This window comes from Streptacidiphilus sp. BW17, from assembly GCF_041262485.1.
Lineage (GTDB): Bacteria > Actinomycetota > Actinomycetes > Streptomycetales > Streptomycetaceae > Streptacidiphilus.
This window is the reverse complement of the sequence record NZ_JBGCCR010000028.1, coordinates 1-56872: the sequence shown is the minus strand read 5'-3', so window position 1 is coordinate 56872 and position 56872 is coordinate 1. Positions and strand designations below refer to the sequence as shown.

The following is a 56872-nucleotide window of genomic DNA, read 5'->3' as shown; positions in this document are numbered from 1 at the left end:
CGCCATCAGCACCTCGTCGTAGCACTCGTCATAGGCGTCTCGCAGGCGGCATGGGATGTCCTTGGGCACGGCCCAGGCGTTGTATCCGGTGGGTTCGGGCAGTGCGTTCTCCTCGTGGACTTCGTCCGCGCTGTTGGTGTGCTCGTGATGCTCGGGGCTTCATCCGGACTGCCGCGGGGCTTCGCCGCTTCAGGGCATCCGGCCCGGTCGCCGGGGATCAGCGGCCTCTGCGGGTTGCCTGTTCGGGCTTCGACCGCGGCGTCTCTCCGGCCGGGCGACCGCTCACGGCCAGGGGAGGGGGTGCGGACCGCGACGTGGCGAGCGCAGCCTTGATGCGATCCGCGGCAGGCTGGCCTGCCGGGCGCACGGTCAGGTGGGGCAGGCAGGCGGGGTGGAGGTCCTCTCGGTGGCGCTCAACGGGACCGGTGGCGATGAGGGCGCGGGCGGCGGCTGAGATCAGCGGCAGCGGTGTGTCGCGCGAGAACTCGGCGGACCATCGCTCCTCGGGTGGCCCCGCCCATATCCTCCACGTCTCGTCGTAGGGGTCGAACTCCTCTGCCTGCCAGGGCTGGGGGTGCCGGTGCACGATGATGCCTGCCAGTCCTGACGGTGCGTCGACCGTGGTGTCGTGGTCTCCGATGCGCACGCTCCAACCTGCCTGCCGAAGGGGCGCGATGGCCGTGTCCACGTAGTGCAGGTTCATTTGGAACGTCCGGTCGGGGACGGTCTCCAGGTTGTCCGCGACGGTGGTCAGGAAGGCGTTCACGATCTCAGGCGGGGTGGTGCCGTCGAACGCGGCGATCCAGTCCGGCGGGGCCAAGGGGTATTCGGATGCGGTGATCTGCCAGGGGGCCATGGCTTCGCCGAGGAATCCGGCGCGGACGCGGTGGCAGGGGCTGGTGTAGAAGAGGCTCTCGTCGGTGCTGTGGCTGATCCAGCCGAACGTGCTCGTCAGCTGGTCGAAGGCGACGGCGGGGTCGACGCGCGGTCCCGCCAGGTAGCGCGGGCTGACCCGGACCCTCTCGTCGTCGGGCGTGGGTGCGGTGATGGGCGTCTCCTCGGCGTCAGAGCAGGTGGCGAGAGCCGTGCACGGGGGCACCGACTGCGCTGGCGGCAGGAGCGGAACGCGAGTGCGCCGGCGCTTCGCAGGTGGTGGAAGTGCCGTCGTGCTGGGTCAGGTGCCGGACGAAGTCGGTGGTGTCGCCGGTGAAGTGGTAGACGGCCATGCCGAGTTGCCGTGCTGCCTGGGTGTTGTCCAGGCGGTCGTCGATGAACAGGACGTGCTGGCGCTCGCCGGGTTCGACTCCCATGGCGGTCAAGGTGGCCTCGTAGGCGTAGGGATGCGGCTTGTTCTCGTGCAGGTCGCAGGAGAAGCGGAGCACGTCGAACTCATTGGCCCACGGCGTCTGTTCGATGGCGCGGGCCACGCCGTCCGGCGCGTTGGAGAGCAGCGCGAGCCGCATGCCGCGGTGGCGCGCGGCCCGGAGCAGATCGACGACCTGCTGGTCGGCCCGCATCCACATGCCGGTGTCCGCTGCGGATGCTTCCTCGCGTCGATCGGCAGGGCAGCCCATGCGAGCCCAGAACCGGTCCGCGGTGATCAGTCCGCGGTCGTAGTCGGGGCGCAGGCTCCAGAAGAGCTGCTGGAAGGGGGCGAGCGAGTCACGGTGCCAGCCGGCGACGCGGGCCAGGCGAGCCCAGTCGTCGGCTCCCGCCTGGCGTCCGATGACGCCGTTGTAGTCGGCCAGAGCCCATCGGGGGGCAGTGGTCATTCAGGTATCTCCACGTGTTGGGGGCGGACGCTGCCCGCAGCGGCGCTGACGGCCAGCGCCAGGGCTGCGGGCAGCGTCAGAGCGGTGGTCAAGGTGGTGGTGCTAGCGATGGCGCCGATGGCGGCGGGCCCGATGACCATGCCGAGGTATCCGGCGGAGCTGACCAGGGCGATGTCCTGGCCTGACCGGCCCGGGCGGATCGAGGCGGCAGCGGTGACGGCGCAGGGCACGACGGCGGCCAGCCCCGCTCCGAACAGGGCCCAGCCGATCAGCGCGAGGACCGGACTGGAGACCAGGAGGCCGGCTCCCAGCCCCGCCGCCGCCAGCAGGCCCCCGGCGCGAACCAGGGTGACCGGGCCAAGGGCCTGGGCGACGCGGTCGCCGAAGAACCGGCTCAGGGCCATGGCAGCCGAGTAGCAGGCGTAGGCCGCCGCCGACAGGGCGACCTCGGCATGCAGCGTCAGGTGCATCTGCACGGCCGACCAGTCGGCTGCGGCTCCCTCTCCGAGCAGGCTGGCCGCCGCCACGGCGCTGAGGACGACGAGCACCCGAGGCGGACGTGCCGTGTGGGCACGACGGGTCTTCGACGCCTCCGCCAGCCGGTGCTGGCCATCGATCCCGGTGGCGGCGGGCAGCGCGAGCAGCGTCGCTGCCGCGACTGCGGCACCGCCGGCGAACGTGGTCTGGGGGCCGAGGCCGAGCCCGGCCGTGGCGGCTGCGGCGAGCGCCCCGGCCAGTGCGCCGCAGCTGTAGACCCCGTGGATGGACTGCATGATCAGTTTTCCGTAGGCCCGCTGGCAGCGGGTCGCGGTGATGTTCATGCTGACGTCCAGAGCGCCGTGGCTCAGCCCGAGCAGTGCGCACTCGGCGAGGAACACACTGAACTGTCTAGAGAATCCGAGGCCGAGCAGGGAGAGGGCAAGAGCAAGCGCGGATGGGCGCATCAGGCGGTGCGCGCCCACCCGGTCACCGATCCGGCCGGCTGCCTGAAGGCCGACGGTCATGCCCAGGGCGGTGCAGAGCAGTCCGACGCTCAGTGCGCCGACTCCGAGGTGGAGTCGGTTTTGCACGGAGGGAAGGCAAGCGCCCCACAGCGCCAGGACGAACCCGGCCAAGGCGAAGTACCAGCTGATGACCCGGCGTTGGCGCCGAGGATCGGTCATCGGCGACGGCCTTCGTGTGAGCGGCTCGGGGGCTCGGTGATGCGGGGGTGCGGAGCGACCGGTGGTCCGGGACTGGTCTCCGGGCTCGGTGCACGGTCGATTTGGAGGGCTGATCCCAGGCCCTCCGGCAGTTCGTGGCGATGCCGCCTCACCGGTGCCGGGTCGACCACTGCGGCGAAGAGGGCCCGGACCAGGTGCGGCGGGGTGCCCATGCCCAGGATGGCCTCCCAGTGCAAGGTGCCGGCGCCAACGCTGAACGTCCACCCGAAGGCGGGGTTCGGTGGACTGTCCTCGTCGAAGTGCAGCGCGGCGACGGCGAAGCCGTCGGGCGAGGTACACGTGGTGTGAAAACGCTCAGCGTGGTGCGTCCAGCTTGCTTCGACCAGAGGGGCGAACGCGTGGTCGAGGGGCCGCGGCTCGAACCAACTGCTCCGCCGGTGGTAGTCGTTGTCGAGTGTCTCCGCGACGGCCCGGTGGAACGCCGCGAGGATCTCCTGGGGTGTCTCCCACGAGAAGAAGGCCGTCCAGTCGGGCTCTTGGGGCGCGAAGCAGTCCTCGTGGGACGCCATCTGCCAGGGCCAGTCGGTGTACGGCGCGGGCAGCAGCCCCACTCGGATCTGGTGGCTGGGGCTGGACGCGAACTGCTCGCCCTGGGCGTTGACCCACATGGGCCAGTGGAACTCACTGACGAGCACGGTGTCCGCCATCCCCGTCTCGTCGGTGTCTCCGGCGAGGTAGCGGGGGCGTACGAGCACGCGGTCGTCACCGAGGGCTGCTGCGCGTCGGCGCGCGGAATCAGGGGAGATGGTGTTCTCCTCCTCAGCCGCGGCCAAGGTCGTAGACGCCCTTGACGGCGTCCGAGGTGGTCCATGTGTTTCCGCTGCCGTTGGCCGGCACGGTGCGCTTGGTGAGGGCATAGGCGTTGCCGTCCCACTGCACCTCCAGCTTGTGGGCGGTGGTGCACCGGTTGTGCCAGTAGACGGTCGTCGAAAACCACCCCGAGTCGTCCCACGACCAGGCGAAGCAGCCGGCGACGCCGCGGTGCGTGGCCGCCCAGGCAGGAGTGGTCGACAGGCCCACCAGGGCAAGGGTGCTGGCGATGAGGACGACCACGCGCATCCCGCGCGAGTGACGGGGGGTGGCCGCCATGCCGATGGGGCTGGCGATGGTCTGGGCAGGCTTTTCTACGGTCAGGGTGCTCTCCAGAGGTTGTTCGGCCAGCCCCTGTTCCCTCCGGCTCATGAGACCGGAGGGAACAGGGGTCGCCGCAGGGGGAATGCCGCCACAGGTGCTTTGGGGCCGTTCAGTTGGCGGCGCTGCCGTTCGTCACGACGGTGACGCTGACGTCGATGTGCGCCAGGGTGTGCGGAACAAGCAGCGCAGCCGACCGGTCGTACTTAGTCCAGCTGCGTGTAGCAGCCGCCGATGTACCGCAGGTAGTCCGAGGACACCCAGCCGGTCGTCCCCGCCTTCAGTCCGTAGGCGGACTTCGTCAGGGTGCGGACCTTGTACCAGGTGTAGTTGGGGTAGGCGATGTCGATCGAGTCGACTCGCACGCCGCTGCTGAGCTGGCCGATCGTCGCGTATCCGGTTCCGGGGCCGGTGCGGATCCGCAGTGCGGCCGTGTTGACCACGTAGAGGTCGCAGTCGACGGCGGTGCGGACGGCGGCCGGGCGCGCCGTGGCCGTCGGGGTGGCCGCGGAGGCCGTGACGGTCGGGACCAGCATTGCCGCCCCGAGGGCGGCGGCGGTGAGGACTGTGCGGGCGGACTTGCGCAAGTAGTTCTCCTGTAGAAAAGGGGTGCCCGAAGGGGGCGAAGGGTTTTCCAGCTCACCGAGGCCGCCTGGCGCCACGGCGGATTGGGGTTCCGCACACCGGTGTGGCGGACGTCGGCGTGCGGAACAGTCACGGGGCTTCTGCAGCCACCTGCTCCTGGGCTTCGCGCAGGCGTCGTTCGGCGATCTCGGCATAGTGCTGGGTCGCCTCGATGCCGACGAAGGAGCGGCCTTCCAGGAGCGCAGCGACGCCGGTACTGCCCGACCCGGCGCAGAAGTCCAAAATCGTTCCGCCGGGGACGCAGATCTTCGTCAGTTCGCGCATCACCGAGACCGGCTTCTGGGTGATGTGAACTCGCTCCTGGCCCGAGGGCTGGCTGGCTGAGTACAGGCCGGGCAGGTAGACCGGGTTCCGCGACCCGTCGATCGCCCCCTTGCTGCCCCAGTAGATCAGTTCACAGTTCTGCGTGAACCTCCCCTTCTGGGGCCGCGCCTGGGGCTTGTGCCAGGGGACGATGCCGCGCCACAGCCAGCCGCCGGCCTGGAGGGCGTCGCCGGTGGTCGCGGACTGCCGCCAGTCTGTGAACACCAGCAGGGCGCCGCCCTCGCGGGTGACGCGGTGGGCCTCACTGAGCAGCAGCGACAACCAGTACCCGTACGAGTGTTGGTCCTTGTTCTCCCCGGGGAAGTCCGCGAGGTCGTGCTTCGCGTCGTTGGAGGTGTACTTCGCACGGGCGGATTTCCCGACGCGTTCCTGGGTCGTGCGCCCGCCGCTGTTGTACGGCGGGTCGGTGATCACGCAGTCCACCGATGCGTCGGGCAGCGAGGCGAGGATACGCAGCGCGTCGCCCTGATGGAGGGCATAGGTCAAAGGCTGACCTCCTGAATGGTGAGGCGAAAAGGGGAGCCGGACACGGCGCAGAGTTCCCCGGTCGGCTATACGAACGTATCGGGGAACGGGTATCCCACCGCAACATTTTTCCCCTGCTCAGGCAGCAGGAAGGAAATGTTGCCCGGGATACCCCAGAGTCTCTAGCGTCTATTGCGTCACCCCGGAACTGCACCGCCCAGCAGGTCGGTACCGATCCTTCCATCGCACCCATCAGACCGGAGCCCCGTGCCTGCGCCGTAACCGCCCCTATCGCCCGACCCGTTCCGCAGACGTGCCGACCGGAAATCCTGGCAATTCCAGCCACGGATTTCCCACCGACCGCAAGGAGAACGTCGAATGCATTTCCCGAATTGACGACGCACCACCTGCCCCAGCCATGATCGGAGGCTATTTGGCGACCCATCCCCATGTCGGCGAGCAGAAGCAGGCGCGGCCCACGACCTCCGGACGCCGCCCGTGAACAAGGGACTTCCCGCAGCCGCGGCCATCGGCATCCTCTGCTCCCCTCTCCTGCTCGGCCTGGCTGCCGCTACGGTCAACTCGGCCAACGATGCTGTTGCGGCTGCGAGTTGCTCGACCGGTCAGTCGGTCGACGAATCTGCCATCGCCACGGCGGTCAAGGCCATCCTGGCGGGGAAGAAGGCGCCGACCGCGGTGTCGGGCCTGGACGCGCCCAGTGTCCAGATCCCGTTCGCCGAGGACATCGTCGCCACCGGGATGTCCATGACCGTCCCGGCCAGGGGTCAGGTCGTCGCCCTAGCCACCGCCCTGCAGGAGTCCGGCCTGCGCAACCTGTCCGGCGGCGACCGCGACAGCCTGGGCTTGTTCCAGCAGAGGCCATCGCAAGGCTGGGGCACGCCGGACCAGATCATGGACCCGGTCCACGCGAGCACCGAGTTCTACAGCCACCTCCTGCAGGTGCCCGGCTGGCAGCAACTCACGGTCACCCAGGCCGCGCAGGCGGTGCAGCAGTCGGCATACCCCGACGCCTACGCCAAGTGGGAGCCGCTGGCCACAGCCCTGCAGACAGCACTGGCCGCGGCGCTCGGCCCCACGGGCACGCCAACTGCCACAAGCAGTGCCTCGCCCCACCCCTCCCCCGGAGCGTCGAGTACCTCAGACCCCTCCGGGTGCGATGCGGACGGCACGCAGTTCGGCCCCATACCCCCGGGCACCGTACCTGCGGGCTACCAGGTCCCCACCGATGCGCCCGCGGCAGTGCAGACCGCCATCCGTTGGGCCATGGGGCAGTTGGGCACCAGCTACCAGTGGGGCGGGTCCTGCACCGACGCCCACAGCAGCACCGACATGATGGGCCACTGCGACTGCTCCAGCTTGGTCCAGCAGTCCTTCAAGGCCGCCGGCGTCACCCTCGGCCGCACCACCTACGACCAGGTCACCGAGGGCAAGGCCATCAGCGTCGCGAACCTGCAGCCCAGCGACCTGCTGCCCGGTGACCTCCTGTTCACCGAGGGCTCCGCGACGGCCCCCGGTCACGTCGGGATCTACATGGGCGACGGGCTGGTGATCAACGCTCCGCACACCGGCGCGGACGTCGACATCGACACCCTGGCGTTCTGGCTACCGCAGATCCTCGCGGCCCGACGCGTCGCTTAGCGATCTTGCAGAAACGTTCCTTCTAGGCCGCCTCGTCGGCCTTTCCGGCCCACCGCCGCACGGCCTCTCTCGGCCTTCCGGTCCGGTGCCTTCCCCGGTCCCGCGCTGCCGTCTCGCCGCGGACCGTTCGCCGCAACCTTCCGCGGCCCCTCCCCGCTCACCGCCCCGTCCGCTCATCCCCTGGAGTGCTCTTGCGCGTCCCGCCGCACCTGTTTCTCGCCTTCGACCCGGGCATCAAGCCGGCCGAGGGAGGACTTCCCGGACTCGACGTCCTGAAGTCCACCGTCAACAGCATCAACCTCTTCGCGATCATCGCGACGGTCGGCGCGCTCTGCGTCTCCGGCGTCGTCTGGGCCTGGGGCCACCACACCGGCAGCCACGGGTCGGAAGCCAAGGGGAAGCAGGGCGCCCTGGTGGCCGCCGGCTGCGCGCTGCTCCTGGGTGCCGCCAACGGCATCGTGGCGTTCTTCTCGCAGGTGGGGACGTCGGTTCACTGATGCCCCCCGCCCAGCCCCCCTTCGGCAGCGAGAGCGGATCGCCGATCTGGCGCCGCCTGCTGGTCGGGCTGGCCGTGCTCCTGGCCGTCGCTCTGCTCGCCGTGCTCGCCGCACGGTGGCAGGGCGGCGGCCCCGCCCGGCACGCCTCCCCGACTGCCACCACTCCCAGCGCCAGCGCGCCAGCCCCCTCGCAGCCCCCCTCCCCGACGGCGACGCCGAGCACGCAAGCGCCCGGGTCCGGTCCCATCCGCACCCAGTCGCCGACCGACTTCGCGAAGGCGTTCACCGCCGCGCTGTGGTCCTACGACACCCGCACCACCAGCCAGCCCCAGCACCTGGCCGCGCTCAAGCAGTGGCTCACCGGCGAGAGCAAGTACGCCGACCCAGCCTCGATCGAGAGCCAGGTCCCCACGGCCGACGTGTGGCAGCAGATGCGCGCGGACGAGCAGTACGCCATCGCCACGGTCACCGAGGCCCACATCCCCTCGGCGTTCAACCAGGCCATCACGGCCAACCCGGCCGCGCTGACGACGGCCTACATCTACGCGGTCACGGTCACCGGCAATCAGTCGATCTTCTGGACCGCCTCCGGGCACGGCGCCGAGGCCCGCGCAGTGACGCTCGCCGTCCAGTGCCGCCCCTCCCAGGACTGCGCCCTGGCCTCGATCGCCACGTCCGTCTACCCCTGACCCCCACCCCGGAAGGGAGAACCCACCATGGGCTTCTGCGACCTGCCCGGCGCGGGACTGCTCTGCGACGTCACCCCCGGCGGCGTCACCGACTCGATCACCGAGTCCATCGGCAACTGGCTCGCCTCCAGCCTCGGCGACCTGGCCGTCTCCGCCACGAACATGGCGGCCCAGGCGATCAACAACACGACCACCGTCGACCTCAACGCCTCCTGGTTCCGCGACAACTACGCCACCGTGCTCCCGATCGGCTTGGTCATCCTGGTCGCAACCTTCTGTATGCAGCTCGCCCGCGCTGCGATCCGGCGCGACGGCCAGGCCCTCGGCCAGGCGGTCACCGGCACTGCCACCGGCGTGCTGTTCGCGATGACCGCGTTCATCTTCACCTCGGTCGCGCTGACGGTGGTGGATGCACTCTCAGCAGGGCTTTTCTCGCTGGCCGGGTCCTCCATGAGCGATGCGGTACGCCGCATCATCAAGGTCGGTGAGATCACCGCCGCCGGGGGCCTTGGCTGGACCATCGCCGCCGTGGCCGCCCTGGCGTGCGCGGTGGGCGCGTTCCTCTACTGGGGACTGCTGATCTTCAGGAAGGTCTCGATCCTGATCCTGGTCACCCTGGCCATCTTCGCTGGGGCGGGCGGAGGTTGGGAGCCCGCCGCCCGGTGGCGCAAGAGCTGGATCGAGACCACCGCGACGTTGGTCTTCTCCAAGCTGATCATGACCGTGATCTTCATCCTCGGCGTGAGCGCGATCGGCAACTCGAACACCAAGGACGGGACGGCCGCGCTGTCGGACATCGTCGCGGGCATGGTCGTCATGCTGTTGGTGCTGTTGTGCCCGATGGCCTTGTACAAGTTCATCCACTGGGCCGGCGACTCCGGTGCCAGCGAGCTGCACCGCACCGCCTCCAGCGGGCTGAACACCGCTAGCGCCGCAGCCAAGAAGGCCGCGCAGATGGCCATCACCAAGGGTGCGGGCGCCAAGGGCGGGGGCGGCGCCCCGCAGGGCCCATCGAACCTCGGTGGGGACGGGTCCTCGCAGTCCGGTTCGCCCGAGGGCTCGGATTCGCCCCAGGGAGGCATGCCGACCTCGTTCAAGTTCCCCGGCACCGCCGGATCCAAGGAGGGCGGCGGCAGCGGCGGCGGGCAGCAGGTCAGCAATCAGCCGCTGATCCGCCGGCCTGGGCAGGGCGTGCAGGGCATCTCCCCGCAGGCCGACTCCTCGCCGAGCGGCGACGGCGGCAAGTCCCTGTTCACCCAGGGTTCCTCGTCGCCGCAGCCGTCGGGAACGGGCTCGGCTGGATCCCCGTCCCCCGGGACACCCACTGCGGCCCCGAGCTCTGCGTCCCCCAGCGCCAATCCAGCTCCCGCAGGCGGCTCGGGCGGCCCCCAGTCCGTGATCCCCGCGACCGGCGGCCCGCAGGTCACCGGCGCTGGATCCCCGGCCGTGCACCCCGTCCCGGCGTCCCGCAGCGCTCCGGCGGTCACAGCCGCTCCGGGCGCATCGACTCCTCCCGCCGGCCCTCCGACTCCCTGACCATCGCGCGGCTCCCCCGCCCCTCAATGCCGTGCGAGGGAGCCGCCGCTCCGAACGACCAGAAGGACTGCTCTGTCCGAGGAACCGATCACCATCAAATTCCCCAACCGCTCGCGCCGCGGCATCCTCCTGGGGCTGTCCCTGCCCCAGCTGGTGCTGACCGGACTTGCCGGGCTCCTGCTCCTGGCCGTGATGCTCACCAGCGGTCTGATCGCCGCCGCCGAACTCACTCCGCTGTGGGCGGCCGTCGCGGCCGTGGTGCTGATCCGCTACCGCGGACGGGCCCTGGCCGAGTGGGCGCCGATCTACGGCCGCTACCGGCTTCGCCGCGCCCGGGGGCAGCTGGTCTGGCTCGCCCGACCCACCACCCGCCCCAAGCGCGAGGGCCTGCTGCACCTGCCCGGCACCGCCGCCTCCCTGCGCGTGGTCACCTCCCCCGACGGCCGCCTGTCCGCCGCGCACGACCCTCACCGCGGCACGCTCACCGCCGTCCTGCGCATCTCCAGCAGGGCCTTCGCGCTGCTGGACCCGAGCACGCAGAACAGCCACGTCCGCGACTGGGGCCGCACCCTGGCAGCGCTCAGCCGCTCCGGCCAGCTCGCCTCCATCCAGGTCCTGGAGCGCACCGTGCCCGACTCTGGCGACACCCTGCAGCGATACTGGGCCGACCACGGCCTGCCGGGCACGCCCGTCGCCGGGCCCATCTACGAGGACCTGCTCGCCGCCGCCGGACCGGCCGCAGCCCCGCACGAGACCTACCTCAGCATCGCGCTGTCGCTCAAGAAGTCGCGGCGCCTGATCGACCAGGCCGGCGGCGGCCTGGTCGGCGCCTTCACCGTACTGGCCCAGATCACCTCCAGCCTGGACCAGTCCGTGCGCAACTCCGGCCTAATCCCCGGAGGCTGGCTCACCGCCAAGGAGATCGCCGCTACTGTCCGCACCGCCTACGACCCCGCCGCCCTCGCTGCGCTCGAACGCTGGTCCACCGCCGGCCGGCCGTCAGCGGACCCCGCCGCCGCCGGTCCCGTCGTCATGGTCGAGGAGCCCGACCGGCTGCGCACCGACTCGGCCTTCCACTCCGTCTTCTGGATCGAGCAGTGGCCGCGCACCGAGACCGGCGCGGGGTTTCTGCATCAGATCCTGTTCGCGAGCGGCGCTCGGCGCTCGCTGTCGCTGACCTACAACCCGAAAGCCCTGGACGAAGCGCTGCGCGAAGTCCAGCGCCAGAAGGCGACCATCGTCGCTGACGCCGCCGAGCGCGTGCGCAAGGGCCAGGTGGACTCCGAGTCGGACACGGTCGAGTACACCGACGCCAAGGTCCGCGAGGCGCAACTGATCGCCGGACACGCGGACGTGGGTCTGACCGGACTGCTGGTCGTCTCCGCCGACACGGCGGAGGAGCTGAGCGCCGCCTGCGCCGCCGTCGAGACCGCCTCCCGCGGATCGCTCCTCGACCTGCGGCAACTGACGTGGCAGCAGGCCGAGTTCTTCACCACCGCCGCCCTGCCCCTCGCCCTCCTGTGAACGATCGGCGCCTCCGTGTCTACGCCCCCGCCCGCCCCAGCGGCGGACCCCGACCTGCTGGCCCACGCCACCACGGCGCTCGACGTCCTGCGCCTGACCGGCGTCCACGGCGACGGACCCCCCGCGCGCAGCGATCTGGACGCCTTCCACGCCCACACCGCCGCGCTCTACGGCCTGCTCGACTCCAGCGTCGCCGCATGCCGGCCCACCGACCCCGCCACCGCCGGGCACCTGCACGCGGCCCGCATCCGGCTGTGGCAGGCGGCCGACCAGTTCCACCTGGCCTACCACGCCCGCCCCGCCGCACCCGCAGCACCACCGCCGACCCCAGCACATCCCGAGGGCCGGACCGTCCTGACGATCTGCCAGCGCCACCAGTGGTGCACCGCCCAGGTCCGCCGGATCGCCACCCCCGCCGACCTGCGCTCGCCCTCCCCCGGCCTGCCCACGCCCTGACCCACGCCCCCCGGAGCCGCATGCGCCGCACCAGCGCCACCCGCACCTTCATCCCCCAGCGCAGCGACCGCCAGACACGCCGGCGCGAGCAGCGCGCCCTGGTCGAAGCCCGCCGCAGCGCCCGCGCCGCCGTCCCGCCGAAGCCCCGGCGCACCGCGCCGCAGAACGACCCCGAACTGAGCCCCACCTACCCCGCCTCCGGCCGGCCCGGCCCCGCCTCCGCCCGCAGCGGACGCCACAAGCTGCCGACGCACCGGATGACCACCGCCACTGCCGCCGGCATCTACCCCTTCCTCGCCGAGGGCGGTCTGGGGGCCGGGGGTATGTACATCGGCAGGGACGTCCACGCCGAAGCCGAGTTCGTCTTCGATCCGTTTGCTTTGTACGGCCGGGTCGACGGCTTCACCAACCCGAACGTGCTGCTCGCCGGGATCATCGGTATGGGCAAGTCGGCGCTGGCCAAGAGCATCGCTCTGCGGAGCGTCGCCTTCGGCTACAAGGTGTACGTCCCCTGCGACCCCAAGGGTGAGTGGACGTCGGTGGCCTCGGCGCTCGGCGGTCGCACGATCGCCCTGGGGCCGGGCATGCCGGGCAAGCTCAACCCTCTCGACGCGCCCGCCGCACCGACCGGCATCGACCCGAAGGACTGGGCGGTCGAGGTGCGCAAGCGCCGGTTGCTGCTGCTCGCGTCGCTGGCCCGGACGGTCCTGGCCCGCGATCTGACCCCGATGGAACACACGGCCCTGGACGTAGCGCTCGACACGATCGTGGTGCACGCCGAGACCACGGGCCGGGTTCCGCTGCTGGGCGACATCGCCCTGCTCCTGGCCACTCCCGACCTGCTCAACGATGCCCACGGTGACCAGACCCGTCGCCTGGGAGCAGCAGCCGAGGACCTCGCTCATGCCCTGCGCCGACTCGTGCAGGGGGACCTCGCCGGGATGTTCGACGCCCCCAGCACGGTCGAGTTCGACCCGAGTTCGCCGATCTTGACGATCGACCTGTCCCGGCTGGGCTCCAGCGGCGATGACACCGGGCTGGTCCTGGCGATGACCTGCGCCTCGGCCTGGATGGAAGCCGCGCTGTCCGACCCGACGGCCGGGCGTCGGTGGGTCATCTACGACGAAGCATGGCGCGTCCTGCGCCATGCCTTCCTCCTGGAGAGGATGCAGAGCCAGTGGAAACTCTCCCGGGGACTCGGGATCGCAAACATGCTGGTCATCCACAGGTTGAGCGATCTGTTGTCGGCCGGTGACGCCGGTTCGCGGGGCCGTGCCCTGGCCGAGGGTCTGCTGACCGACTGCAGCACCCGGATCGTCTACCGGCAGGAGGCCGACCAGCTCGCCGCCACCGCCGGGCTCCTCGGCCTGACCGGCGTCGAGACCCAGGCGATCAGCGCCCTGAACAGGGGCAGGGGCCTGTGGAAGGTCGCAGGAAGATCATTTGTCGTGCAGCACTTCCTGCACCCCGCCGAGCTCCAGCTCTTCGACACCGACGCCCGGATGCAGTCGAAAGGCGCCGCGCTCACGAACGCTGCGTGACGTCCGGTGCCGCTGACGCCCCGTGGATGTGCGGCGCGGCTCCAACTTACATCCCTGGAGAGCTCTCTGATTTCCGATCATGAGCGTGTCTTTGAGGCGCGCTTCGACTACTCCGGTCTCCGCGACGGCGACTTCACCGCCTTCGCCTGGCTGCGCGGCGCAGTGATCCGCTACCAGCACGATCTGGCGCCCCTCTTCGACGGCACCCGAAGGTATGCCGCCGAGGTGTCCTTGCTCGACCCGGCGGTCGGCACGGGAGAGCCTCCGGCCGAAACCGCCAACTGGCGGCTGATCCTTCACGGCTCCGGCACTCGCGCGGACGGGCAGCGGAGCCAGTGCTGGGCACTCTTCGGTGCGGGCGCCGAGGCCACCGACAATCCGCCTGAACGGTTGGTCGCGATCAACTTCGACCTCGCCGGGCACGCCCTTCCCGAGGAATGCGGCGAGCCCGAGGCCGACTCGGCTGGCGCCTTCCCGGCTGCCTCCTGCCAGCACTCCGAACGCCGCGCAGCAGCCACCACCCGCACCGCGGACGTCTCCGCTCAAGCCGGAGTTGCCCGCGCCGCCACTGGTGACGCCCTGCCGATCAACAAGGCCAGCCGCTCTCGGTGAGGGCGACGCTCTTGGAGGACGCCCTCACCGACGCCTCTGCACCCGCACCTTCATCGCCAGCTGCCCCCTACGCACACAAGGAGTTCCAGCCCATCCCCAGCCCGCTCATCATCACCACAGGTCACCGGCCCGACCTGGACCTGCTGGTCGCAGCGGCAGCCGACCGGCGCAGCGCACGATACCTGGAGCAGGCCGGCTTCGTGCGCGACGACGCTCTCGACCTGCACCGGCCGCGCCGCAACACCTCCGCCTCAACCGCCGTGCGGCAGCTGCGGGACGCCGTCGACCTGCTCACCGGTGCCGACTACGGGGTCACCCGGATCTACAGCGAAGCCGAGCAGCGTGCCCGCGCAGAGAACCGTCCCTCATGGATCGAGCAGGCCCCCGCGCACACCGCGTCCGGCAAGTCCGCGTGGTCCGACCTGGTCACCGCCGACATCTACAACGGCCACCTGGTGGTCCTCGCCGCCCATGATGCGCCCTACAGCCGGGAGTTGCTCGGCTACTACCCCGCCACCGGCGAAGCAGCCACCTTCTACACCGAGAGCTCGGGCGGGCGGCGCCCCCACTACGGAATCGGCCGGCATCTCGATCTGGCGACCGCCCTCGCGGCCTGGGAGTCGTGCGGCTATGCCTCCCGGCCGCCGCTGGTCGGCCCGCGTCGCTCCGCCGCGCTGGCCCTGTCGCCCGTTCTTCCCGCGCGAACGGCCTCGGGGCAGCCGCAGGCCGCCGCCCCGGTCAGCGCAGCCCCGACGGCAGCCACGCGGGCTGCCCCACCGCGGTGACGTCGTCAGTCCCCATTTCCCGCCCACGAACTCCCCCTCTGTCCCTGAACCGCCCTACGGAGGCCGTCTTGTCTACTTCTCTCACCCGCCTGGACTCCCGAGTCGAGGCCGCCCTCGGAGTCAGCGTCGCCGCCCTGCACGCCCAGGAGGCCCGCCTCACCGCCGCCGCGGCCCGCGTCCTCGACGCTCACCGGACGCTGACCAAGGCCGAGACGGCCACGGCCTTCGAGCGGGTTCGTCTTCTGATCTGCGCGGACCGCCAGCGCCGCGTCGACGCGGACCTGCTGGCGGATCTTGCCACCCAGCTGGAGGTCCTGGAGGACGCAGCGACCGCCCGCGACCAGGCCGAGGAGGACCTGCTGGCCCGGATCGAGGAGATGCGCCAGCGGCCCGCTGCCGCCGCCACCACCGCTGCACCGTCCGCAGCCGCCGCGCCGTGCCGGTGACTCCGCGGACCGGCGTCCAGAGCAGGACTGTCGCCACCTTCGGCTGGAACTTCGACGACGGCGAGTGGGTTCAGGTCCCCCGCGACCGCCTCCTTGTCGGCAAGGTCCTCGGCGAGACCGGCTTCCACTACACCTCATCCACAGGCGCCTGGCGCCTGCACCCCTCCCGGCACGAGCGCGACCAGGTCGCGGCGGCTGCCCAGGCCGTCAACCTGTTCATCGCCGCAGGACTGATGGTGCGCAACTGGCACGCGCCACAGCAGCGTTCGGCCGACGTGGGGCGCCACTACGCCTGGCTGAACTCCCAGGAACCCTTCCCGGACGCCGAGTCGACCGCCGAGGCCGCCAGCGCAGAAGCCGCCACGCGCACGCTGCGCACCGGAACGCCGGAGCTGACCCGTCTCCTGGCCAGCGGCGACCTTCGGGTGGAGGCCCGGCGGACCCTGGGTGACGAAGAGTGGCTGCTCGCCTCCGAGCGCACCCGCCCCAGGCACTACCTGGAGTTGCGCCACGAGATCCCCACCGCCTCGGTGTGGATCACCGGGGACATCCACGAGTCCTTCGCCGGCCAGGCCCGCCAGGACTTCCGGCTGTTCATCCTGCGCGAGACACGGCCGCCTACCGCGGCGCGGACCAGAGCCGCCACCGCCGCGAGCCGGCTCGCCCATTCCGCGCCTCAGCGGCCAGCTCAACCTCTTCCCCCGGCCCAGCGGACACACCGCCCGGATTCCGGCCCTCACCGCTGACCCGTCTCGGCGCTGCCGAGAACCGGAGGCGCGTTGGCCATCCCCATCCCCCTGCCCAGGAGTACGCCCTTGCCCGACACCACATACCCCGGCCACTTCGTCACTTTCCAGGCGGCGCCGGACCACGTCACCGTCACCACCGGCCCGGCGCTGCCCAGCGGAGCGATGGCGATCCTGACCGGTGCCGGATTCGTCGCGACCGAGGAGGCCGACGTCTTCCGGCTCAGCGGCCCTGACGCCGTTCAGCGCGCTGCCCAAGCCGCGTACTACCTCAGCGCCGCGGACATCGGCATCGAGGACCCCGACACCCGCACGGCAGAACTGAGCATCGGGGCCCCCGATGTCGCCTTCGCCCGCCACCCCCACGAGGGCCTGGTCGCCGCCGTCGCCGGTGAGGACAGCACCGTCGGACTGCCGGCCCAGACCCTGCAGCGGCTCGGCTGGCGCTACGACGGCCGTCCGCTGCGCGACGTCTACCTCGCGCCGGACGGCACGACCGATGCCGAGGCCCTGTCCTCTGCCGCCCGTGCCACCCGCGCACTCCAGGCCATGGGATACAGCGTCTTCGCCCAGGGGCTGACCGCCGCCCCCGACACGATGGCGTCCCTGTCGGAGGCGGCCGACGACCTGGCCACCGAGCGCGGCAACGTCGCCGACCTGGCCGACACTCGCGACATCGCGGACGTCCTCGGCGTCGCCCTGGACGCCAAGGTCGGCGCGCTCCCGCAGCTCGACCGGCTGCTGGCCACCGTCACCGACTGGTGCGCCGAGCTGCCGCCGGAGGACCGGCTGCCGCTGACCGCGCTCCTCGGCGACCTCTCCCACGACATCGGCCAGCTGTCCACCGGCCTCTCCCAGGCGCAGCGCCACCTCGCCGAACTGCGCACCGCCCTGCCGGTAGCGGCCCCCGCGCAGGCCAGCCCGCGCGCCTCCGCGGCCCGCAGCTCCTCGGTCAGCCGCCTGGCCAACGGCCCCGTCCTGCAGAGCACGGCACCGGTCCGGACCGACCACAGCGCGTCCGCCCCGCGCCGCTGAGCCCGACCCGCGACCCAAGGAGCCCAGTCATAGACCCGCAGACGATCACGATCAGCCGCGACCCGCAGTTCGGCGCCCGCGCCAGCGGCCTGGACGGCGCCAGCTACCAGGCCCGCCGGATGCTAGCCGACCGAGGGTTCGTCCCGATCCCCGGCACCCACGACTTCGCGTTCACCGGCACCCCGGACGGCAGCGCATACCTGCACATGCGGCAGACGGTGGCCGGACTTCGCGGTCTGGGGCTGACCGTCGACGCCGACCCCGCCTTCGACTACACCGCGCCACCCTCTCCCATCGCCGCGGCGGCCGGCCAGCACCCGCTCGTGGTGACCGGCCGCCCGGCCCCCAAGCACGACGTCGCCGTCGGACGCCACCACGAACTGGGCGTGATCGCCACCAACCCCCGCCACGATCCGGACGTGGCCGCCCAGCTGCTCAACGCGGGATTCGAGCCGGTCACCGACGACCTACTAGCCCTGAGCGAGCCCGAACGCGACACGGTCGCCCGCGCGAGCGAGGCGGTCGCGAGCCTGCGGTCGGCCGGCTGGCACGTCGTCAGCGACCTCCTCTTCGAGCCGAAGCCGGAGAACGCTGCCCAGTACACCTCCACCAACCCCTACGCGGTCGCCCTGACCGAGGCCCTGGACCGCGGTCGCGCAGCCCCCGATACCCAGGACGCCGCCCCGGTCCCCGCAGAGAGTGCTGCTCCCGCCTCGAAGTCGCCCTCCGCCCGGGGAAATAGCTCCGGCGACGAGAAGCTGCTTGCAGGTCTGGCTGCGCGCTCCACCACCCTGACCGCGCTCAAGCGGCTGCTCGACGCCGTCACCGCCCAGCTGCAGGGTGACCCGGCCCGCATCGACTTCCCCCAGCTCACTGCTGCCCTCAACCAGGCGAGCACCGCGCTGGACGGCGTCAGCCGCGACCTGACGAGCATCTCGGCACAGGTCGCGCCCCGCACCCGGACCGCCCGCACGCCCGGCCCTCGCGCCCGGGCGGCTCTCGCCACCAGCACGCTGCTCCAGGGCGTGACCCGGCAGGCCATCACCGAGGAACGCGCCGCCGTCACGCCCACCGACCCCCGCCTCGCCTACGCGGCGCACCGCTGATCCAGGAGGACTGCTTGACCGTGCAGACCGTCTTCGATGTCACGCACTCGTGCGGACACGAAGTCTCTACCGACCTGTCCGACCGGCCCGCAGACCGCAGGGCCGGGTTCGCCCGGTGGCTCAGCAGCCGCCAGTGCACGGACTGCTGGCGCCGGGACCGCGAAACCGACCAGTCCGAGCGCGCCGCGTGGCTGGTCGCCAAGCGGGCCCAAGAGCAGGCCGATGCCTCAGCCTGGGCGGAGCAGTACGCCATGCCGCCCCTGGACGGCCCGGCCAAGGCGGTCCCCTGGGGCGAGCGCGTGCGCCACCAGCTCGTCTCCGACGCGTACACCGCCCTGGTGATCGAGGGCGACCTGTCCGAGGAGCAGTGGCAGAGCATCGAGGACCAGGCCCGCGGCCTCGACCGGGCCTCCTGGTGGATCGACCAGCGCGAGGCCGATGCCGCCGACCTGCCCGAACTCCTCGACGCCGCCACCGACGCCGACAAGACGACCGAGAACCCGTACTGACCCGCACCCCGGGACACGTCGCCCGAGCAGGGCAGGAAGGGGCCAGCCGGTGAGTGCCGACACCCCCAGCACCGTCGATGACCTGAGCGAGGCGGAACTCGCGCTGATCCACCTCACGGAGGCGCTGCAGTCGGCCCCCTCACCGCAGGAGGCCGCGGACATCCTGCACCAGGTCCTCAATACGGACACGGGCCTGCTGGTCCGCGTCCAAGAGGTCATCCAGGCCGCCGCCGAATGCGTGCGCGACCTCGAACCTGTGCAGGGGCAGGCCCGCTTCGCCGCCGTGTACGACTCGCTCGACGAGGTCTCCACGGAGCTGTTCGAGTTCGCCGTCGAAGCGGGCGGCCGAGCGCTGCCCGCCCAGGTGCGTGCCCTGGCCCGGCCATCGGCTTCCTCGGCCGACCGGGCCCGCGCGGCCCGACTGCGTTCCCCGGCCAGCACCGCGCTGCTGCGCCGGGAACCGGCCGGCCCCGCAGCGCAACCCGCTCCGGGGAACGACGCCACCGAATCCAGAAAGTCCGGACGGGCCTGACGCCCGCGGCACCAGTTCCGCCGATTCCTCGGCTCGGCCAGCGGCCCGCCGCTGTCGCTCCAGTGCAGCGTTTGCGCTGGTCAGACCTCCTCTTGAGCGCTCCGCCGCAACCCGGTCGAGGTGCCTAGCACAGTTAGGGTTTCCGGGCCCGGAAACCCCGCCACCGCCACCTTGGAGATGCAGGCAGCACCCGCTGCCACGTCATCCCAGGAGCCCAGCGTGCCTGCCGACCGTCACCTCGATCTCGTCTTCGACCGCCATCCAACTCTGGGGATCGTCGCCACCGACTTCACCCAAGATGCCCGGCACGTCGTGCCGTCGGTCCTGCGCCACACCGGCTTCCAATACGACCCCTACGCGAAGCTGCACGTGGCAGCTCAGCGGCTTCCTCTCCCTGAGGTGCTCGCCCGCATGCAGCGGGCCACCGTGGTGCTGGGAATGCTCGGTTGCACAGTGCGGGCCTCGCACGCGGTCCTGGTCGCGATGTTGGCGAACGAGCCCGTCACCGAGGAGCAGCAGCAGCAGAAGGTGGACGCCCTGGCGGTGTTCTCCAAGCCCGCGCCCGCCCCCGCAGGCCCGCGCGGCCACCGTCCCGTGGGCCCTGGTCGGGCCGCCCTCGACCCGGCACCGGGCAGCGCCCCCACGGACCCCTCGGCGACCAACCGACGCAGACGCTGACCCCCCCTTTGCCTCCCCCCTTCTTCCACCTGCACCCCGGAGAACCCACCCTATGCACGTCCTGGTAGCCAGCAGCGGCAACCCGCTCTTGGAGCAGACCCTCCTCGAACTGGGCCACACCGTCAGCCTCCTGGTCCCCTCGCCCATGGTCGCCGACCGCCGCCGCTCCACCCCGGGGGCTGCGGCCGTCCTGGGCATCGACAGCTGGACCGATGTCGCGGAACTGGCCCGCATCGTCGAGGAGCTGCCCAACGGCGTGCAGCGCGTCGTCACCATCGACGAGCAAGCCATCGTCGTGTGCGCCCGGCTTCGTGAACGCCTCGGCCTTCCCGGGCTGCCGGTCAAGGCGGCGCTGCTGCACACCGACAAGGACCTCGCCAAGACGGCGCTGGAGTTCGCCGGCGTCTCCGTCGCCCGGCACCGCCTGCTGCGTCGAGCCGAGCAGGTCCCGCTGGCGGCAGCGGAGTTCGGCTGGCCCGTGGTGGTCAAGCCCCCCCGGGGTGCGGGCACCATCAGCACCTTCGTCGTCCGCGACGAGAACCACCTCCACGAGCTGATCGCCGAGGGCGCCTTCGACCGCAAGCCCAGCGACAGCACCGGCCGCTTCGACGCCGGCGAACTGCTGCTGAGCCTGCACGAGTTGCCCGCCTTCCTCGTAGAGGAGTACCTGCCCGTCATCCGGGAGTACGCCGTCGACCTCTACCTGTTCCGCGGCGAACTCTTGGGCGCGTTCCCCGCGCTCTACAGCGCCCCCCTGATCACCGCCCTGGACCAGCACCAGTGGGACACCGCCCTGCCCCCCGGGGACGCCGAGGCTCAGAAGGCCGTCGCCCTGGCGCTGCAGGCATCCGCGATCCTGGGCTCCGACACCGGGGTGGTGCACTGCGAGATCCTGCACACCGCCGACGGCTGGTACTTCGGCGAGGCAGGACACCGCCCCGGCGGCGGCGGCCTGTGGCAGATGTACGGACGCCAGCACGGACTGGACATCCGCACGGCCATCGCCCAGCTCGCCGTGGGCCAGCGCCCCAACATCCGGCCCCGCACCGATGCGCCGATCCTGACCACGCTGAACATCGCGGCCCCGGCCGGCGGCATCGTGCGCTCCTTCGCCCAGCCCGAACAGCTGGCCGCCGTGGACGGCGTCCTGTCCGTCGATCTACACCTGGAGGCCGGTGCGCGCACCCCCGGCGGCTTCGGCTCCCTCAGTCTGGCCGGCAGCATCCTGTACACCAGCGAGCACCTGGAGCAGGTCGACACCACCGCCGCCGCGTTGATCGAGGCCCTCGACCTGCAGGTCGATGCGGCCGACACTCCGGTGGGTGCCGCGCGATGACGACCACCTCCGTCCGCTGGTTCGAGCGGGCCAGCGACCTGCCGCCCGTGCGCGCAGCACTGCCCTGGCACAGCAACCAGTTCGCCGCGGCCTGGGAGGCGGCCTCTCCCGAGCGCATCCTGGCCCGCCACTACCTGCACCTGGACGAATCCGCCCAGACCGTCGCGTTCAACCTGGTCGCCAGCAGCCCCTTCTACGACCGCCTCCTGCTGGACGCGCAGACCCAACTGGACTGGCCCTCACCGGTCCTGGTCGCCGGCACCCTGTACGCCGAGTACGGCGGCGCCGGGGGCGCCACCGCGCAGAGCGCTGCCTCGACCCTCCACCACGGCCGCGTCCTCGCCCGGGACCTAGGTGCCAGCGCTCTGGTCATCCCCAACGTCAGCCCGGCCCAGATCGACGTGTGGCAGCAGGCCCGCCCGGCCGACGCCGCGGTCTTCACCGACCTGGCGTTCACCGCCCCTGTGGACGACACCGGTCTGCGCGGCTTCGCCGACTCCTTCGCCAACCGGCATGCCGCGCGGGACATGCTGCGCCAGCACCGCCGCGGCACCGAGGCCGGTCTGCAGCTGGTGCCGCTGCGCGGCCGGGAGATGCTGGCCGCGTTGCCCGCCTTCAACCGCCTGGTCACCGAGACGGCCGACAAGCACGGCACGGCGCTCTACAACACCCGCATGTTCTCCCCGCTGGCCCAGGTGCCCGGCGCGATCTTGCTGGCCGCCGTCCACGGCAACGACCTGGTCGGCGGGTTCCTCTCCTTCGTCCACAGGGACCGTCTCTCCCTGTGGACAGCCGGGATCGACCTGACCCGCCAGCGCGAACTGCACACCTACACCTGGCTTCTGTGCGAGTCGGTGGCCTACGCCTCCGCCCAGAGACTGCGCCTCCTGGACGCCGGCCGGTCCAACTGCCACTACAAGCGGCGACACGGCCTGACCGGCCAGCCGCTGCACAGCCTAGTGCACACCACCGGCCACCACCCCGGCCTCGTCGCCGGGCTCAACGACCTCGGCGCCCGCCTTGCCCGCTACGCCGAGCACGGCAGCACGGTACCCGGGGGCCCTCGATGATCCAGCCCTACATCTCACGCCACAGCCGGACCCGCGACGTCCTGCACGGCATCGAGACCGGCCGCAGGCCCGGCACCGCCCCTGTGCGGCTGCTCGACTCCTGGAACCAGGACATCGGCACCGGGGCCCTCGATGCGGACCGGCTCGGTCTCGAACTCGACCAGCACCTGCGCCGGTTCGCCCTTCGGCAGCCCGGCCACCGGGCGGCCCGGCTGGTATGGCAGTGCGCGCTTCGGGCCGACCCCGGTGGTCCGTCCGTACCGGACTCCCGCTTCACCTTGACCTGCCGTGACGTCCTGCACGCCACCGGCATCGCCCCGGCGGGCGAGCCCGAGGTGTGCCGCTGGGCCCTGATCCGCGTCAGCGCCTATGAAGCGCGCATCGTGGCAACCCTGATGACGGCCCGGGGTCAGGTGCACGAGACCGCTGCCTCCCGGCCCCTGGCCCTGGCCGTCTGCCAGCTGTTCGACCGGCGGCACGGGCCGTCGTCCCGCGCCTCCGCACTGTCCGTGGCAGCAACACCCACCGGCCGGCGCCGATGAGCGCCCTTCGCCACAGTGCCGTCGGCGCAGCGGCAGCACGAGCGACCGCCGCCTTCGAGAGCATCGCCGAGCTGCTGGCCGAGAGCGAGGACCCGCAAGAAGTCGCGGACACCCTCCACCAACTCTTCCTCGTCCCCGGTCCAGCCCACGCCCTGGCCCGGCTCGTCCGGGAGGCGGGGCTCGCCGTCTACCGCACGCAGCTGCCCCGCCGGCAGGCGCTGGCCTCGCAACTCCTGGCAGCCAGCAACGCCCTCACCCTCTCCGCTCTGGACGTCGCCGAACTCGGCCAGGCCGTTCAACCCACCGAGAACGAGTTCGACCGCGCCCAGGCCGCCACCGTCGGTTCCCCCACCTTCCCCGCCACCGGCGCCGGGCCCGTCGTCCAAGGAACCGGTCCCCACCCGCAAGGACCCGCCGCAGGTGCCCACCAGGTCACCGCGCCCTACAGCCACCGCTGACCAGTCCAACAGGCAGGAGCAGTCCTGGAACCCTCCGGCTACATCACCCTCTACCGCACCATCACCGACCGCGGCCTGCGCGTCACGGTCACCGGGAACACCGAGCCACTGGCGAACGCCGTGCTGCGCCGAGCCGGGTTCCGGCAGTACAGCGCCAACGATGAGCACGCGCTGGAACTGCACGGCCTGTCCGGCGAGGAGACGCAGCGGCGAACCCTTCGTGCCGAACGGATGCTCCGTCACAGCGGATACGTCACCCACATCGTCCCGGACATCGCCCATCACACCGAAACGGATCCGCACTCCGAACGCCAGCAACTGGACTCGGCTGTGACCGCGCTGGCGGACGCCGTCCACTGCTCGGTCACACCCGACGAGGTCGGAGAAGTCCTCTATCGCCTGGCCGACTCCGACACCGGAGTGCTGGAGCTGGCGGCCGAGGCCCTTGAGACCTCCGCCGACTGGCTCACCGAGGCACATCGCATCCTCCCCGGGGAACTCGCCGCCCTCCCCGCACTGCTCGCCCGCCTCGCCGAGCAGTACCGCGACCTCAACGCCCAGGTGGCTGTGGCAGCAGCCGAGCTGTCGGACCGTTCCTTCCCCCACGGCGGCGTCACGATCCGCCCCCGTCCGGGCAGCCGCCTGCCCCACAGCCCGTGGCAACCCGAAGCAGCGGGCGCCCCGGCTCGGGCCGCAACCACCCGCTCGACAAGCCTGCCGCGCCGCGGCGGACCGGTCGCCGTCGCGGCGACCACCAGCGCCCCAGCGGGCATCGCCCGCGCGCATCGCCCCTAACCAGGGCTTCCCCCGCGCCCGCCGCGCCACAGTGCCGGCCATCGCGCCTCCCCCTCTTCGCCCTTCCCCGCCCGCGGGCCCGGCACCCGGAGCCCGATCGGGCTCCGCCCTGCCCGAAGGCCCCACTTGCAGAAACGTTCCTCCCCTTCCTCCTCCTCCCCCACGCCCGGCACCGACGCCGCCCTGGCCGCGCTGATCGGCGCCGCAGCCCTCCTGACCGCCTACGGCTCCGCCGCCTGGGCGACCGGCAACGCCACCGCGTGGCTGACCGGCACCAAGACCGCCGCCTTCGCCCCGGTCACCGCTGCCCTTCACCCCGACCAGCTGTGGCCCCGCCTCGCTCCCGCCACGCTCCTTCTCACCGCCCGAATCCTGCCGGCCGTCCTGGTGCTGGCCCTCGGCGCAGTGGGGCTGCGGCTGTGGCTAAGCCACCGCTCTCCCTCGTCGGGACTGGCCGGACGGCGCGAACTCGCCGGACTGCTCCCTGCACAAATGACCACCCGGGCCCGGGACCTGCGCCCAAGCCTGGCCAAGCGCAAGCACATCGCCCCGGACGACACCGGCGTCCTCCTCGGCTCCCTCGCAGGGCGCACCGAGGTCCGCTCCTCGTGGGAGGACGTGCTGCTGGCGATCATGGCGCCGCGCTCGGGCAAGACGACCAGCCTGGCCATCCCAGCCATCCTGCGCGCCCCCGGCCCCGTCCTCCTGACCAGCAACAAGGCCGCCAGGGACGCCTACACCGCATCCCTGGAGGCCCGCGCCCGGGTCGGCCAGGTGTGGACGATGGACCCTCAGCAGATCGCCCACGCTCCGCAGGCGATGTGGTGGGACATCCTCGCCGACGCCCAGGACCTGGGCGGGGCCAGGAGGCTGGCCGGGCACTTCGTCGCCGCCAGCGTGGACGACGGCAACGCCGGCGACTTCTGGAGCACGGCCGCCGCGAACACCCTCACCGCCTTGTTCCTCGCCGCGGCCCGGGACGGGCGGCCGATCACCGACGTCCTGGCGTGGCTGGCGCAGCCCGCCGACCGCACCCCCATCGACCTGCTCAAGGGCGCCGGGCTGCTCGCCGTGGCCGACCAGCTCCAGGGCACGGTCTCGGGCGCCGTCGAAACCAGGGACGGGATCTTCGAGACGGCGCGGCAGTACGCCAGCTGCCTGCTCGACCCGCAGATCGCCGCCTGGGTCAGCCCTCAGCCGCACCTGCCCGAGTTCCGTCCCGCCAGCTTCGCCACCTCCCGCGACACCCTGTTCCTGCTGTCCAAGGACGGCGGAGGCAGCGCCAGCGCGTTGATCGCCGCCGCTGCCGACGCGGTCATGCGTACAGCCGTCGTCCAGGCCGAACGCGACGGCGGCCGACTCGACCCGCCGTGCCTCGCGATCCTGGACGAGGCCGCCAACGTCTGCAAGATCTCGGACTTGCCGGACTTGTACTCCCACCTGGGCAGCCGCGGCGTCATCCCCATCACCATCCTGCAGTCCTACCGGCAGGGACAGAAGTGCTGGGGCGAGGCCGGCATGGACGCCATGTGGTCGGCCAGCACCATCAAGCTGGTCGGCAGCGGCATCGACGACGCCGACTTCGCGGACAGACTCAGCCGCCTGGTGGGCGAGCACGACGTCGAGACCGTCTCGCACTCCACCAGCGAATCCGGGCGCTCCTCCTCCACCTCCATGAGGCAGGAACGGATCCTGCCGGCCGACGCCATCCGCGCCCTGCCCAAGGGCAGCGCGCTGCTGCTGGCCACCGGAATCCGGCCCACGCTGCTGAACCTGCGGCCCTGGTACCGGGAGCCGGGCGCGGACGAGATCGGCGCCGCCTCCGCCCGCCAGACCGCCGCGATCACCGAACGCGCGCTGGCCAAGGCGCCCCCAGCACCGCGCCTGGGACACCAGAGGTCCCTTCCTCTGGACACCGAGGCGGGGTGGCTGCCGTGACCAGCCGCAACTTCCCCGCCGCGGAACCCGAGGCGGCCCAGCCGGCGCTGCGCACACTCAGCCTCGGGGCCGGCGTGCAGTCCACAACTCTCCTGCTCCTGTCGGCACTTGGGACGCTGCCGCGGCTCGACTACGCGGTCTTCTCGGACACTGGCTGGGAACCCGCCGCGGTCTATACCCATTTGGACCGAATAGAGCGCGAGATCGCCGCGCCTGCGGGAATCCCGTTGCTGCGGGTCTCCTCGGGCAACATCCGTGCCGACGCGCTCGATCCCGGCCACCGGTTCGCCAGCATGCCGCTGTACATCAAGAACCCCGACGGCGGCGACGGCATGACCAGGCGCCAGTGCACCGGCGAGTACAAGATCAAGCCGATCAAAGCACAGGTCAGGGCACTGCTGGGGTACCCGTATCCGGCGCGCATCCCCAAGGGCGTGTTCGTCGAGCAGTGGATCGGCATCTCCGTGGACGAGTTCCACCGAGCCAAGAGCGCCGACGTGCGGTACATGCAGAACACCTTCCCGCTCCTGGACCTCGACATGACCCGCGAGGACTGCGTCCGACTGCTGACAGAGCACGGATTCGGCTCAACGCCCAAGAGCAGCTGCCTGGGCTGCCCGTTCCACGGCAACGGCCAGTGGCGCGAGTTGCGTGACAACTCCCCGGAGGAGTGGGCCGACGTCGTGGCCTTCGACGCTGCGATCCGGGCCGGCAACGCCAGAGCGAATGCAGGCGGGAACCCATTGCTGGGCCAGGCATTCCTGCACCGGTCGCGAGTGCCGCTGGACCAGGCACCCATCGACCGAGTGTCCTCTCGCGAATGGGCCGGACGGCAGGTCGACGCCCTCCAACTGCTCGATGAGGAAGAGCCGGGCGGATGCTCCCCCTGGTCCTGCCGCGGCGATGCAGCCTGACCCCGACCCGGCTCCGGACTGCTCGCCCGGAGTGCCCTCAGCAGCGACCTACAGGTACCCCGACGTCCCGCCGCACGAGTTCCGACCCCGGCTGTCGACCGCCGGCGACCTATGGCCGGACCAGGATACCCCGATGGGTCCGTGGACCCACGACGAACTCGTCGCCCTGGCCCACCCCTGGCCGGTGACGTGGCTGTTCCCGCCAAAGCCCGGCGATCCACAGCGGATCGTCAACCTCTTCGCAGGAGCGGGGGGCTGGGAGACCGGCCTGCGCATCCTGGACGAAGGCGGGTCCGCGTTCGACATCGTCGGCGTCGAGCTGGCCTGGGACGCAGCCGCCACCGCGGTCGCCGCCGGGCACCAGCGGATCGTCTGCGACGTCCGCAGCCTGGACCCTGTCCATCCAGCGCTTCGGTACGTCGAGGGCCTGATGGTCTCGGCCCCGTGCCAGGTCTGGTCGCCTGCCGGCAAGCGCGAGGGGCATCAGCACAACAACCTCGACCTGCTCATGGACACCTTCGATCTCGCCTGCGAGGCAACGTTCGGGCACTACCACGACAGCGGCGAGTGCGGGGACCCCGACAGCTGCGGGATCTGCAGCGACCCCGACTGGGACCAGTACGGAGGCTTCACCGGACCCCTGATCAGCTTCGAGGAGGCGCGCTCGCTCATCCCACAGATGAGCGACGATCGCATCGGCCTGATCGCCGAAACCGTGATCTGGTCCCTCGCACTCACCGCCCGGTACGACAACCTCCGCTGGCTGGCGATGGAGCAGTCCGCTGCACTGCCCGAGCGGGTGCTGGAAGAGATCGCAATAGAGCTGCAGTGCGCGGACTGGTGCTCGGCGCAGTACGAGCGGCTGGACGCCGCCGACGTGGGCGTGGCTGCCCACCGACGCCGTGCGTACCTGGTGGCCGGGAGACACCACTTCGTGAACCTTGCCGCGATGAACCCCTCCGAGCCCGTTCCCCCGCGCACACTCGCCGGTGCGCTGGGCTGGCCCGAGGGCGTACGCGTCAACACCCGCGGCAACCGCAAGACCAGCGGCGGCAACGAGTTCTCCGCCGACCGCACCGCACCGGGCACGACCAGCAAGATCCGCGGCTGGTACTGGGCGAGCGATAAGGACAGGAAGTACACGGTGCCGGAGGCAGCCATCACGGTGGCGATGCCGGTCGACCACCCCTGGACGGGCTCGCGCTCCTCCGCCTGCCAGCAGCTCGCCGACGTCGCCTGCCCCACCGAAGTGGCGCGCGTGGTCGGCGGGGCGATCCTCAACAAGAAGTGGGAGGAGAAGGTCGCCGCCTACCTCGCGGATCTCCACAGCCCGAGCAGCCTCGCCAAGGCGGCACCGGCTCCCTCTCCCCGCGCCGCTGCCGCTGCCGCCGCCTCGGACATGCTCCCGGGCCTGGCGGACTGGACCGGGCTCGTGGCCCAAGGCACCGGTGTTGCCGCCGCCCGGCCGACTCCCGCCAAACGCTCGCCCTGATCCCCGTGGCCGGCGACCGGAGTGTCGGCACCCCCGCCGTGACCGACCCGTTTTCCCAGGAGACAACCCGTGACCCATCCCGACTTCGAGCTCTACGACAACGCCGGCCGAACCACCGCCCAGATCCACTCCTACAACACCGGCGAACCCACCGACGAAGACGTGGCACGCCAGCACGAGTCAGCCGTGCGCGACCGCGCCGGCCTGAGCAGGCTGCCCGGCGATTCGGGCCGTTCCCTGGGACCGTGGACTGAGTTGCTGCTGCATGCGGAGAGCGCAGGTGATCTTGCCGCGGTCCTGGACCTCGTCGGTACCGACGACAACGGCGCCGCAGTCGGCCTGCACGACTTCCTCGAAGCCGCCGCTCAGCGTGCCGATGAGATCCCCGGGGGCGCCAAGGCCGCTCACAAGCTCCGGAAGCTGTCGGATCAGATGAACTACATCAGCGGCAGGCTCAACGGCATCAGCTACGACCTCTTCCGGCTGGCGCCGACCGAAGTCCCCCTTGACAGCCTGCCGCGCGGCACCTCACCCGCAGAGCCGAGCCGAAAGCGGAACTTCCACGTCGCCCAGGACGCGACGCTCCTCTTCACCGTGCACGCAGTCGACGAGGACGACGCCTGGCAGCAGGTCCGTGAGATGGAGGGCGTCCAGACACAGGTCGATGTGCCGCTGGGCGGCGGCTTCGTCCTCGACGACGTGGTCTTCGGCGACGTCCAGGACTCCACCATCACCCCGGTAAGTGGTCGCCGTAGCACGGCTGCCACCAGCACTACCGGCATTCCCGTGGCACCTCGGCCCACCGGCGCCCAGCAAGCGAGCCTCGCTGGACACCCTCCAGCCGCCCAGGAGTCTGCGCGGCGCCCCCGATGAGCGCGTCCTCTCGCAGCCTGCACCCCGTCGACGGCCAGCACTGGCTGTACGAGCAGTCGCGCTGACGTCGCCGAACCGCCGCACGCGGCAACCCGGGAGTGGCTCCAGCCTGTCTTCCCGGCCCGGGTGCAACCGCCGATCGTCGCACCCGCTGACCTGCCGCGAACCCCTGATGTCGGCCGACCGACGCGTTGGCCGCGCCCATGAGTGGAGAACCAGCTGTCGTTCCTTCGTCCTCGTAAGCCCTCGACTTCGCCCCTCAGCGATCTGCTTCCCGCTCCGCCCGTCCGGGCCACCGGTCGCTGGTACACCCTCGGCCGGCGCCGGGTCTGGCTGGAGCGGTCCTCCCTCACCGACCGCCTCGACGCCCACACCGACGCAATGCACCAGTTGGAGCGCGTGAAGTCCCATCGACCCCCGGGGGTCTGACGGCGATGGCAACCGTGAGCACCTCCGCCTCGCCTGAACTCATGGCCGAGCAGGCGCTGCTGGGCGCGCTGCTGCTCAACGCCCCCGCCGTTGAGATGGTGGGTTCCTGGCTCCACCCGGGACACTTCTACCGGCCGGTCCACGGCGAGCTGTTCGGCCTGCTGCTGGCCCGCCAGCGCGCCGGGCACCCGGCAACCACGCCCGGTGCCTCCGCGGCGGACCGGACCGAGTGGGCGATGGGCACCATCGACCAGGCCCGCTCAGTGCGCGGCTTCACCCCCAGCTACGGCCACACACTGATCGCCTCGTGCCCCCACGCCGCCCACGCCCGCGCCTACGCGGCCCTGGTGCTGGACTCGGCAGTGCGGCGCGAAGTGACCGAGCACGCCACGCGGCTCGCGAACAGCGCCGCCGCGGGCCACCACGCCGACGTCGTCGAGCTGGTTCCCGCGCTGCAGCGCACGGTGGAACGCTGCTTCGCCGTCTGGTCCGCCGCCACCGCCGACGTCCAGACCCCGGCATGTGCCGCGACCTGGACGACGCCGAAGCCCAGCACGGCCCCCGTGGCCGAGCAGGCGCTGGCTGAGGAGGCGACGCTGCTCGGCGTCCTGATGGCGCAGCCGCGCGCGCTGCCGTCGCTGGCAGGCCAATTGCTGCCCGGCGACTTCGCCGGCCCGCTGCACCGGGTGGTGTACGAGGCGATGGTCGACCTGTCCGAGCGGGCCCAACCCATCGATGCGCTCACCGTGCTGTGGCAGGCCCGCGCCGGCTCCCCGCCCGTACCCGATGTGGACCTCGCTCAGGTCTGGACGTTGGTCAGCGACCCACTGCCCGGTGATCCCGGCTACTGGGCCGAGCGCGTGGTCATCGCCTCCGTGCTGCGGACCACCCAGGACTGCGCGGAGCAGCTGCGCGCCCTCGCCGCAGCCCCGGGCCGCCCCGTGAGCTTCGTGCTCGGCGACGCCGAACGGCTGCTCAGCCACCTTCGCGCCGCCGCCGACCGGATCCAGGTCGAGCGCGCGGTGCCACCTGGCCCGGCGGCCACCTCGGCACCGCGCCGCCCGGCCGCCGCCCCCGCCGCTGACGGGCGCCGCGCCCCTCCGCACGGCGCCAAGGAGGACACCCATTCCCCACCCGCGTCCCACACGCGACCTGCCGAGCCCACGGCAACTGGCCGACGTCGTCGCTGACCTCGCACGGCGGGTGGCCGCCGGCGGCCACCCGCCGCCGCGGAGCATCATGGCGCTGCTCGCCGACGTCCAGGCCATCGGACGGCACCTCGACGACCGCATCGAGCACCGGGACGTGCAGAGCGACGCCCTGGAACCCGCCGCCCGCGGAGCATTCCAGCGCGCAGCCGCCCGCCTGTCCCTCACCCAGGTCCACCTGGCCCGGGCACTGCACCTGACCCAGGTCAGCGCGTACTACCTGGAGCCGGTCGCCCCGGCCGGCACCGAGGGGACCGCCGCCGAGCGTGCTCTGCGCCAAGCAGCGGAGGAAGCCGAGGAAGCCCAGCTCACCCTGCGCGCAGCGCAGACGAGCACCGGCAGGCCAGCCGCCCCGGCCACCGCTCGCCCGCGCCGGCAGTTGCGGAAGGCGCAGCAGGATGCACCGCCGTCCGCTGCCCGCGCCGATCCAGAGCGCCCCCGCCACCCCCGCTGACAAGCCCACTCATTCCCAGGAGCCCTTCCTTGACCCGCCACACCCAGCGCGACCTGCGCGCCCTCGCTGACCAGATCGAAAGCCTCGGCACCGACCTCGTGTTCCCGAGCCCCGAGGACGACGCCCCCGACGTCGTCGAACTCCTTCGGCAGCAGGAGGCCATGACCCGGCTGCACCAGACCACCAGTCGGCACGCGCTGGTCCGGGCCCGCAGGTCCCGCACCGCCGCCGAACCGTTCGCCGTGGCCTGCACCCACCTGTCCTACGCCCTGGCCGATCTCAGCCTCGCCATCGAGCACACGCTGCGCCAGGACAGCGCGTCCCCCGGTCCGGGCGGGTCCGCCGTGCCCCCGCCGCTGGCCATCGAGCGCCACGCCCACCGCGCCCTGGCACGGGCCCACAACCGGCTGGACGACGCGATCGAGACCCTGCGCGACTCCGCGCACGCCCTGGTCGTCCCCTCCCCGACCGCACCCGAGCGTGCGCCGTGGGCAGGATTCGCCGACGCCCTCGCCGCAGCCCGGCCCGTCACCGTCCGGATCCCCGCCGAGGCCCGCCTCCTCACGGGGGCCGGCCGATGATCACCGACAGCACGTGGTTCCCCGACGACATCCCCCGGATCCAGATCCTTCCCGAGGACCTGGAGCGGATGTCGGCCGTCGCCAACGCGCTCCAGGAGATCCGAACCAGCATTCGCCGCTCCGCCAAGCGGCCCCCGAAGCTGGCCGCCGTGCTGCTGGCCGGCCACATCGAGCAGCTCTCCGCGTTCATCGCGGCCATGGCGATCCAGTGGGAGAGCCTGACCACCACCGACCGGCTGCACGCCGCCTCCACGGGCGAGATGTGGACCCAGCAGTTCGCTTCCTCCATCGCGTCCGAGGCCCTCTCGTCCCTGGTCGGCGTCATGGAGCACGCCCATCAGGCGGCCAACCGCGCACGCCCCCCTGCGCTGCGTCGCGTCGACCTCTTCCACTCCGGCAGTGCCGCCCACCTCAGCCGACGGCTGTACGAGACCGAGGCCCAGATGGGGGCCCGGATCACCATCCTTCGGCAGTCCCGCGCCAGCCTGGTCGACAGCCTGCGCCGCCGACCAGCGACGTCGCGGACCGCCCCGGGGCCGGCCGTCACCGCAAAGGACCCGGGCGCCGCCGCCCGTCTCGACGCCGCCGCCACGGCCTCCGTCCCCCGGGGCCGCCGATGAAGGACGCTCAGCGGACCGGGTCCACGGCGGCCGGTGCCGTGCGGGACATGGCGGGGCAGCTCAGCGACTGGGCAGGCGCGTTGCCCGGCCCCGGCGAGGCGGGGGAGTTCCCGTCCCTGGGCGCCCTCGGCAGCGTGCTCAAGAACCTCAACTCCCTGCACTTCCAGTGGGTCTCCACGGCAGCCTTCCGCTCCACTCAGGGCGTCACCGACCCGCAGCACCGCGACCTGACCGCCGCATACGCGCTGGCCGCGAGTGTCTCGGGGGACGTTCTGCAGTCCTTGGGCACGGCGCTCCGATCCTCCGCGCAGCTCTCGGTGCTGGACCTGCGGCAGATCGCTGAACCCGAGCCGGTCCGCCAGCGGATCGTCCAGCGCGGCGACCTGGCCCTGTCCCGGACACGGGCAGCAGCTGACGCTGGTGCCGAGCTGCTGGCCCGCCAGGCCGAGCGGCTGGAGCACCGGTACGCCGGTGCACGCCTGCTCTCCCACGAGGAGCGTGCCCAGGCGGCCCAGGGGGCATCGGCCCTGGCTGCGTCGACCGTGCCCGCCGCAACCGCACCCAGTCGTCCAGCAGGATCAGCTTCCATCACCCCCCGGCGGTCGCGATGAGCGCGAGGGCAGGGCAGCGCCGGCTCATCGGGTCGCTGTGCAGCGGCTACGGCGGCCTGGACCTCGGGGTGCAGGCCGTGCTCGGGGGCCAGATGGCCTGGCATGCGGAGTTCAACCCGCAGGCTGCCGCGATCCTGCACCAGCACTGGCCCGAGGTCGCCAACTTGGGCGACATCACCGCGGTGGACTGGTCGCAGATAGAACCCGTCTGCGTCCTGACCGCAGGCTTCCCCTGCCAGGACCTGTCGGTGGCCGGCAAGCGTGCCGGGCTGACGCACGGCACGCGCTCGGGTATCTGGCACAACATAGCCGACGCGATTTCCGAACTCAGACCCTGCTTGGTGGTGATCGAAAACGTCCGTGGAATCCTCTCCGCCGGAGCAACTGCCTCTTCCCCGACAGCCGGTGGCGATCTGGAGCAGTGCCCGTGGTGTGTGGGAGACAGCGGAGAGCAGCATCATCTGCGGGCATTGGGTGCCGTTCTCGGAACCCTGGCCGACCGAGGGTACGACGCGCGCTGGACGTGCATTCGTGCCTCGGACGTGGGAGCGCCCCACCGGCGAGAGCGGGTCTTCCTCATTGCCTGGCCCGCCCGTGCCCCAGAACCTGCCGACGCCGAAGGCGCGGGACTCCAAAGGGCCCGACGCGGTGCGCGAGGACCTTGGTCACGTCGTGACGCTGCTGAAAACCCCCACCTCGAACTTGGGATCGAACGGGGGCAGTCAGCACCCGGCCAAGCGCAGGCAGGGGGGCCACGGCCCGAACTTGCAGGACGAGGTGGAGCACCTGATGCCGGCCCCGGCCGGCCAGCAGAGCCTGCTGCCCACGCCGAGGGCGAGCGACGGCACCCATGGCGGCCCGAACCAGCGCGGCTCGAAGGGCGACTTGACGTTGTCCAGCGCGGCGGCGCAGCTGCTGCCGACGCCGAGGGCGTCGGACAGCGGGACGCCGGGCCGGCGGGCCGGGACGGGATTTCGTCCGCCGCTGAGCCAGGTCGTGCTGCCGCTGTGGACGGAGCCCGAGCAGTAGCGGCAGAGCGCTGGGGCGTCTACAGCCCCGCGATCAACCGCTGGCAGCGCGCGACCCGGCCCGCCCCCGAGCCGACCGACAGCCGGGGCCGCCTGGCCCCGCAGTTCGTCGAATGGGTCATGGGCCTGGAACCGGGCTGGGTGACCGGCGTCCCCGGCCTCAGCCGCCCGGCCCAGCTCACCGCGCTGGGCAACGGAGTCGTTCCGCAGCAGGCGGCCGAGGCGTTGCGCCGCCTGGCGCCCCCGTCCTGTCGCCACGCCGCTTGACCGGTCGCAGGCGCGCGACCCGCCGCTAGGCACCAAATCACCTACATCCGCAAGGAGTTGTTTACCCCTGACCAGTCCCACTTCGCCGCAGCCCGAGTCTCCGACCCAGGAGCAGACGCTGGCCCAGCTGGCGGCCACCGTCGCCGCCCTGACCGTCCAGCACGACCAGAACGCCGACCTCGTCAGCCGTCTGACCGCCACCCTCGAAGGCGGCGACCTGGACCTCGACGGCGAGGACGACACGGCCGACGCGCCCGACTCGCCGCAGTCCCTGTGCATCCTCGCGCTGGACGACGCCGCGTTCGCGGCCGAGATCGCCACCATGACGCCGTGGGTCGACCAGATCCTGCTGCGCACCTACGGGCGCGAGCTGACGGCAGGCCGGCCGTGGTGCACGCGCTGGCCCGAGCACGACGAGGCCGTGGTCCGCATCCACTCCGCATGGCTGGCATGGCAGTCGCTGACCGACCTGGAGGCCGGAGCGACCGGCCCCTCGGTGTGGCAGCGCGACCACCTGGAGCCGCTGCTGGGCCACCTGCGCAGCCCCGACGGCCCGTTCGCGGCCTGCACCACCTCCCCGGACCGGCCCAACCACCGCGTCCTTGACCACCCGGAGTTCACCGATCCCGCCGCACTGCCCAGTGCAGCCTGACCTGCGAGGAGACTCCCTGTGGACTTCGCCTTCCCCGATTGGCGCCCGGCCGACCCGCCGAGCCGCCACCGCCAGGATCTGCTTCTCATGGACGCGGACCGGCACTCCGTCCTGGTCCGCCAGGCCGAGGAGCACGAGGACTTCGTGCTCCTGGCCGAACCGGGCCCCTCGGCCAACGCCTACTTCGAGCAGCCCCGCACCCTGGCCGTCCACGTGGTCAAATTCCCCGAGACCATGACGTTCAGCATCGACTGGCACAGCGCACCCACCCCCGCGCTCACGGTCGCCTGGCTGCTGGACCGCGGCGCTGATGAGAACCAGTTCCGCGTTGACGTCGGTCCCGAGGACGCCCCCGCCGACGTCACCAGCGCCCAGATCGAGGAGCGGGTGCGGCGCAGCGGATCGCGCTACACCGTGGTCGAGTACGACGACTCCGACCCGGTGCGCAGCTGGGTGCTGCTGCACGACCGCGAATCCGCCGCTGCTGCCCGACCGTACCTTCTGCAGCTGCGCACCGAGTTGGCCCGCGGCGGCTTCCGCCTGCGCGAGGGCAGTTTCCCCGACCCGCAGAGCGCCCAGCAGTGGCTGGAGGCGCCGGGGGGCCAGCCCCTGCCTCCTCCCGTGCTGCCCGACCCCGTCGTCTCCGCGCGTCCCGCCTTCTCACGCGCCCAGGCCGCCCGCAACCCCATGCCCGCAGGCGCCCGCACCGCCGGCCCCCCGGAGGCGACGAAGCCGACGGCCACGACCGCCGACGCCCCCAGTCGCCGCCCGCGCGGCCAGCGGTGAGCGCCCCTCTGAATCGAGACACCATGCCCCCGAGGTCCGACCGCGGCGACGGGCAAGTCTTGGTCTCGCCGCGCTACCTCGCCGGCGAAGGCGACATGGGCACCGTCCTCAAGCCGCTGATCCACCTGCACGAGTGGAACCACACCTTCGACCGATCCCTCGCGTCCGTCGTAGCCACGAGCCACGACGCGCGCCTCGAAGTGGCCATGGAGCCGCACAAGATGGACTTGGACTGGTGGCGCGTCACCTGCCGGGAAGCGCCGTCGGCACCCCCGCGCTGGGAGGCGTTCTTCTCCCGATACATCCCGGCCGAGCTGCTCGGGGCCTTCACCCAGGCGCTGGCAGCGGACCGGTACACCCGGCCGGAGGAGATCGTCTCCGAGGACGCCGCCTCGCCGACCACCGCGTGGCGACCGCTGCTGAAAGCCGGGTGGCGTGTGCAGGAGGACCCGTGGAGTACGGTGCTGACCTCGCCCGACGGCCAGGCCAATTTCGGGTTCAACCCCTACATCGAAGATGAGGACGGGCGGCCCATCGAACTGTCCCAGCCGTGGTTCGCCAACGTCACCAGCACCGCGCGGGAGGGCGAATGGTTCGCCCGTTTCGGGTCCTCGGTGCCGGCCCGCTACCTCACCTTCTTCGCTGCAGGTCTGGCCGACACCGCTCCCGTCCTGCGCACCCGCTCGCAGATCCCGGTCTCGGCGCTGTCCACGGCAACGGTCCGGCCCGCCCGGGGCGGGGATCTTCCACGTCGCTTCTCAGCGGTGGAGTTCGCCGGGGCGATGTTCAATCCCGCGCACGCCCAGCAGGGCAACCCTCCGCGTCATCGCTGAAACTCGCCCGGCCAGCCGACGGGCGCCATCCTGCCGGTACCGGAATTCAGACCGAATCCACCGGCGCGTCTGATTCTCCAGTCCGCGACGGGTAGGCGCCTGGACACACAACTGGACGTCCACTGCTGCGAGTTGACGCCACCGCCGTGCGGGGCGGGAGTGCCGGCGCCGGGGGCGGAGCGCGCTTATACCCCCTTCGGGGTTTCCGGACCCGGAAACCCTGCCGGTCGGAATCTGGAGTGGTCACCGCCCGTACCAAGGAGAAGCCCTCCCGATGACCGCACACACCCGCCACCCGCGTGAACGCCAGCACCGCCCCTTGTCCCGGTCGGCCGCTCCTGCGGCGCGAGCAGCCACGGCACTGCTGGACCGTCCATGGTGACCCAGTCCGCGATCCGCCGCAGCTTCGAAGCTCATCCCGAGGCCCTGCGCGACCTGCGGATGATTCCCTCCTGGGTACGGGACTCGGCGCTGCTGGCCCTGCAGCAGGTGATCCGGGTACAACACCGCGGACCACTACTGGAACGGCACGGCCCTATCGACCTGCGCGGCTGCCGAAAGCTCTACCTGGACGACGACGCGCACTGGCGCGCGGTCTACCAAGAGCGCCATGCCCCCAGCGGCGACCAGTTCCGCACGCAGATCTACCTGCTCGCCGTCGGCCCTCGCGCCCATGAAGCCGTCTACAGGACCGCCGCCCGCCGCCTGCGAGCCATGGCAGCAACTCCCACAGGCCGGGAGGAGGCGGCGCTCACGCGCTCTCCCCATACCCCCGGCCCCTCGGAGCTGGCCGTGCACGCCGCTTCGTCACTCCCGCCGGTCGTGGTCACCGCGCGCCCCCCGCGCCACCCCTGAACTACCCGGTCACCATCACCACCCCCTGGAAGGACTCCCGCAGCATGTCCGTCGTCTCCTCGCCCAGCACGCAGGCCGCGGCCTCGCAGGTCCAGGCCGTACTGGAGGCCCTGTCTCCGAAGTGGACCCTCGCCTCCCTGGCCGCGCTCCGCCGCCACCAGGGGCAACTCACTTCCGCCCAGCTCCTGGCCGAGCTTCCGTCGATGAGCACCGGCAGCCTGTCCAGCCGCGTCTCGGCGATGGAGCGCGACGGTTTGATCACCAAGCGCGCCACCGGCGAGGGCCGCGGGCGGCTCCTTCGCCTGACACCGGCGGGCCGCGCCGCGCAGACCGTCAGTCACGCCGCACTCCAGTGGGGCAGCGCTCACTTGGATGTTGACGACGATCAGCCCAGCATCATGCTCGCCGAGCGCACCCTGAGCATCATCTCCCGCACCCACACCACCGCTGTGCTGTGGGAGTTGCAGAACGGACCGGCCTACCCCTCGGAGATCATCGGTCTGCTGCCGCGCTACACCAATTCCACGCTCATGTACCAGCGCCTGGAGTCCCTCCTCGGTGCTGGCCTGCTCACCCGCACAGGCGAGCCCCGCCGCTGGCAGTACCAGCTCAGCGACGCGGCCAAGCAGCTCGGTCCCGTGTACCAGTCCGCCATGCAGTGGGCCCAGGAGCGGCGTGCCGCGGCTGCTGCGGCCCATCCGTCCGCGCAGTCGTCCCGGGCGGTCGCCCCGACTGCCCCAGTGCAGGCGCCCGACGCCCGGGCCAGTGCCGCGCTTCGGACCTCGGCAGCACTGATCATGCCGTTCAGCCATCCCCACCAGCCCCCGAAGCAGCACCCCGCACCGGTCCTGCAGGGAACCGGCACAGGGCGTCGCCGGTGAGTAGCCGCCCGCCCGCCGAGGTTCCCGACCGCGTCGCCGTAACCCCTCCCTACCTAGCCTTCACCTCACCCAATGCCCTACGCCACGCCTTCAACGCCCTTGCCGCGCAGCCGGGATGGGACACCCTGCCCTCCGCTCCGACCGTGGTGGTCCACGCCCACCGGAGGATGCGCGTCTCCGCCCACCCGGCTGCGTCCAACGTCCACCAGATCGCCCTGGAGGCCGAGTGCTACTCACGCAGCGGCCTGGTCAACTGGTCCTCGCAACTTCGCACCGGAGTACCGGACGAGCTGCTGCTCGCGTTCGCCCGCAGCCTCGCCACGCTGCCCGATATCAGCCCTCCGTACGAGGGCGACGGCATCCCCAGCAACGACGTGCTGCAGGCGGCAGGCTGGACCCCCTATTCCGAGGCCCTGGACCCCGACGATCCGACGGAGGGCCTCGGCTCGCCGGACGGCATGGCCGACGTCGCCCGGTCCATCTCACCCGCTGGCCGGGACGGCGGACACTTCTGGCGCCTGAGCGCAGGCGTCCAGGGACAGATGTGGTCGGCCAGCCTCAGTCGCGACGCGCCGGTCAGCCTGGTCAACGCGCTGGTCAGGGCCATGGCCTCGAACGCTCCGGCGATCCGCGAGCGGACACATCTGCTCCATCCAGACCCCGACCTCGCGCCCTACCTCGCGGTCGTCCCCGCACCTGCCCCGGCTGGGCGCGTCCTCGCCGCCACCGCACACAGCAGAAGGCCAGTGCTCGCCGCACCGCTCGAATCCCTGCCGGGCCTCGGCCCAGCCCCTGAACCTGCTGTCTCCCGCAGTCGCTGACCTCCGCCTGCCCCCACTCCACCTTCCCCAGGATCACCATGACCCCCCATCCCGATGCCGTCGCCGTCCGCAGCCAGCTGGAGCGGTCGTTCGACGCCCCGCTGTCCACCCTTCGCCAGCAGCACGCCCAGCTCAGTGACCCTGCACTGGGTGTCTGCCTGCACCTGTACGACTCCCTGGTCGGTTCCGAACGGGCCGTGCGCGCGCTACACGGCCCGGCGCACTCCCCCACCGACCTCGGGCTCCAGCAGCTCTGTGCGGATCGCGACTTCCTCGCCGACGTCGCCCTGCACGCCATCGCACGGGCCACCCACCGGACACCGCCCTCGCCCGCTGCCCCTCCTGCACAACCGACGCCCCCGGCACCCTTCGTACAGCGTCCCCCGCTCACCGCCACCCTGGTGCGCGACTGCGCCGCACTGTTCCAGAGGATGCCGGCCACCGAGGCGATGTCGGCCAAGGACCTGGCCGAGCTGCTGTGCCGCGACCGTGAACACCGATGGTCCCAGCACCGCAACCACGGCCTGACCACGAACACCCTGGCCCGCCTGCTCAAGCCCGCCGGCATCACGCCGCGTGCCGTTGAGGTGCACGGCGGGACGGTCCGCGGCTACAAGCGCAGCGACTTCCTGCCCACCGCGCCCCTGACTCAGGTCCAGACTCAGGCCCAGGTGCTCCCGCTGCCCGGAGTCCCCGCTTGAGCACCGCACCAGCTCTGCCCCGGTACCTGGGCACGTCGATGGTGTGCAAAGCCCTGGAACTGTCGAACCTGGATGAGCTGGACTCCGACCCTGCCCTCCTCGCAGTTTGCCGCGATCTCCGCAAGGCGGCGCAGCGCCTCGACCATGCCCACCTCCAGCTGGTGCAGTTGGCGTACACCGCCAGCCAGGACCTCAAGCACATCGCGTTCGGGACGGACGATGCGGCTGCCTCCACGCACGGCGCTCTCGGCAGCACGGCGCTGAGGATAGAACTGCTGGCTGCCCGCCGCGCGGAAATGATGGAACAGCTGCCCAGCCTGATCGGCGCCTACCGCCGACTGGCCGAGGTCCGCGGGGCACAGCGCGCCGCCGGCCCGGACCGCCGCAGCGCCGCGCTGTCCACCACCGCCCGGCCGGACGCACTGCACCTGAGCCCCGCTCAGGAAGCCGCGGTGTTGGCCATCGGCACCGGCGAGGTCCTGGTGATGGAGAGCGTCGGAGCCCGGAAACGCAGCGTCGCCTGCTCCGGACCGGAGCGCATCACCATGCCGACCGTCAACTTCCTCGTGACCAACCGACTCGTGCACTGGGACAGCAGCACCAGTCTGCTGGCCGGCCAGCGGCTGTCCCTGACGACCGCTGGCGAGGCCCGACGGGTCACGATCATCGGCAAGCACCAGCCCCCCGCCGCTCCGGGCACAACCGCCACCCCAACCCCTGCCGGAGACCCGCATCACCGACCACAGCGAGCTGTTCGAGCCCTTTGACGTCGCCCTTCAAGTCGACCGCCTCAAGCCCCGCACCGCAAAGGACCGCCGAAACTGGGATGCCTTCGCCTTCAGTCCCCAGATGACCGTGCTGGCCGAGCACCACATCGCGAGTGCGCACGACCCGATGCTGACCGAGTCGTTCCTGGTCGTCCACGACGGGACGATGACGTACGACATCCCCGGGTCAAATCAGCTCGCGGCGATCCACGTGCGACGCGACTTCCGCAAGGGCACCTTCCACCTGGACTACCAGCGCACCCCGATCACGGCATTCGCCCAGCGCTGGCTCATCGAACGCGGCGCCGACCCGAACCATGTGCCCCTCACCGCGCCGGGGCTGCCGACCACCGACCAGGTAAGCCGTGAGCTGGAGGAGCGCCTGGCGCGCTCAGGGAACCGGTTCGAGATCCGCAACTCCTACACCTGCGACCTGATCCTCGACCCCGCTCACGGCACTGACGCCTACCCGTCGAGCTTCCAGGATCTGGTCTACGACTTCAACACGTGGATCATCGCCACGGACCAGTACCCGGCCCCCGGCCACCCCCCGGTGCGGGTGTTCTTCGAGGACGTCGACTATCCCAACCACATGTACACCCTGCGCGAGGGCGGCTTCCCGGACCTGGATTCCGCCTACGAGTGGACCCGCCGCGCAGGAGAGCCCGACAACCCGCTCCCGCCAGTCCCACCGATTCCTCTAGCCCCTCATGCCCGCAGCGACGCCGCCCGCGCCAGCAGTCCCACCGCCAGGGCAGCCGGGTCGTCCGTCAGCGCTGCCGCCGCGCCGCCGGTCACCCGCCGGCCTGAGCGCCACCCCCGCCTCTGGTAACCCCGACGTCCCTGCAGGAGACCCCGATGCCCGACGAATCCCCGCGGCGCTGACCGCGATCGGCGAGCGGGCCGCGATCCCAGCCGCTGACCACAACACTGCGGAGCCGTTCCGTTCGCCTTCGCCGATCCCGTCCAGATCCACCACCCCCATCACTCCTGATCCGAGGCCACTTTGCTTTCCCTGTCCCGCCACACGGGCGGCCGATGACAGCCGTCGACCCGTCCTCGCTCGCCCAAGACGCCGTCAACCAAGCAGCCCGAGCCCTGGGGGTGCGGCTCGACACCGTGCCCTACCGCCCCCTGGACCCCGACAAAGCCCCCCGCTGGCTCGCCGACCCCGAGGTGACGGCCCGCCTGCAACTGGCGATCGAGGACCTGCTGATGATGTGCGCCAACAACGCCGGCCGCGCCCGCTTCCGCGTCAGCCTCGCCCAGTACAGCACCGAAGCGTGCTCCAAGGCCGGCGTCACCGCTCCCTACTTCGCGCTGGTGGAAGCCGAAGCCGCGATCTACGCCTGCTCCACCATGCATCTGGGCCCCCACGCCCCGCTCGACCACGAGGTCAACACCTGCCTCGCCGCGTTCGAACTCCTCCCCCAGATCGTGCAGCAGACTCTGCTGTACGGCTACGCGCAGCGCATGATCATGTGCTCCGAGTGCTGTGCCCACCCGGACGACCAGATCCCAACGCCGTGACCGGTACCCGTCACAGCGCCCCGCACTCAGCCTCCCGACGGCTCGCCTCCCTCGTGGCGGAGATTGCCTCCCGCCTGCCGGGGACCTGGACCCACACGATGGTCGACCTGACTTCCCGAGGCCCACGGGACGACGCCGACCACCGGCTTTGGGACCTGGGCATCGCCCAGTGGGCCGTCGAGGTCTTCGTCCAGCCGACGGCCGGCCACCTCCTCGGTCCGGATCGGCAAGAGCTGCTCATACTGCCCACTCCCCGCTCCGGGGGCCGGTCGATCATCGCGGCACCCCTGATCCCGGCCGTCTTCGGAACCGCCTACGAGCACGACGACCTGACACCGTTCGGGATCACCGCACCAGCCGAACCGATCCGAGCTGCTGCACTGATCGAGCGTCGGCTGCTCCCCCAGTACGCCGATGCCCTGGCCGCTATCACGACCCGCGAGGTCGCTGCCTACACGCCGAGCCAACATGAACTGGCCGGAGACTCGTCGGCCCAGCCCACCGCTGAACTCCCACCCGCCGGCACACGGGTGCGCGCCTCCGCCAGCCGCACCGCCATCGTCGGCGACCTGCAGAGCCATCCGGCCCCGGCCAGCACCACCAACCCCATTGCCCCCCGCTCCGGAGCCCCCTTGTCCCAGCATCTCCCTCGCATCCACCTGCACCGCGATGAGGTCGGCATGGTGAGCGCAATCGGCGCCACCGACGCCCTCGCCGTCTTGGTTCTGCAACGGGCCGGCTTCGTGGACACCGGCGTCTTCAACGAGCGCTGGCACCGCCTCCCGTTCGACCTCGGCGAGGCCACCGAAAACACCAAAGCGTGCCATGCCGCCTCGATGCTGATCCACACCGGCTTCGAGGTGGAACTGGACCCCCACCTGCGCCGCGGCGTCCAGTCGCCGGCCGGTGCCCGCCCGTACGCGGGCGCCCCCGGGCTTGCGCTCTCCCGCTTGACCGAACAACTCGCCACAGAGCCGGACGAGGACCTGCAGCGTCTCCAACGCTTCGTGCTGGAACGCACTCACGGCATCCCCGACCAGATCAGCACGATGCTCGCCACAGCGGCCGACCGCATCGACAGCTGGAACTCCGGCAACACCGACTTGGTGCAGCAGTTCCGCACGGCCACCCGCATCGCCGGCCAGGTGGGCGCAGTCCTCGACGACCTGCTGACCACACCCGACCTCGGCGACCGCCACCACGCCCCCTACACCGCCGACCCCCGCCTCGCCCTGGCGCGCGACATCGAACTGGTCGGCACGACCGCCAGCCCGCGGATGGCCGCGAGGCTGGTACAGCGCGCCGTCCTCGAACGCGGGTCCGGAGCACTCGACCAGCTTCAGGAGTTCCTGGAGCTGGCCGCCTCACGGTGCGAGCAGTACGAACCGGATCCGGGCCAGGCCCTTCAGCGCGTCAACGCCCTGCGCGCGGCAACGTCCGCGCGCAGCGCCGCCCAGCTCCTTCCCGAGGTCCGGCACGTCCTCACCGGCGGCATCACGGTCCTCGGACGCCTGCAACCCGTCCGCCGCAACGAGGCTGCCGCCCCAAGCGGCCGGCACGCGCCAAGCACCGTCGGCGAGCCGCCGACAACATCACCGGCTCCTCCAACCGACCCCCGCGGGCACCGCCGCTGATCCGCGCGGGCCAGACCGTTCTCCCCTTCCCGCTGCCCTGGAGTTCCTCCCTGTACATCGCCTCCTTCCACGACGTCTCCTTGGACCTGGACCTGGAAGACCTGCACCCGACTGATGCCGCCACGCAGCACACCCTGAACCGGCTGTTCGACCCCGAGGGCTCCCTGTGGCTCCTGAGAGAACAGCACCAGGCCAACCCCCACACCGCGCAGCTCCACGAGGACTTCTTCCTCGTCCTAGACCACGCATCGGAGACCCGCGGCCCCGGCGCACCGCAGCTCCTCGGCGTCCACTTCGAGCGCGACCTGGCCCACGAGACGATCCGGGCCACGATGAGCCACCACGCACTCATCCCCCTTGCTCAGAACTGGCTCGTGGGGCGCGGAGCCGACCCCGAGAGCATCCGCGAGCCCGAGGGCTGGCTCACTGCCCTGGACGCCACCAGCTCGGAGGCCGAGCAGCTTCTGCGCACCAGCGGTGAGCGCTTCGAGATCCACGACACCTTCAGCACCACCGCCGCACCGTTCGAGATCTGGGTCATCACGACCGACCGTGAGCCACTCCAGGCCGAACGGCCGGTCACCGTCTTCGTGTGGCGGCGCGAGAGCGACGACAGCACCTCCTACACCGTCACACAGGCCGCCTTCGCAACACTCGATGAGGCATACGCGTGGACCAAGGACACCACGGCCCCCGTACCAGCTCCCTTCTCGCCCGTCTCCCCGCGCGCCCAGGCCGCGCGCACCGATGGCCGAGCAGCCGCCGGGCCGGCCCCGGAAGCAGTCGCGCTCAACAGCCACGCCCAGGACGCTGCTCGCAGGCGGCCCCCGCGATGAAGTCCGCACTCGAACTCCACGACCAGGCCGCCGCCCTGGAACGCATCAACTTCGAGGTGCGGCGTCTGGCCGCACCCCACGCACCGCTCACCCCCGCCGTGTCCGCGCTGGTGACCGTCATGTCCGAAATCAGTAGCAGGGTCAGCACGTTGCTGCCGTTCAGCTCCCGCGCGGAGGAAGGCATCCAGCTCGTCCAGGCGTACACCGACGCCTTGGACAGCCTGGGAGAGGCCGTCAGCGAACTCAGCCGGGCCCAGCGGCACGTGAACACCTTCTTCATCATCGCCGCTCGCCGAACGTCCTTCAGCCTCGACAACCCGAAAATCCCGATGCCGCCCGGCAGTGAATCCGACTACGCCGTCGCGATCGAGGCAGCAGTGGACGCCATCGACTTTGCCACCGCCGAATTGCGACGTAATGCGGCGGAGTTGGCATCGCCCGTAGCGGGCGGCCCACGAGCCGGTGCAGCACTCGCCCGCTCCGGCCAGCCGATGAGCATTGAGGCTCGACTGGCCTCCACCGAGTCCAGTTTTACCGTGGTCGCAGAGCCCGCTGCCTCCACGCAGACCTCCAGGATCAGAGGAGTGCACCGATAGCAGCCGAACCTCCCACCACCATCGCCGTCGCACCGCGCTACCTGGCCGGCAGCAGCGGCCCACAGCCCGTGCTCCATCTTCTGGTCGCCGACGGTGGCTGGCTCCACCACTACGAGGGTGCTCTCGACCAGGACTTCGTCAGCAGTCCCGACATGAGGTTCCGCGTCGGCCTGAACCAGCTGGACCCGGGAGCGTGGTGGCAGATCGCCGCCGCCCGGATGCCGCTCGGTCCGCCCCAGTGGCAGGCGGGTTTCTCCAAGGACACACCGGAGGAGCTGGTCGCTGCTGTCGCTGAGCAGCTCCTCTATGCCGATGACCAGATCGACTGGACCGGAGAGGCCCACCCCGCTCTGCGGGAAGGGGAGGCTGGCCTGCAGGAGGCGGCCGACCTCCTCCTCCGGGCGGGCTGGCGCGAAACCCGCTCCGCTGACGGTGGCCGCCGACTCGAGTCTGCTGACGGTCTCGCGCGGGCAGATCTGCGCCCCCAGGCAGACCGGTTCGACCTCATGGGCCGCCCCGCCCTTGCCATCGAGGCCGGCCCCGCGGATGCAGGAATCCCCTACTGGCAGGCCCTGTTCACCACCGACGCGCCGGGCCTGGTCACCAGCGCCTTCGTCCGGGCCCTGACCGACCCGGCACCGCTGCACCGCGACCCGGCCTGGATGGACGAGCAGCTCCTCATCGACCTCGACCGACTCTCTAACACGGACGCGAGACGTCACCGGCCGCCGCTGTTCAACGACCAGGGCTGCCGGCCGCTCGGCGCGCCGACACCGCCGACCGGGCCCAGCCGGGCCGATGCCGCCAGAGGGCAACAGAGGCACCTCGGTCCGCCTGCTCCTGCAGACGTCGCACCGATCTCGCCGTGCTCCTCGCGCCAGCACCCTCCGCGACGCTGAGCGGCCGACCAACCCCGCGGTCCGCAGCCGTTCCGTCCCGTCCTCTCAATTGCCCACCACGAAGGAGCAGTCGACTCTGACGTCAGAAACTTCCACACCATCCGCCGCTCCGAACGCCAACGATGCCTACGCCCGTATGAGGGCATCGCACCCGCAACTGTTCACCAATCCCGACGACCACGGAATCGTCATCCTGGACGACGACCAGGCCGCAGCTGCCGTCGCCGAAGCCTGTGCCCGCGGCGAACAGGCCCAAGCCCCCTTCCAGGTCGGCGTCGTCTACAGCGACCCGTTCGTCACCCTGGTGCGCGACGCCGTGCGCTTCCCCGGCGGTCGCCTCGGCCTGTACCTGCGTGTCGTCCAGCCCGGACCTCCGGGCGTGGCGATGCTGCCGCTGACCGACTCCGGCGAAGTCGTCCTCATCGAGCACTTCCGGCACGCAACCCGGTCCTGGCACCTGGAGGCTCCCCGTGGATTCGGGGAAGCGGCGACCAGCACCGACCTCACCACCGCCACGATCAACAGCGCCCTTCGCGAACTCGGCGAGGAACTCGGCACAACCACCCGCGAACTCCTCCCCCTGGGTACTCTGCACCCCGACACCGGACTCCTCGCATCGCCGGTTCACCTGTTCGCCGCCCGTGTTGCCATGCCCACAGGCCCGGTCCCGGACGCCCAGGAGGGGATCCGACGCGTCGTGACGCTCCCCGTCACACAGGCCGAAGAACTCGTACGAACCCAGGTCGTCACCTGCGGCTACACCATCAGTGCGCTCTACCGCGCACGTCTGCGCGGCCTGCTCACCGCCTAGGGCCGCGCCCACACCGAAGGACCGCTATCACCCCTCCGACGCACCGCACGCGTCGCCACGGTGCCGACCTGGCCGAACGCGCAACCGCCCTCGCCGCGACCGCCAGCACCATGGCGGCGATCACGAGCTGGCACTCCGACCCGCCGTTGGCACTTTCCCTCGCCGCACTGGCCCTGGTGCTCGTCGTCGCCTACGCCCTGCTGCTGAGAATGCCCCTGCGGGCCGCCCGGTCCAGCGCCACGCCGGACAGGGCAGCCGCGGAACGCCAATGAGGCTGCCGCCGACAGGCACGCCCCAGCCGACTCGGCGCAGGCGAACCACAGCACCTCGGCACGCTTCGCCGAAACCCCACTCCCGCTCCCCGAAGGGCTCATCGCACCTTGCGCATCCTTCTCTACAGCTCGGCGTTCAACTCCTTCACCCAGCGCACCTGCGTCGAACTGACTCAACGTGGCCATGACCTCGTCGTCGCCCTGGACCTCGGCGGCGGCGAGGCCGGCGCCCAGGAACTGCGCATGGCCGTCGATCGCCACAACCCGCACCTGATCATCGCCCCCATGCTGACCACCGCCATCCCCGAGGATGTGTGGACGCGGCACACCTGCATGATCGTCCACCCGGGACCGCCCGGGGACCGCGGACCCAGCAGCCTTGACTGGGCCCTGGCCAATGACGTGCGCACCTGGGGGGTGACGGTCCTCCAGGCCGTCGCCGCCATGGACGCCGGCCCCGTCTGGGCGTGGGAGCGGCTCAGGATCCCCGACCAGATCTCGAAGAGCGCGCTCTACGCAGGCGAGATCGCCGATGCCGCGTCGAAGGCGCTGCTGCGCGCTGTCGAGCGCTTCTTCGACGGCCAGACTCCGAAGGATCCACCGCCCGGACAAACCCGCCCTTACTACAGGCAGGATCTGCGGCGCATCGACTGGAGCAGCGAGACCGCCGCCGCCATCTCCCGAAAGCTGCGCACGGCCGACTCCTCTCCCGGGGTCCTGGACGAGGTCGGCGGCAGCCAGTTCTACCTCTACGGCGGACAGGTGGAGGACCAGCTCAGCGGTCCGCCCGGCGCGCTGGTAGCCACGCGCGGTGGTGCGGTCTGCCGTGCCACCGCCGACGGCAAGGGCGTGTGGCTGACCTCAGCACGCCCGCGCCGGGTCGCCGGTGGCCCGCCTACAGCCAAGGCACCCGCCTCGATGGCCTTGGCCGCCCACCTGGACGGCGTCCCCGACGTACCCGCGCCCCTGACGTGGCCGGACAATCAGCAAAGCTACTCTGTCGTCCGCTACCGCGAGATCGGCGTCGTCGGGCACCTGGAGCTGGCGCACCCCGCCGGAGCGCTATCGGCTGCGGACTGCCGCCAGCTGCTGGACGCCTACCGCTACGCCAGCTCCCGGCCCACGAAGGTCCTGGTACTCGACAGCGGCCGGACGATGAGCACCGGCATCCACCTGGGAGCGATCGAGGCGGCCGAGGATCCTGCGGCGGCGACCTGGGAGACGATTCAGGCGATCGACGACGTCGCGGAGGCGATCCTGGGCACCAGCGACAAGCTGACTGTCGCCGCCCTGGGGGCCGGAGGCGCCGCAGGCGGCCTCATGCTCGCCCTGGCCTGCGACCAGGTGTGGGTGCGCTCGGGCAGTGTGCTCAATCCCCACTATCAGAACGTCAAGCTCTACGGCAGCGAGCTGTGGAGCCTGACGCTTCCCCGGCGCGTGGGCCCCGACGCTGCCGCGGCCCTGACCGCGCGCCCCCTGCCCATCGGGACCGAGCACGCGCTCTCGCTGGGCCTGGTCGACCGGATCGTGCAGGCGTCTCCGGGCGGCTTCCGATGGGACGTCCTGAAGGCTGCCATAAGGCTGGCCCGGGATCCGGACTACGCCGGTTACCTACGCGACAAGCGGGCCAACGCGCCGAGCCCGGAGCAGATCGCCCGCCACCGCGAAGCCGAACTCAGCGAGATGCATCGCTGCATCTACGGCCCCGGCGAGCCGTACCACCAACTCCGGACCGACTTCATGCACAAGGCCCCGCTGGCGAGCACGCCCGCCCATCTCGCTTACTTCCCCGCCACATCAACAGAGACGGCGGCCGACTGACCGGCGGCACCTTGCTCCCGTCACCTGCTAGCCCCGGTAGATGACGTGGATGTGCAGGTGCTTGCTCTCCTGGTAGTCGCCGAGGTTAGTGACCACCGAGCAGGCCCCGTGCTCCGCCGTGACGTCGGCCGCGACCTGGCGCACCACTTCCATGACCGCGGCCAGCAGTGGCTGGCCGCCGTCGCCCAGGTCGATCAGCGACGGCGTGTGTCGGCGCGGAACGACCACGATGTGCACGGGGTACATGGGCCGGGTGTGGTGGTACGCGAGGACGGCCTCGGTCTCACGAACGACATGCACCTGCGTGCGTCCGCTGAACACCTCGTCGCAGTAGAAGTCTGTCGTCATACGAGTTGCTTCCTCCGCTGGTGAGTTGATGCTTCGTTTCGCTGCTGACTAGTGCCTCGCGCTGGCCGTCGGCCAGCCTCCGGGTTGCTGTCACTTCTGCTGCGGCTGCCGGTTGCCTTGTTCCAGTCGCCGCAGGCTGAGCCGAAGTGTCGCGGGTCGGATGCCCAACGCGAAGGCAAGGTCTACTGGATCGGCCGCCGGCTCGCCTGCCAGCGCGGCCCTGACCGCGTTGTCCACAGCGGCGTCCTTGAACCGCGAGGCCAGAAGGGCTCCGATCACGGCTGCGGCGAGCGCGCCCATGGTGATCGCGACCCAGAGGCTGTCCTTGCGGCAGGCAGCGATCACTCCTGCTGCCGCAGCAGACAGTGCGATCAGCGTGCTGCCGACCACAGCAACGCTCCACTTGGCGGCGCGAACTTGCTGCACTGGATGCTCCCTGTTGATGGTTGGTGAAACGAGTGCAGGGCTCCGCCGGACCATCCGGTGGAGCCCTGCATCTGCATGCGGTGCGCGCGGGAATGTTGCATCGAATGCAACTCCAGTCGCGTTAGTCGAGGTAGGTGCCGGCGAACGTGCCGTCGAAGCCGAGGCCGGTGGTCACCTCGGCGAAGCTGTCCCAGACGCGCGAGACCTCGCCGAACATGGCGTCGAAGGCGGTAAGGTCCAGGTCCGGTTCCAGCCACTCGTGGGTGCAGCGGCAGCGAATGTACACCTTGCCCAGCACCTCGACGATCAGCCAGTCGCGGCGCGCCTCGCAGACGGCGCAGATGATCAGGAAGCCGCGGGGGCGCAGCTCCTCGGCGTGGGGGACGCTGCGGGTGAGAACCTGGCCGGGGAGCAGGTCGGGGATCTCGACCGGAGAGTCGGGAAGTGCCGGGTCGTCGCCGAAGTGGTCGTCATCCGCGTGCGTCATGTGCCTCCTTGAGCCGTCGTTCAGTACGGCAGCATAAGGCCGGGAGACCCGATTTTATTCCCTTTCTGACGCTCCCTCAATTTAGAATTCGGCAGCAAGTGCCCTTTCCGGCAGGCCGAGGAGAGGGGCTAGCGGCTATTGCGGTTGCCGGGCGCACTGGTCCTGTCAACCAGATGGCGCCCCTGCGGGCTATTCCGCAGGGGCGCCTTTGCGTCAGCCGCCGATCCCTCCCCAGGCCAGGGAGCGGGGCGCTGTGGGCTGCAGGCCGCTGACCGCACCGTGATGGGGTTCGAGGGTGCGCAGCAGTACGTCGGACCAGTCCGTGCAGGCGAGCCACGGCCGGTCCAGCAGGTGCGCTGTCCAATGAAGCAGTGCGGCCCAGTTGGTGACCCGTTCCAGCGGGATCCGATATGCCCCGGCCGGCGGCGCCGCGCAGCCGTCGTGGGTGGTGCGCCACGTTGTCGGTGCGGCGGCGTGGGTGGCCTGGGTCTGGTCGACCCACAGGCTTCCGTCTCCGGTGTCCACGGCCCGCAGGCAGTGATCGCAGATGGCGATGAGGTCGTTGTACTGGGGCATGTTCGGCCTCCTTCAGCGCCGGGCGGATGCTGCCATCGTGGTGGCGGCCTCTTGGAGGCTGTCGAGGCACTGACCGGCGGTGGGCCCGACTGCGAGCAGCTGCTGCAGGCGCGGTGCCCCGTGGTCGTCTGTGGCCTGTCGGACGACGGTGGTGGATGTGGTCGAGTCGGCGAGCAGCGGTTCGAGGAAGGCGGGGTCGGATAGCCGCAGGTCGGTGTGCAGCCAGGCCAGTCTGTCTGCTTCGGCAGCTGTGATCGGCTGTGCGGCGGCGCCCCGGCGGCGGGTCTGCGTCAGGTCCGGTGCACGTCCGCAGGCGATGTCGGCCGCGGCCCGGGCCAGGTCGATTCCGGTGGCATGGCGCACCAGAAGTCCTTGGGCGCTGGTGAGGCAGCCGGTGGCTCCGGTCAGACGGGGCGTCCCGTCCTGGTCGACGCGCATCGCCACGGCGGTGACGGCGTTGGACACACCGAGGGCGTCGAGCGCGGCGACGGCAAGTGGGGCGACGAGGGCTAGGAGCGGGTCCTCGGCCTCGACGCTGCGGGCGGGCAGCTGGTCGGCCGCGTTGTCTGCCGGGTGGATGCGTGTCACGGCGACCGCGCTGGTGTGGCCGTAGTGGCTGACGCAGGCGACATCGATCTCCGTGCCCCCGCCGGGCGCGTCGGCCGGCACGGTGCCGTTCCGGTGCGGTGAGGCGAGTCGGGGCAGGCCGGCGGCGTCGAAGCAGGCACTGGCCGCAGCGGGGTCGAGCAGGGTGGCGGCGGTGGCGGTGCTGTGCCCCGGCAGCCCCAGGTCGGTGGACAGCTGGGCGGCGAGCAGGATGTTCGCCTCGACGAAGGTGAGCACTCCGGTGAGGTGGTGGCGGCGGGCAAGCGCGGCGGCGGCGAGTCGGGCCGACTTCAGGTCCGTGCCCGTCCTTACTTCCCAGTCACGCAGGTGGGGGCGTTCCCAGGTCGGCTCGGCGTCGGTGATCGCAACCAGGGGGGCTGCGAGTGCCGCGCGGCCCAGCGGGTCGGCGTGCTCGCTCCGGGGGGCGGTGCCGACGATGAGCAGGGCGTCGTTGCTGGTGATGGCAGGCTCCTTGGGGTCGTGGACGGCGTCAGCTGGTGGGGGTGTTCGTGGCAGGGGAGTGATGCTCGTAGTCGGCCCTGTGCTTCCACAGGCCGCGGAAGCACAGGACTGTGGCGACGACCTGGACTGCGGCGACCGCCAGGACCAGGTGCGACATGCTGGTGATGGGGGCGGCGGCGACCAGCGCTCCGGCGAGTGGGAACGGTGCGAGGACCAGCAGCACGCTGGCCGCCAGTGCGGTGGCGAATCCGTCGGCGGGGATCAGGCGGGCCCGGGCGGTGCGCAGGACCACGGTCAGGGCGCCCTCGGCCGCCATCATGGCGGCGATGGACGCGGCGTACTCGACGACCGAGGTGGACAGGCCGGCAGTGACGGTGGCCGTGCACATGAGCACGGCTCCGATGAGACCGACCGGGTACAGGCCGTGGCGGTCGATGGCGCGGCGGGCTGCCGTGACTGCCAGGAGGGCCGCGCAGGCGGCCATGCTCCAGATCCAGCCGACTGCGGCGCTGGAGTGGTCGAGCTGCTTGGTGACCGTGATGGGTGCGCTGACTTGCAGTACGCCGCTGACGAGGTTGCCGATGGCCAGGGAGCCGACCAGCCAGGCGAGTGCGGGGGTCCGCCTGATGGTGCCCAGTCCGCGGGTCACGGCCGCGACGGGGGTGAAGGGCTCGAAGGCCGATGCCTGCGGGGGGTTGTGGGGCGAGTCGCGCAGCACCCAGGCGGCGGTGGTCGTCACGCACGCTACGACGGTGATGCCGCCCAGGAACATCGCCGGGGAGAGGAGGAGCAGTGCTCCGCCGAGCAGCGGCCCCACCAGGAGCGCGAACTGGTCGATCGCGGTCATGGTGCTCTGGACGTGGTGTCCTTGCGGTCCGGCCCTGCGACTAGCTTGCGCGCCCAGGGACTCGGAGGCCAGGAAGGAGACCTCGGCCAGCATCCCTACGGCGACTCCGAACAGCAGAGCAACGATCCCGCCCCCGCCGGCCATCAGGCAGACGAGTGCCGCCACCGACACCAGCACGCGCAGCACGCTCGTGACGAGCGCGACGGCCTGCGGGCTGTAGCGGTCGACGATCGGGCCCGAGGAACCGATCGTGATCAGCCGTGGCACCCACTCGGCGACGAAGGAGATTCCCGTCCAGGCAGCGGAGTTGGTGAGCGTGAGGATCATGAGCGGGACGAAGTACATGACCGCGGCGGAGCCGAGGCCGTCGCTCGCCCGCAGGACGTAGCAGCGAAGGCGCCAGTCCCGCTCCGGATCGGGCTGACCGCCGAGTGCGGCGCTCCAGCGGCCGGGGAGGCTGTGGTGGGTGGTGTTTGGCGTAGTGATCGGGTGCTCCAGCAAGGCTCAGGGTGCCCGACAGGCAGGCGGGGAAGCGGGAGGCACCCCGCGGACCTCGTCTGCGGGGTGCCTCCAGCCTTGCGGGGCTGGGGTTTCCGGGTCCGGAAACCCCAGCCGTGGTATACGTCCTCCTCAGCGCACGCGGCGTCGTCCCGGGTCGCTACGGGCTGGCACGGGAGCCGTCGTCGGTACCGCGGCACGCACGGCCTTCCGGCCCCTGGCACTGCCCACCGGCGGCAGGTCGGCGAGTCGGCGTACACGCCAGACCATCACGGCGGTCACTGAGTCCGCGGTTTCCAACTCCCTTCTGCACCGTGCCCTTTCGAGCAGCTCCACCGGGTCGTGCCCGGCGGCCTCGGCTTCGGCCAGTGTGGCGGTCAAGGCGTCCCAGTCCCGCTCTCCCGACTCGCTCGCGGCCTCGGGAAGCACCTCGCGGACGGCATGGGCATAGCGCTGCCGCTGCGGGGCGGACACAGCCCGTCCGCGCGCCGACAGGACTTCCAGCGGGCGCCGAGCCGTGGCGCTGTAGAGCTGCCGCAGCTGCTGCGCGGCGCTCTGCGCGGCCTGCGCCTGCTGTTCGTGGCCGCGCGCCGCGTGCCAGCTGGCGGCGACGAAGAGGACTGCCACCAGCGCCGACATCAGTTCGACAGCAGCGGCGCCGTCCTCGCGGTCCACGGCGTATCCGCTGGTGAAGATCGATCGCGCTGCCGACCTCATCGCCCAGGTCTCCCTGCGGCTGGCCCGGACATGGGAGCGGGCAGCACGTTCGTAGACCCTGCTCAGGGCCAGGAGTTGCGCGCGGGAGGCGGTCCCCGGCACCGCCGTCTGTGCCATCGAGCCCAGGATCTCGCCGACGCCGTCAATCTGTCCCATCGCGCTCTCGTCATCACCCTCCACGATGACGTCGAGGGCGTGCTCAACCACGAGGACGGCGTCGCGACGCGCTCGGAACGCCTTCGAACCCACTGCTGATCGCGCGACGAAGGCCACCGGGGCGACCACCTCTTCCGGCCCGACTCCCTCGGCGACAGCCGCGGACAGGCGGCTGCGGACTCGACCGAGCGGGTACCCCAGCGTCGTTCCTGAGTACCAGACCGGGTCGCCGGCCGCGTTGACGTCCCCGGGGAGGGCGACGCTGTACCCCTGAAGGTCTCCCGACGGGAAGCGGCGCAGTTTGATCATGACGCCTTCCACCTCCAGGTTGGCCACGAACTCCTCGTCCGTGCGGGCACCGACGACAGCCAGGCGCACAGCCTCCTTCAGCGTTTCGCGGGTCGGCTCTGGCAGTCCGCGCTGCTCGGCCTTGTGCACCTCTGCCTGCGTGGGCCGGCGGGTAGCAGTCTTGTCCCCGGTGGCGAGCCTGCGCAGGCCCAGCTCGCGCTCGATCTTCCGGCACGCTTTCTGGACCCGCCCTGCGTCTCCGCGAATCCTGGGACCGGTCAGATCTCCCTGCACTTTGGTGGCGACCAGGTGGATGTGGTCGTCGGCATGGCGGACCGCCACCCAGCGGCAACCGTTCGCATCGCCCTCCTTGGCGATGCCGGCTGCGGCTAGGACCCGGCGCGCGATCATGGCCCACTCTTCGTCGGTGAGATGCCGGTCCGTCGGTGCCGCTCGAACCGAGCAGTGCCACACATGGGTCTTCGGCTTGCGGACCCCCAACTGCTTAACCCGGAGATCGAGTTGGTCCGCCAACTGCTTGAGGGTCGCGTCGGGCTGCCGCCCGGGGTCGGGGGCGTACCCGTCCCACGACGCGACGAGGTGGGGGTCGGTGTGCGGTGAACCGGCGTGGCGCTCTTTGCCGTAGAGGTACTGCAGGACCTTGAGGGTGTTCGTGCCGGGCTTGCCGATCTTGGGGACCACCGGTCACTCCCGTACGAGCACGGCGGCGCACTCTTCAACGCGGCCGACCGCGCGGGCAACCGAAGCGATCACTGTGGTGAGCTCAGCGGGTTCCGGGTAGCCACCCGCGTTGAGCGCGCGGGCAACCTGGTTGAGGTTGCGGCCTACGCGGGCCAATTGCTCTCGGGAGTGCACCAGTTCGTCCACGGCGCGGTTCAGCCGGTCTTGCGGGTCGTAGGCACTGGTCTCACCGCGAGCGGCGTTCAGAGCGGCGTTGGTGACGAACTTGCTCATGGTCCATCCGTGCTTCTTCGCCGCGGCGTCGATTTCGTCTCGATCGGCTTTTCTCACACGGACGTTGAGCTGATCGTCGAGGTGCAGCGATGCTCTGGGGCGGCGGCGCTGCTTGCGCGGCGGCGCGGCGGGTTCAGCGGGCGACGTGATGCGACGGGTCCTTTCCGTTCCCACTCCGCAGACCCCTGGCTGCGGAGGTGGTGGTCGAGACGAGCGCCCTCGCTCGGCTCGGCCACCACACCCTCCCGCCGGCCCCTTGGGGCGGCGGGAGGGGCCTATGACACGCGTAAGCGTGGCTTAGGCACTAACTTGCTCGGGTTCTGTGCCCGATGCGAGTGGTGCTCTGGCCCTGGTCACAAGGCGAGATCGGCGCCGTGCTCGGCGGTCGTCAGGTGGTAGTCGAGCAGGGTGTCGATGACGAAGGCGAGCGCCTGGCCCTCGTCGTCGAGCGCTATGGACGGGCCAGTCTTCGTGCGGTGGACGAGCCAACTCGTGTCCGGGGCCTGGTCGGCGCTGTGCAGCTGGCCCGCGTCGAGCAGGACCTGCATCAGGTGCGGAACGGAAGGCTGGACGGCGGTGGCAGTGGACATGGTTGCTCCTCGATGGTTGTTCAGGGTGGTCGTATGGCGTCGTTCGATTCAGCGGCGCTTAGGAATGCGCCGGGGGTTCGCTCTCGCTGGGTTGCTGCTGCGCGGACTTGCGGGCCTCTAAGCGGCGCGGGTGCCCCTGCTTGCTGATCTCTTCGCGCAGTGTCTGGAGAATCGGGGCGATGTCGGCATTCCGAATCGGGTATCCCGCCTCTCGGATCGCCTTCCCGACCAGGTCCCGGGTAGGCCGTCCCCCGCTCGTAGCGGCGGCTTGGCGGCTGACGGCGAGCAGCTGCTGCCGACGCAGCTGCTCGTCGAGGACGTCCGCCTGCTCGACGGGCTCGCCGGCCTCGGTCGTGACCATTCCCCGCAGTACGGAATCCCGCGAGCCGAGCCCTGTCCCCGTCCCAGTGCTGATGCTCGGCGCGGGCCCCGTCCCCGTCCCAGTGCTGGTGTTCGGCGCCGTCCCCGTCCCCGTGTCGGAGGTCGATGCGGGCCCCGCCACCGTCCCCGTCCCCGTGCTGGTCGGCACAGTCGCCGTCCCCGTCCCCGTCCCGGTGCTGGTCGGCACAGTCGCCGTCCCCGTCCCCGTCCCGGTGCTGGTCGGCGCAGACGCCGTCCCCGTGTCGGAGGTCGATGCGGGCCCCGCCACCGTCCCCGTCCCCGTGCTGGTCGGC

68 protein-coding genes and 1 pseudogene (1 of these 69 cut by a window edge) are annotated in these 56872 nt (G+C 71.2%); 51 read left to right on the top strand and 18 right to left on the bottom strand.

The features are described from left to right. From ABH940_RS27835 to ABH940_RS27800, 8 genes are all read right to left on the bottom strand, one after another. On the bottom strand, positions 1-69 hold the 5' end (the start) of the coding sequence (locus ABH940_RS27835; RefSeq protein WP_370106510.1) for a DUF317 domain-containing protein. 717 nt of this gene lie to the left of the window's left edge; only the first 69 of its 786 coding nucleotides appear in the window; the start codon lies at positions 67-69; its stop codon lies off the left edge, out of view. A 148-nt stretch (positions 70-217) separates the two neighbouring features. Continuing rightward, positions 218-1099, bottom strand: coding sequence for a DUF317 domain-containing protein (locus ABH940_RS27830; RefSeq protein WP_370106509.1), 882 nt, complete (start codon positions 1097-1099; stop codon positions 218-220). Further along, entirely contained in the window at positions 1065-1772 is a 708-nt protein-coding gene (locus tag ABH940_RS27825) for an HAD family hydrolase (RefSeq protein ID WP_370106507.1), read from the bottom strand. Before ABH940_RS27825 ends, ABH940_RS27830 begins: the two co-directional genes overlap by 35 nt. Then, a complete protein-coding gene (locus ABH940_RS27820) occupies positions 1769-2935 on the bottom strand; it encodes an MFS transporter (RefSeq protein ID WP_370106506.1) in 1167 nt (388 codons plus the stop codon). The genes ABH940_RS27825 and ABH940_RS27820 overlap by 4 nt, the downstream gene beginning before the upstream one ends. Next, entirely contained in the window at positions 2932-3768 is an 837-nt protein-coding gene (locus ABH940_RS27815; protein WP_370106505.1) for a DUF317 domain-containing protein, read from the bottom strand. The genes ABH940_RS27820 and ABH940_RS27815 overlap by 4 nt, the downstream gene beginning before the upstream one ends. Beyond that, on the bottom strand, positions 3755-4177 hold the full coding sequence (locus ABH940_RS27810; protein ID WP_370106504.1) for a hypothetical protein: 423 nt from the start codon (positions 4175-4177) through the stop codon (positions 3755-3757). Before ABH940_RS27810 ends, ABH940_RS27815 begins: the two co-directional genes overlap by 14 nt. Before the next feature lie 155 nt (positions 4178-4332). Next, on the bottom strand, positions 4333-4713 hold the full coding sequence (locus tag ABH940_RS27805; protein ID WP_370106503.1) for an SH3 domain-containing protein: 381 nt from the start codon (positions 4711-4713) through the stop codon (positions 4333-4335). A gap of 127 nt (positions 4714-4840) precedes the next feature. Next, a complete protein-coding gene (locus tag ABH940_RS27800; RefSeq protein WP_370106502.1) occupies positions 4841-5581 on the bottom strand; it encodes a site-specific DNA-methyltransferase in 741 nt (246 codons plus the stop codon). 477 nt (positions 5582-6058) lie between these two features. Here ABH940_RS27800 and ABH940_RS27795 point away from each other — a divergent pair, with 477 nt between their 5' ends. The 50 genes and pseudogenes from ABH940_RS27795 to ABH940_RS27550 all read left to right on the top strand — a co-directional run bounded on the left by ABH940_RS27795 (position 6059) and on the right by ABH940_RS27550 (position 49222). Continuing rightward, positions 6059-7219, top strand: coding sequence for a C40 family peptidase (locus ABH940_RS27795; RefSeq protein WP_370106501.1), 1161 nt, complete (start codon positions 6059-6061; stop codon positions 7217-7219). Positions 7220-7410: 191 nt separating this feature from the next. After that, on the top strand, positions 7411-7716 hold the full coding sequence (locus tag ABH940_RS27790; RefSeq protein ID WP_370106500.1) for a DUF6112 family protein: 306 nt from the start codon (positions 7411-7413) through the stop codon (positions 7714-7716). Then, complete coding sequence (locus ABH940_RS27785) at positions 7716-8405, top strand: hypothetical protein (RefSeq protein ID WP_370106499.1); 690 nt, start codon at positions 7716-7718, stop codon at positions 8403-8405. Before ABH940_RS27790 ends, ABH940_RS27785 begins: the two co-directional genes overlap by 1 nt. Before the next feature lie 27 nt (positions 8406-8432). Next, positions 8433-9941 carry an ATP-binding protein gene (locus tag ABH940_RS27780; RefSeq protein WP_370106498.1) on the top strand — a complete coding sequence of 503 codons (1509 nt, stop codon included), beginning with the start codon at positions 8433-8435 and terminating at the stop codon, positions 9939-9941. Positions 9942-10013: 72 nt separating this feature from the next. Continuing rightward, a complete protein-coding gene (locus tag ABH940_RS27775) occupies positions 10014-11465 on the top strand; it encodes an SCO6880 family protein (RefSeq protein WP_370106537.1) in 1452 nt (483 codons plus the stop codon). 15 nt (positions 11466-11480) lie between these two features. Continuing rightward, a complete protein-coding gene (locus ABH940_RS27770) occupies positions 11481-11921 on the top strand; it encodes a DUF6238 family protein (protein ID WP_370106497.1) in 441 nt (146 codons plus the stop codon). A gap of 20 nt (positions 11922-11941) precedes the next feature. Then, a complete protein-coding gene (locus ABH940_RS27765) occupies positions 11942-13462 on the top strand; it encodes an ATP-binding protein (protein ID WP_370106496.1) in 1521 nt (506 codons plus the stop codon). A gap of 6 nt (positions 13463-13468) precedes the next feature. Next, on the top strand, positions 13469-14074 hold the full coding sequence (locus tag ABH940_RS27760) for a hypothetical protein (RefSeq protein WP_370106495.1): 606 nt from the start codon (positions 13469-13471) through the stop codon (positions 14072-14074). Continuing rightward, positions 14071-14859 (top strand): hypothetical protein, encoded by a 789-nt coding sequence (locus tag ABH940_RS27755; protein WP_370106494.1) that lies wholly within the window; start codon positions 14071-14073, stop codon positions 14857-14859. Before ABH940_RS27760 ends, ABH940_RS27755 begins: the two co-directional genes overlap by 4 nt. A 68-nt stretch (positions 14860-14927) precedes the next feature. Next, positions 14928-15305, top strand: coding sequence for a hypothetical protein (locus tag ABH940_RS27750; protein ID WP_370106493.1), 378 nt, complete (start codon positions 14928-14930; stop codon positions 15303-15305). After that, positions 15296-16051 carry a hypothetical protein gene (locus tag ABH940_RS27745; protein ID WP_370106492.1) on the top strand — a complete coding sequence of 252 codons (756 nt, stop codon included), beginning with the start codon at positions 15296-15298 and terminating at the stop codon, positions 16049-16051. Before ABH940_RS27750 ends, ABH940_RS27745 begins: the two co-directional genes overlap by 10 nt. A gap of 69 nt (positions 16052-16120) precedes the next feature. Further along, on the top strand, positions 16121-17086 hold the full coding sequence (locus ABH940_RS27740) for a hypothetical protein (protein WP_370106491.1): 966 nt from the start codon (positions 16121-16123) through the stop codon (positions 17084-17086). A gap of 119 nt (positions 17087-17205) precedes the next feature. Continuing rightward, positions 17206-18192: a hypothetical protein gene (locus ABH940_RS27735; RefSeq protein WP_370106490.1), complete on the top strand. Its 987-nt coding sequence runs from the start codon at positions 17206-17208 to the stop codon at positions 18190-18192. A gap of 20 nt (positions 18193-18212) precedes the next feature. Further along, a complete protein-coding gene (locus ABH940_RS27730; RefSeq protein ID WP_370106536.1) occupies positions 18213-18701 on the top strand; it encodes a hypothetical protein in 489 nt (162 codons plus the stop codon). A gap of 49 nt (positions 18702-18750) precedes the next feature. Beyond that, complete coding sequence (locus ABH940_RS27725; RefSeq protein ID WP_370106489.1) at positions 18751-19233, top strand: hypothetical protein; 483 nt, start codon at positions 18751-18753, stop codon at positions 19231-19233. A 219-nt stretch (positions 19234-19452) separates the two neighbouring features. Next, positions 19453-19911: a hypothetical protein gene (locus ABH940_RS27720; protein WP_370106488.1), complete on the top strand. Its 459-nt coding sequence runs from the start codon at positions 19453-19455 to the stop codon at positions 19909-19911. Between the two features lie 52 nt (positions 19912-19963). Then, positions 19964-21247, top strand: coding sequence for an acetyl-CoA carboxylase biotin carboxylase subunit family protein (locus ABH940_RS27715; RefSeq protein WP_370106487.1), 1284 nt, complete (start codon positions 19964-19966; stop codon positions 21245-21247). After that, the gene (locus tag ABH940_RS27710; RefSeq protein WP_370106486.1) at positions 21244-22317 is read left to right on the top strand and encodes a GNAT family N-acetyltransferase; all 1074 of its coding nucleotides are present in this window, start codon (positions 21244-21246) and stop codon (positions 22315-22317) included. The genes ABH940_RS27715 and ABH940_RS27710 overlap by 4 nt, the downstream gene beginning before the upstream one ends. Next, positions 22314-22859 (top strand): hypothetical protein, encoded by a 546-nt coding sequence (locus ABH940_RS27705; RefSeq protein WP_370106485.1) that lies wholly within the window; start codon positions 22314-22316, stop codon positions 22857-22859. The genes ABH940_RS27710 and ABH940_RS27705 overlap by 4 nt, the downstream gene beginning before the upstream one ends. Beyond that, positions 22856-23317: a hypothetical protein gene (locus tag ABH940_RS27700; protein WP_370106484.1), complete on the top strand. Its 462-nt coding sequence runs from the start codon at positions 22856-22858 to the stop codon at positions 23315-23317. The genes ABH940_RS27705 and ABH940_RS27700 overlap by 4 nt, the downstream gene beginning before the upstream one ends. 120 nt (positions 23318-23437) lie before the next feature. Next, positions 23438-24112, top strand: coding sequence for a hypothetical protein (locus ABH940_RS27695; protein ID WP_370106483.1), 675 nt, complete (start codon positions 23438-23440; stop codon positions 24110-24112). A 126-nt stretch (positions 24113-24238) separates the two neighbouring features. Further along, positions 24239-26050, top strand: a complete 1812-nt coding sequence (locus ABH940_RS27690; RefSeq protein ID WP_370106482.1) for a type IV secretory system conjugative DNA transfer family protein — start codon at positions 24239-24241, stop codon at positions 26048-26050. A 74-nt stretch (positions 26051-26124) separates the two neighbouring features. Then, complete coding sequence (locus ABH940_RS27685) at positions 26125-26964, top strand: hypothetical protein (RefSeq protein ID WP_370106535.1); 840 nt, start codon at positions 26125-26127, stop codon at positions 26962-26964. Positions 26965-27097: 133 nt separating this feature from the next. Next, the gene (locus ABH940_RS27680) at positions 27098-28456 is read left to right on the top strand and encodes a DNA cytosine methyltransferase (RefSeq protein WP_370106481.1); all 1359 of its coding nucleotides are present in this window, start codon (positions 27098-27100) and stop codon (positions 28454-28456) included. A 69-nt stretch (positions 28457-28525) separates the two neighbouring features. Continuing rightward, entirely contained in the window at positions 28526-29329 is an 804-nt protein-coding gene (locus ABH940_RS27675; protein WP_370106480.1) for a hypothetical protein, read from the top strand. A 434-nt stretch (positions 29330-29763) separates the two neighbouring features. Further along, positions 29764-30948: a DnaB-like helicase N-terminal domain-containing protein gene (locus tag ABH940_RS27670; RefSeq protein ID WP_370106479.1), complete on the top strand. Its 1185-nt coding sequence runs from the start codon at positions 29764-29766 to the stop codon at positions 30946-30948. Positions 30949-30997: 49 nt separating this feature from the next. After that, on the top strand, positions 30998-31420 hold the full coding sequence (locus ABH940_RS27665) for a hypothetical protein (protein ID WP_370106478.1): 423 nt from the start codon (positions 30998-31000) through the stop codon (positions 31418-31420). Positions 31421-31449: 29 nt separating this feature from the next. Next, entirely contained in the window at positions 31450-32001 is a 552-nt protein-coding gene (locus tag ABH940_RS27660; protein ID WP_370106477.1) for a hypothetical protein, read from the top strand. Further along, entirely contained in the window at positions 31998-32621 is a 624-nt protein-coding gene (locus tag ABH940_RS27655; protein WP_370106476.1) for a hypothetical protein, read from the top strand. The genes ABH940_RS27660 and ABH940_RS27655 overlap by 4 nt, the downstream gene beginning before the upstream one ends. After that, a complete protein-coding gene (locus ABH940_RS27650; protein WP_370106475.1) occupies positions 32618-33232 on the top strand; it encodes a hypothetical protein in 615 nt (204 codons plus the stop codon). The genes ABH940_RS27655 and ABH940_RS27650 overlap by 4 nt, the downstream gene beginning before the upstream one ends. Continuing rightward, positions 33229-33759: pseudogene (locus tag ABH940_RS27645) on the top strand (DNA cytosine methyltransferase); the annotation flags it as partial. The gene ABH940_RS27650 and the pseudogene ABH940_RS27645, both read left to right, overlap by 4 nt. Before the next feature lie 67 nt (positions 33760-33826). Further along, positions 33827-34261, top strand: a complete 435-nt coding sequence (locus tag ABH940_RS27640; RefSeq protein WP_370106474.1) for a hypothetical protein — start codon at positions 33827-33829, stop codon at positions 34259-34261. Continuing rightward, on the top strand, positions 34240-34527 hold the full coding sequence (locus ABH940_RS27635; RefSeq protein ID WP_370106541.1) for a hypothetical protein: 288 nt from the start codon (positions 34240-34242) through the stop codon (positions 34525-34527). Before ABH940_RS27640 ends, ABH940_RS27635 begins: the two co-directional genes overlap by 22 nt. Before the next feature lie 322 nt (positions 34528-34849). Next, complete coding sequence (locus ABH940_RS27630; RefSeq protein WP_370106473.1) at positions 34850-35179, top strand: DUF4913 domain-containing protein; 330 nt, start codon at positions 34850-34852, stop codon at positions 35177-35179. A gap of 18 nt (positions 35180-35197) precedes the next feature. Next, on the top strand, positions 35198-35965 hold the full coding sequence (locus ABH940_RS27625; RefSeq protein ID WP_370106472.1) for a hypothetical protein: 768 nt from the start codon (positions 35198-35200) through the stop codon (positions 35963-35965). A gap of 23 nt (positions 35966-35988) precedes the next feature. Further along, positions 35989-36798 carry a DUF317 domain-containing protein gene (locus tag ABH940_RS27620; RefSeq protein WP_370106471.1) on the top strand — a complete coding sequence of 270 codons (810 nt, stop codon included), beginning with the start codon at positions 35989-35991 and terminating at the stop codon, positions 36796-36798. A 375-nt stretch (positions 36799-37173) separates the two neighbouring features. Continuing rightward, positions 37174-37653, top strand: coding sequence for a hypothetical protein (locus ABH940_RS27615; protein WP_370106470.1), 480 nt, complete (start codon positions 37174-37176; stop codon positions 37651-37653). A gap of 44 nt (positions 37654-37697) precedes the next feature. Then, complete coding sequence (locus tag ABH940_RS27610; protein WP_370106469.1) at positions 37698-38534, top strand: winged helix-turn-helix transcriptional regulator; 837 nt, start codon at positions 37698-37700, stop codon at positions 38532-38534. Then, positions 38531-39355, top strand: a complete 825-nt coding sequence (locus tag ABH940_RS27605; RefSeq protein WP_370106468.1) for a DUF317 domain-containing protein — start codon at positions 38531-38533, stop codon at positions 39353-39355. Before ABH940_RS27610 ends, ABH940_RS27605 begins: the two co-directional genes overlap by 4 nt. Positions 39356-39393: 38 nt before the next feature. Then, positions 39394-40056, top strand: a complete 663-nt coding sequence (locus ABH940_RS27600; protein WP_370106467.1) for a DUF3631 domain-containing protein — start codon at positions 39394-39396, stop codon at positions 40054-40056. Next, complete coding sequence (locus tag ABH940_RS27595; protein WP_370106466.1) at positions 40053-40823, top strand: hypothetical protein; 771 nt, start codon at positions 40053-40055, stop codon at positions 40821-40823. Before ABH940_RS27600 ends, ABH940_RS27595 begins: the two co-directional genes overlap by 4 nt. An 82-nt stretch (positions 40824-40905) precedes the next feature. Then, positions 40906-41655 carry a hypothetical protein gene (locus ABH940_RS27590; protein WP_370106465.1) on the top strand — a complete coding sequence of 250 codons (750 nt, stop codon included), beginning with the start codon at positions 40906-40908 and terminating at the stop codon, positions 41653-41655. A 206-nt stretch (positions 41656-41861) separates the two neighbouring features. Beyond that, positions 41862-42353 carry a hypothetical protein gene (locus tag ABH940_RS27585; RefSeq protein ID WP_370106464.1) on the top strand — a complete coding sequence of 164 codons (492 nt, stop codon included), beginning with the start codon at positions 41862-41864 and terminating at the stop codon, positions 42351-42353. Between the two features lie 98 nt (positions 42354-42451). After that, on the top strand, positions 42452-43987 hold the full coding sequence (locus tag ABH940_RS27580) for a hypothetical protein (protein WP_370106463.1): 1536 nt from the start codon (positions 42452-42454) through the stop codon (positions 43985-43987). An 80-nt stretch (positions 43988-44067) separates the two neighbouring features. Next, positions 44068-44823: a hypothetical protein gene (locus tag ABH940_RS27575; RefSeq protein ID WP_370106462.1), complete on the top strand. Its 756-nt coding sequence runs from the start codon at positions 44068-44070 to the stop codon at positions 44821-44823. Beyond that, positions 44820-45419 (top strand): hypothetical protein, encoded by a 600-nt coding sequence (locus ABH940_RS27570; protein WP_370106461.1) that lies wholly within the window; start codon positions 44820-44822, stop codon positions 45417-45419. The genes ABH940_RS27575 and ABH940_RS27570 overlap by 4 nt, the downstream gene beginning before the upstream one ends. A 68-nt stretch (positions 45420-45487) precedes the next feature. Then, entirely contained in the window at positions 45488-46318 is an 831-nt protein-coding gene (locus tag ABH940_RS27565; protein ID WP_370106460.1) for a DUF317 domain-containing protein, read from the top strand. 136 nt (positions 46319-46454) lie between these two features. Beyond that, complete coding sequence (locus ABH940_RS27560) at positions 46455-47129, top strand: NUDIX hydrolase (protein WP_370106459.1); 675 nt, start codon at positions 46455-46457, stop codon at positions 47127-47129. Positions 47130-47239: 110 nt separating this feature from the next. After that, entirely contained in the window at positions 47240-47401 is a 162-nt protein-coding gene (locus tag ABH940_RS27555; RefSeq protein WP_370106458.1) for a hypothetical protein, read from the top strand. Positions 47402-47509: 108 nt separating this feature from the next. Continuing rightward, complete coding sequence (locus ABH940_RS27550; protein WP_370106457.1) at positions 47510-49222, top strand: enoyl-CoA hydratase-related protein; 1713 nt, start codon at positions 47510-47512, stop codon at positions 49220-49222. Between the two features lie 27 nt (positions 49223-49249). Here the strand turns inward: ABH940_RS27550 and ABH940_RS27545 are convergent, their stop codons facing one another. The 10 genes from ABH940_RS27545 to ABH940_RS27500 form a co-directional block, all read right to left on the bottom strand. Beyond that, positions 49250-49570 (bottom strand): HIT family protein, encoded by a 321-nt coding sequence (locus ABH940_RS27545; RefSeq protein WP_370106456.1) that lies wholly within the window; start codon positions 49568-49570, stop codon positions 49250-49252. A gap of 90 nt (positions 49571-49660) precedes the next feature. Further along, entirely contained in the window at positions 49661-49960 is a 300-nt protein-coding gene (locus tag ABH940_RS27540; RefSeq protein WP_370106455.1) for a hypothetical protein, read from the bottom strand. Positions 49961-50117: 157 nt separating this feature from the next. Continuing rightward, positions 50118-50483 (bottom strand): hypothetical protein, encoded by a 366-nt coding sequence (locus tag ABH940_RS27535; RefSeq protein WP_370106454.1) that lies wholly within the window; start codon positions 50481-50483, stop codon positions 50118-50120. Between the two features lie 213 nt (positions 50484-50696). Next, on the bottom strand, positions 50697-51059 hold the full coding sequence (locus ABH940_RS27530; protein ID WP_370106453.1) for a hypothetical protein: 363 nt from the start codon (positions 51057-51059) through the stop codon (positions 50697-50699). A 12-nt stretch (positions 51060-51071) separates the two neighbouring features. Beyond that, a complete protein-coding gene (locus tag ABH940_RS27525) occupies positions 51072-51902 on the bottom strand; it encodes a hypothetical protein (RefSeq protein ID WP_370106452.1) in 831 nt (276 codons plus the stop codon). A 253-nt stretch (positions 51903-52155) separates the two neighbouring features. Next, complete coding sequence (locus tag ABH940_RS27520; RefSeq protein ID WP_370106451.1) at positions 52156-53475, bottom strand: MFS transporter; 1320 nt, start codon at positions 53473-53475, stop codon at positions 52156-52158. 129 nt (positions 53476-53604) lie between these two features. Next, entirely contained in the window at positions 53605-55335 is a 1731-nt protein-coding gene (locus ABH940_RS27515) for a mobilization protein (RefSeq protein ID WP_370106450.1), read from the bottom strand. Between the two features lie 3 nt (positions 55336-55338). Then, positions 55339-55782, bottom strand: a complete 444-nt coding sequence (mobC, locus tag ABH940_RS27510; RefSeq protein ID WP_370106449.1) for a plasmid mobilization relaxosome protein MobC — start codon at positions 55780-55782, stop codon at positions 55339-55341. 179 nt (positions 55783-55961) lie between these two features. Continuing rightward, entirely contained in the window at positions 55962-56198 is a 237-nt protein-coding gene (locus ABH940_RS27505) for a hypothetical protein (RefSeq protein ID WP_370106448.1), read from the bottom strand. Between the two features lie 58 nt (positions 56199-56256). Beyond that, a complete protein-coding gene (locus ABH940_RS27500; protein ID WP_370106447.1) occupies positions 56257-56559 on the bottom strand; it encodes a hypothetical protein in 303 nt (100 codons plus the stop codon). A 112-nt stretch (positions 56560-56671) separates the two neighbouring features. On the opposite strand from ABH940_RS27500, the gene ABH940_RS27495 reads away from it, so the two are divergent. Beyond that, the coding region (locus ABH940_RS27495) for a hypothetical protein (RefSeq protein WP_370106446.1) at positions 56672-56872 on the top strand (201 nt) is incomplete at its 3' end.

Coding starts and splice junctions, on each gene's coding strand:
- ABH940_RS27780 (WP_370106498.1), top strand. CDS start 8,433: ATGGGCTTCTGCGACCTGCCCGGCGCGGGACTGCTCTGCGACGTCACC.
- ABH940_RS27785 (WP_370106499.1), top strand. CDS start 7,716: ATGCCCCCCGCCCAGCCCCCCTTCGGCAGCGAGAGCGGATCGCCGATC.
- ABH940_RS27680 (WP_370106481.1), top strand. CDS start 27,098: ATGGGTCCGTGGACCCACGACGAACTCGTCGCCCTGGCCCACCCCTGG.
- ABH940_RS27735 (WP_370106490.1), top strand. CDS start 17,206: ATGCTAGCCGACCGAGGGTTCGTCCCGATCCCCGGCACCCACGACTTC.
- ABH940_RS27710 (WP_370106486.1), top strand. CDS start 21,244: ATGACGACCACCTCCGTCCGCTGGTTCGAGCGGGCCAGCGACCTGCCG.
- ABH940_RS27600 (WP_370106467.1), top strand. CDS start 39,394: ATGACCCCCCATCCCGATGCCGTCGCCGTCCGCAGCCAGCTGGAGCGG.
- ABH940_RS27585 (WP_370106464.1), top strand. CDS start 41,862: ATGACAGCCGTCGACCCGTCCTCGCTCGCCCAAGACGCCGTCAACCAA.
- ABH940_RS27670 (WP_370106479.1), top strand. CDS start 29,764: ATGGCAACCGTGAGCACCTCCGCCTCGCCTGAACTCATGGCCGAGCAG.
- ABH940_RS27500 (WP_370106447.1), bottom strand. CDS start 56,559: ATGGTCACGACCGAGGCCGGCGAGCCCGTCGAGCAGGCGGACGTCCTC.
- ABH940_RS27655 (WP_370106476.1), top strand. CDS start 31,998: ATGATCACCGACAGCACGTGGTTCCCCGACGACATCCCCCGGATCCAG.
- ABH940_RS27570 (WP_370106461.1), top strand. CDS start 44,820: ATGAAGTCCGCACTCGAACTCCACGACCAGGCCGCCGCCCTGGAACGC.
- ABH940_RS27580 (WP_370106463.1), top strand. CDS start 42,452: ATGGTCGACCTGACTTCCCGAGGCCCACGGGACGACGCCGACCACCGG.
- ABH940_RS27560 (WP_370106459.1), top strand. CDS start 46,455: ATGAGGGCATCGCACCCGCAACTGTTCACCAATCCCGACGACCACGGA.
- ABH940_RS27505 (WP_370106448.1), bottom strand. CDS start 56,198: ATGTCCACTGCCACCGCCGTCCAGCCTTCCGTTCCGCACCTGATGCAG.
- ABH940_RS27650 (WP_370106475.1), top strand. CDS start 32,618: ATGAAGGACGCTCAGCGGACCGGGTCCACGGCGGCCGGTGCCGTGCGG.
- ABH940_RS27665 (WP_370106478.1), top strand. CDS start 30,998: ATGGCGCTGCTCGCCGACGTCCAGGCCATCGGACGGCACCTCGACGAC.
- ABH940_RS27825 (WP_370106507.1), bottom strand. CDS start 1,772: ATGACCACTGCCCCCCGATGGGCTCTGGCCGACTACAACGGCGTCATC.
- ABH940_RS27590 (WP_370106465.1), top strand. CDS start 40,906: ATGACCGTGCTGGCCGAGCACCACATCGCGAGTGCGCACGACCCGATG.
- ABH940_RS27610 (WP_370106469.1), top strand. CDS start 37,698: ATGTCCGTCGTCTCCTCGCCCAGCACGCAGGCCGCGGCCTCGCAGGTC.
- ABH940_RS27630 (WP_370106473.1), top strand. CDS start 34,850: ATGACGCCGTGGGTCGACCAGATCCTGCTGCGCACCTACGGGCGCGAG.
- ABH940_RS27820 (WP_370106506.1), bottom strand. CDS start 2,935: ATGACCGATCCTCGGCGCCAACGCCGGGTCATCAGCTGGTACTTCGCC.
- ABH940_RS27715 (WP_370106487.1), top strand. CDS start 19,964: ATGCACGTCCTGGTAGCCAGCAGCGGCAACCCGCTCTTGGAGCAGACC.
- ABH940_RS27705 (WP_370106485.1), top strand. CDS start 22,314: ATGATCCAGCCCTACATCTCACGCCACAGCCGGACCCGCGACGTCCTG.
- ABH940_RS27810 (WP_370106504.1), bottom strand. CDS start 4,177: ATGAGCCGGAGGGAACAGGGGCTGGCCGAACAACCTCTGGAGAGCACC.
- ABH940_RS27535 (WP_370106454.1), bottom strand. CDS start 50,483: ATGACGCACGCGGATGACGACCACTTCGGCGACGACCCGGCACTTCCC.
- ABH940_RS27620 (WP_370106471.1), top strand. CDS start 35,989: ATGCCCCCGAGGTCCGACCGCGGCGACGGGCAAGTCTTGGTCTCGCCG.
- ABH940_RS27700 (WP_370106484.1), top strand. CDS start 22,856: ATGAGCGCCCTTCGCCACAGTGCCGTCGGCGCAGCGGCAGCACGAGCG.
- ABH940_RS27545 (WP_370106456.1), bottom strand. CDS start 49,570: ATGACGACAGACTTCTACTGCGACGAGGTGTTCAGCGGACGCACGCAG.
- ABH940_RS27615 (WP_370106470.1), top strand. CDS start 37,174: ATGGTGACCCAGTCCGCGATCCGCCGCAGCTTCGAAGCTCATCCCGAG.
- ABH940_RS27765 (WP_370106496.1), top strand. CDS start 11,942: ATGCGCCGCACCAGCGCCACCCGCACCTTCATCCCCCAGCGCAGCGAC.
- ABH940_RS27555 (WP_370106458.1), top strand. CDS start 47,240: ATGGCGGCGATCACGAGCTGGCACTCCGACCCGCCGTTGGCACTTTCC.
- ABH940_RS27530 (WP_370106453.1), bottom strand. CDS start 51,059: ATGCCCCAGTACAACGACCTCATCGCCATCTGCGATCACTGCCTGCGG.